This is a genomic window from Actinoallomurus spadix (genome assembly GCF_024055725.1).
Classification (GTDB): domain Bacteria; phylum Actinomycetota; class Actinomycetes; order Streptosporangiales; family Streptosporangiaceae; genus Actinoallomurus; species Actinoallomurus spadix.
The window spans coordinates 57,672-111,301 of the sequence record NZ_JAMXMX010000026.1; the positions used below are offsets into that span (position 1 = coordinate 57,672).

Here is a 53,630-nt window from a genome sequence, read left to right on the forward strand (position 1 = left end):
CGAAGAAGATGAAGGCGGCCGCGCTGCGCGGCGCGCTGTCGGACCGCGCCCGGTACGGCCGCGTGCACGTGGTGTCGAACCTGATCGAGGGCGACACGCCGAAGACCAAGTCGGCGCTGACCGCGCTGCGCGAGGTCACCCAGGCGGAGAAGGTCCTCCTGGTGCTCGACCGCGAGGACGAGCTCACCTGGAAGAGCCTGCGCAACGTGCCCGAGGTCCACGTGATCGTCGAGGACCAGCTCAACACCTACGACGTGCTCTGCAGCGACGACGTGGTGTTCACCGAGGCCGCGTACCAGGCGTTCGTGGGCCGTGTGAGCGGGAAGGAGAGCGCGCAGTGAAGATCGCCGACCCGCGCGACATCCTCATCGCGCCCGTGATCTCCGAGAAGAGCTACGGGCTGCTCGATGAGAACAAGTACACGTTCGAGGTCCGCACCGACGCCAACAAGACCCAGATCCGGCAGGCCGTCGAGGCCGTCTTCGGGGTCAAGGTGACGGGCGTGAACACCATCAACCGGCAGGGCAAGCGCAAGCGCACCCGGTTCGGTTACGGCAAGCGCAAGGACACCAAGCGGGCCATCGTGAGCCTGGCCGACGGTGAGCGGATCGACATCTTCGGCGGCCCGGTCAGCTGACCGGGAAAGTCGAAGCAGACAAGGGATGAACGAAAAAGATGGGCATCCGTAAGTACAAGCCGACGACTCCCGGGCGTCGCGGTTCGAGCGTGGCCGACTTCGTCGAGGTCACCCGGACCGAGCCCGAGAAGTCGCTCGTGCGTCCGCTCCCGAAGAAGGGCGGCCGTAACGCACACGGCCGCATCACCACCCGGCATCAGGGTGGCGGCCACAAGCGGGCGTACCGCGTCATCGACTTCCGGCGCGCCGACAAGGACGGCGTTCCGGCGAAGGTCGCGCACATCGAGTACGACCCGAACCGCACCGCGCGGATCGCGCTGCTGCACTACGCCGACGGGGAGAAGCGCTACATCCTCTGCCCGACCGGTGTGAAGCAGGGCGACGCGATCGAGAACGGCGCGGGCGCCGACATCAAGCCGGGCAACTGCCTGCCGCTGCGCAACATCCCGACCGGTACGGTCGTGCACGCGATCGAGCTGCGGCCGGGCGGCGGCGCGAAGCTGGCCCGGTCGGCCGGCTCCGGCGCCCAGCTCCTGGCCAAGGAGGGCAAGTACGCCACGCTGCGCATGCCCTCCGGCGAAATGCGCATGGTCGACGTTCGCTGCCGCGCCACCGTCGGTGAGGTCGGCAACTCCGAGCAGTCGAACATCAACTGGGGCAAGGCCGGCCGTATGCGCTGGAAGGGCAAGCGCCCGACCGTCCGCGGTGTGGCGATGAACCCGATCGACCACCCGCACGGTGGTGGTGAGGGCAAGACGTCCGGTGGTCGTCACCCGTCGAGCCCCTGGGGCAAGCCCGAGGGTCGCACCCGGAAGGCGAACAAGCCGTCCGACCGGCTCATCGTCCGTCGTCGTAGCAAGAAGAAGCGGTAGGAGCCCACGATGCCACGTAGCCTTAAGAAGGGCCCTTTCGTGGACGACCACCTCATGAAGAAGGTGGACGTACAGAACGAGAAGGGCACCAAGAACGTCATCAAGACGTGGTCGCGGCGTTCCATGATCGTGCCCGACATGCTCGGTCACACGATCGCCGTGCACGACGGTCGCAAGCACGTTCCGGTGTTCGTCACCGAGGCCATGATCGGTCACAAGCTCGGGGAGTTCGCCCCGACGCGGACGTTCAAGGGCCACATCAAGGAAGACCGTCGCAGCCGACGCGGCTGACCGGAAGTACTGAGAGCGAGGAAACAGCGATGGAAGCCAGGGCCCAGGCGCGGTACGCCCGCGTCACGCCCAGAAAGGCCCGCCGCGTGGTGGACCTCATCCGTGGCCTGCCGGCCACGGAGGCTCAGGCGGTGCTGCGGTTCGCCCCTCAGGCTGCGAGCGAGCCGGTGTACAAGGTGCTCTCGAGCGCCATCGCCAACGCCGAGCACAACAACCAGCTCGAGGTCGACACCCTCTGGGTGAGCCGCGCGTGGGTCGACGAGGGACCGACGCTGAAGCGTTTCCGCCCGCGGTCGATGGGGCGCGCGTACCGCATCAACAAGCGGACGAGCCACATCACGGTCGTGGTCGAGTCGCGTCCCGAGGGCGAGAAGTCCAACGGGCGTAAGAAGACGAGGAGGACCCGCTAGTGGGGCAGAAGATCAACCCGCACGGGTTCCGGTTGGGCATCACCACCGACTTCAAGAGCCGGTGGTACGCCGACAAGCTGTACAAGGACTACGTCAAGGAAGACGTGGCGATCCGCCGGATGCTGACCCGCGGCATGGACCGCGCCGGCATCTCCAAGGTCGAGATCGAGCGCACCCGTGACCGCGTCCGCGTCGACATCCACACCGCCCGTCCCGGCATCGTCATCGGCCGGCGGGGCGCGGAGGCCGACCGCATCCGCGGTGACCTCGAGAAGCTGACCGGCAAGCAGGTCCAGCTGAACATCCTCGAGGTGAAGAACCCTGAGGTCGACGCGCAGCTCGTCGCCCAGGGCGTCGCGGAGCAGCTGTCCAGCCGGGTCGCGTTCCGCCGTGCGATGCGCAAGGCCATCCAGAGCGCCATGAAGAGCGGCGCCAAGGGCATCAAGGTCCAGTGCGGCGGCCGCCTCGGCGGCGCCGAGATGTCGCGCTCGGAGTTCTACCGCGAGGGCCAGGTGCCCCTGCACACGCTCCGCGCCGACATCGACTACGGGTTCTACGAGGCCCGCACCACCTTCGGCCGGATCGGCGTGAAGGTCTGGATCTACAAGGGCGAGGCCCCGACGAGCCGCGCCGAGCGCGAGGCGCAGCAGGCCAAGGAGCGCGCCGCCGGTGGCGGTCGGCGCGAGCGGCCGCAGCGTCGCGGTGGCGGCGGTGGCCGTCGCGGCGAGCGCGGCGGCGACCGCGGCGGCGACCGCGGCGGCCGGCAGCAGCAGGCGCCCGCGTCGGCCGGAGCCGAGCAGCAGCAGTCCACCGAGGCGGCCGCGCCGTCGAGCACGGGTGAGGGGAGCTGAATAACCCATGCTGATCCCTCGCAGGGTCAAGCACCGCAAGCAGCACCACCCGAAGCGGCGTGGTATGGCCAAGGGCGGGACGAAGGTCACGTTCGGTGAGTACGGCATCCAGGCCATCGAGGGTGCGTACGTGACGAACCGGCAGATCGAGGCCGCTCGTATCGCCATGACCCGGCACATCAAGCGTGGCGGAAAGGTGTGGATCAACATCTACCCCGACCGTCCGCTGACCAAGAAGCCGGCCGAGACCCGGATGGGTTCCGGTAAGGGTTCGCCGGAGTGGTGGATCGCCAACGTCAAGCCCGGACGCGTGATGTTCGAGCTGGCGGGTGTCCCCGAGCCGCTGGCTCGCGAGGCGCTCCGCCGCGCGATGCACAAGCTCCCGATGAAGTGCAAGTTCGTAAAGCGTGAAGTGGGTGAGGCGTGATGGCCAAGGGCCTTACCGCTGACGATCTGCGGACCCAGCCCGAGGCTGAGCTCGTCACCAAGCTCAAGGAGGCGAAGGAGGAGCTGTTCAACCTCCGCTTCCAGGCGGCGACGGGCCAGCTCGAGACTCACGGACGGCTTCGGGAAGTGAAGCGGGAGATCGCCCGCATTTACACCGTGATGCGGGAGCGTGAGCTCGGCATCGTCGAGTACGCCGAGGAGCCCGCGGAGGAGTCCACCGATGAGTGAGCAGAACACCGAGACGCGGCCGTACCGCAAGATCCGTGAGGGTCTCGTGGTCAGCGACAAGATGGACAAGACCGTCGTCGTCGCCGTCGAGGACCGCGTCAAGCACCCGCTGTACGGCAAGATCATCCGCCGTACCACGAAGTACAAGGCGCACGACGAGGGCAACGCCTGTGGCGTAGGCGACCGGGTTCGTCTCATGGAGACCCGGCCGATGTCCGCCACCAAGCGGTGGCGCGTCGTGGAGATCCTTGAGAAGGCCAAGTAACTGGCAGTCGCCGCCAAGCGACTGAGGATCGAATCCGCCAGGCTCGTAACGAGAACCGGCGTGAAATACAGGAGTTGACGTGATCCAGCAGGAGTCGCGACTCAAGGTCGCCGACAACACGGGTGCCAAGGAGATTCTGTGCATCCGCGTTCTCGGCGGCTCGGGTCGGCGCTATGCGGGCATCGGTGACATCATCGTCGCCACCGTGAAGGACGCCCTTCCCGGTGCCGGCGTCAAGAAGGGTGATGTCGTTAAGGCCGTCGTCGTACGCACCCGCAAGGAGCGGGGCCGTCCCGACGGCTCCTACATCCGCTTCGACGAGAACGCGGCCGTTCTGATCAAGGACGGCGGCGACCCTCGCGGCACGCGTATCTTCGGCCCGGTCGGCCGGGAGCTGCGCGAGAAGCGGTTCATGCGCATCATCTCGCTGGCGCCGGAGGTGCTCTGATGAAGATCAAGAAGGGCGACGAGGTCGTCGTCATCGCCGGCAAGGACAAGGGCGCGACCGGCAAGGTCATCGTGGCCGACCCCAAGCGCGAGCGCGTGGTCGTCGAGGGCGTGAACATGGTGAAGCGCCACTCCAAGGAGACGAACCAGGGCCCGCGCGGCGCCAAGGAAGGCGGGGTCGTCACCAAGGAGGGGCCGATCCACGTCAGCAAGGTGATGCTGCTGGAGAACGGCAAGCGCACTCGCGTCGGCTACCGCATCAACGAAGACGGCACGAAGGTCCGCATCTCGCGCCGTACCGGTAAGGAAATCTGATGACCGCCGACACGACTACGCAGGTTCCGCAGCCGCGGCTCAAGCAGCGCTACCGCGAGGAGATCGCGAAGAAGCTGCAGGACGAGTTCGGCTACGCCAACGTCATGCAGATCCCCGGCGTGACCAAGGTCAAGGTCAACATGGGCGTCGGTGACGCCGCCCGCGACTCGAAGCTCATCGAGGGCGCGGTGCGCGACCTGACGACCATCACCGGCCAGAAGCCGGCCGTCGCCCGGGCGAAGAAGTCCATCGCGCAGTTCAAGCTGCGCGAGGGCATGCCGATCGGCGCGCACGTGACGCTGCGCGGCGACCGCATGTGGGAGTTCCTCGACCGGCTGCTGTCGCTGGCGCTGCCCCGGATCCGCGACTTCCGCGGCCTGTCGCCGAAGCACTTCGACGGCAACGGCAACTACACGTTCGGACTCACCGAGCAGGTGATGTTCCACGAGATCGACCCCGACAAGGTCGACCGCCAGCGTGGCATGGACATCACGATCGTGACCACCGCGACCACCGACGACGAGGGCCGGGCGCTCCTGCGGCACCTGGGCTTCCCGTTCAAGGAGAACTGAGATGGCGAAGAAGGCTCTGATCGCCAAGGCGAACCGGAAGCCCAAGCACGCCGTGCGCGCCTACACTCGGTGCTCGCGGTGCGGGCGTCCGCGTGCCGTCTTCCGCAAGTTCGGCCTGTGCCGGATCTGCTTCCGGGAGATGGCGCACCGCGGCGAGCTGCCCGGCATCACCAAGTCCAGCTGGTAACCCACCGGCTTTTCGATAAATGACCGACCGGGCGCCTGAAGACAAGGCGCCCACGACCACGTCGTAGGTCCGCGATGGGCGGAAACCGCGGCGAGGAGGGCCAGTAGGCCATGACGATGACCGACCCGATCGCAGACATGTTGACGCGTCTGCGGAACGCGAATTCGGCATACCACGACACCGTGGCCATGCCGTACTCGAAGATCAAGGCGCACATCGCCGAGATCCTCCAGCAGGAGGGTTACATCTCGGGTTGGAGCGTGGAGGACGCCGAGGTCGGCAAGAAGCTCGTGATCGACCTCAAGTTCGGCCCGAGCCGTGAGCGTTCGATCGCCGGACTCAAGCGGGTGTCCAAGCCGGGCCTGCGGGTCTACGCGAAGAAGGACAACCTGCCGAAGGTCCTCGGTGGTCTCGGCGTCGCGATCATCTCGACGTCCTCCGGCCTGATGACCGACAAGCAGGCCGGCAAGCACGGTGTGGGCGGGGAAGTCCTCGCCTACGTGTGGTAGGGGAGGGAGACAAGCATGTCGCGTATTGGACGTCTGCCCATTCCCGTCCCCAGCGGCGTCGACATCACGGTCGACGGCCAGGAGGTCACGGTCAAGGGCCCCAAGGGCGAGCTGAAGCACACGGTGGCCCGGCCGATCGAGGTCGTCCAGGAGGGCGGCGAGGTCAAGGTCGGTCGCCCCAGCGACGAGGGCCCGGTCCGTGCTCTGCACGGCCTCACCCGGTCGCTGATCAACAACATGGTCATCGGCGTGACGCAGGGCTACAGCAAGACGATGGAGATCGTCGGCGTCGGCTACCGCGTTCAGGCCAAGGGCAGCAACCTCGAGTTCTCGCTCGGCTACAGCCACCCGATCACGGTCGAGCCCCCCGCGGGCATCACCTTCCGTGTCGAGCGGCCGACCCAGTTCGTGATCGAGGGCATCGACAAGCAGAAGGTCGGCGAGGTCGCCGCGAACATCCGCAAGCTGCGTAAGCCCGACCCGTACAAGGGCAAGGGCGTGCGGTACCAGGGTGAGCAGATCCGCCGCAAGGTCGGAAAGGCTGGTAAGTAGACATGGCTGCGAGCAAGACTCAGGTCCGCAAGCGGACCGCGTCGCGCGCCGCGTCGCGGACCCGCCGGCACCTGCGCGTCCGCAAGAAGGTCCAGGGCACGCCGCAGCGGCCGCGCCTGGTCGTGACGCGTTCGACCAAGCACATGTTCGCGCAGATCATCGACGACCTGGCCGGTCACACGCTGGCGTCGGCGTCCACGCTGGACCCCACGCTCCGTACGGCCGAGGGCGACAAGACCGCCAAGGCGCGCAAGGTCGGCGAGCTCCTCGCCGAGCGGGCGCGCGAGGCGGGCATCAGCGCGGTGGTCTTCGACCGCGCCGGGCACCGGTACCACGGCCGCATCGCGGCCCTGGCGGACGGCGCCCGAGAGGGCGGGCTGGAGTTCTGATGGCCCGTCAATCGCATCTGATGACGCACGAGAAGAGGAACCACTAATGGCAGCACCACGTCGTGGCGGCGGCGAGCGGCGCGACCGGCGTGATGACCGCCGCGGTGGCGCCGACAAGGGACAGTCGTACATCGAGCGCGTCGTAGCGATCAACCGGGTCGCTAAGGTCGTCAAGGGCGGCCGGCGCTTCAGCTTCACGGCGCTGGTCGTCGTGGGCGACGGCAACGGCACCGTGGGGGTCGGTTACGGCAAGGCCAAGGAGGTGCCCGCGGCGATCGCCAAGGGCGTCGAGGAGGCCAAGAAGCACTTCTTCAAGGTGCCGCGGATCCAGGGCACCATCCCGCACACCACTCAGGGTGAGGAGGCCGCGGGCGTCGTCATGCTCAAGCCGGCCAGCCCCGGTACCGGTGTGATCGCGGGTGGCCCGGTGCGCGCGGTCCTGGAGTGCGCGGGCATCCACGACGTCCTGTCGAAGTCGCTCGGCTCGTCCAACGCGATCAACATCGTCCACGCGACGGTGGCGGCCCTCAAGCAGCTCAACCGGCCCGAGGAGATCGCGGCCAAGCGGGGTCTGCCGATCGAGGACGTCGCCCCGGCCGCGATGCTCCGCGCCCGCGCTGCGGGCAGCGAGCCTCGGCAGGAGGTGGCATCGTGACGAACCTGAAGATCACGCAGGTGAAGTCCAAGATCGGTGGCAAGCAGAACCAGCGTGACACCCTGCGCACGCTCGGGCTCCGGCGGATCGGCGACAGCGTCGTCCGCGAGGACCGGCCCGAGGTGCTCGGGATGATCAACGTCGTTCGCCACCTCGTGACCGTCGAGGAGGTCGACTGACATGGGCGCGGAAACCCCGCTGCGGCCGCACCACCTGCGGCCGGCTCCGGGCGCCCACAAGGCCAAGACCCGCAAGGGCCGTGGCGAGGCGTCCAAGGGCAAGACCGCCGGGCGTGGCACGAAGGGCACGAAGGCCCGTACCACCGTGCCGACCGGCTTCGAGGGCGGCCAGATGCCGCTGATCCGCCGGGTTCCGAAGCTGAAAGGTTTCAAGAACCCGTTCCGGGTCGAGTACCAGGTCGTGAACGTGGCCAAGATCGCCGAGCTCTTCCCGGAGGGCGGCGAGGTCACGCCGGAGAGCCTTGCGGCGAAGGGTGCCGTGCGCGCCGGACGCCTGGTCAAGGTGCTCGGTACCGGTGACATCTCCGTAACGGTTCAGGTCAAGGCGCACGCCTTCTCCGGTTCCGCCAAGGAGAAGATCACTGGTGCCGGAGGCACGGCCGAAGAGCTGTGAGTCAAAGCCCTTGTGGGATTCGCCCCCGCCTTGCGGTGGCGGGGGCGGCAATCCCCGCACGGGCTGTTAGAGTTCGACCGGCGAGACTGTCGCCGCAACTTGAGGATCGACCGAGGCCCGTGAGCGGCCACCGGCCGGAAACCGCGCAGGAGGAATGGTGCTGACCGCGTTCACTCGGGCGTTTCGAACACCCGACCTGCGCAAGAAGCTTCTCTTCACGCTGTTCATCATCGCGGTGTTCCGGCTGGGCTCTCAGCTGCCGGCACCGGGCGTGAACACCGGCGCCGTGCACCGATGTGTGGACGTCGTGAGCAAGGGGGCCAACGCCAACGTCTATGGGCTGGTCAACCTGTTCAGCGGCGGCGCGCTGCTGAAGCTTTCGATCTTCGCACTGGGCATCATGCCCTACATCACGGCGAGCATCATCCTTCAGCTGCTCACCGTGGTGATCCCACGCCTGGAGGCGCTCCGTAAGGAGGGCCAGGCGGGGACGACGAAGATCACGCAGTACACCCGTTACCTGACGATCGGCCTCGCGATCCTCCAGGGCACCGGCATCGTCGCCATGGCGAGCACCGGCAACCTGTTGCAGGGCTGCACCGAGGACCTGCTCTGGAACAAGAGCTGGTTCACGATCGTCACGATGGTCGTCACCATCACGGCGGGCACCTCGGTGATCATGTGGCTCGGCGAGCTGGTCACCGACCGCGGCGTCGGTAACGGCATGTCGATCCTGATCTTCACCCAGGTCGTGGCGGTCTTCCCGTCCGAGTTCTGGAACATCTACAAGACCAAGGGCGGCTTCGTCTTCGCGATCGTCCTCATCGTGGGCATCGCGATCGTCGCCGGCGTGGTCTTCGTCGAGCAGGCCCAGCGCCGCATCCCGGTGCAGTACGCCAAGCGGATGGTCGGCCGCCGGATGTACGGCGGCACCTCGACCTACATCCCGCTCAAGGTGAACCAGGCCGGCGTCATCCCGGTCATCTTCGCCTCGTCGCTGCTGTACCTCCCATCGCTGATCGTGCAGATGTGGCACAGCTCGAACCCGGTGGCGACGTTCATCAGCAAGTATCTGGTCAAGGGCGATCACCCGATTTACATGGCCCTGTACTTCCTGCTGATCATCTTCTTCACCTACTTCTACGTTGCGATCACGTTCAACCCGACCGAGGTCGCGGACAACATGAAGAAGTACGGTGGGTTCATTCCGGGTATTCGCCCGGGGCGGCCGACCGCCGAGTACCTCGACTACGTGCTCACGCGGATCACCGCTCCCGGCGCGCTGTACCTCGGACTCATCGCGCTGGTCCCGATGGTGGCGTTCGGCATCATCGGAGCGAGCCAGAACTTCCCGTTCGGCGGCACCAGCATCCTGATCATGGTCGGCGTCGGGCTGGACACGGTGAAGCAGATCGAGAGCCAACTTCAGCAGCGTAACTACGAGGGTTTCCTGCGGTAGTGCGAATCGTGCTCGTGGGCCCCCCGGGAGCGGGCAAGGGGACTCAGGCCCAGTTCATTTCATCGCACCTGTCGGTCCCGAAGATTTCGACAGGTGACATCTTCCGCGCCAACGTGAGTGGCAACACGCCCCTCGGCCGCAAGGCCAAGGAGTACATGGACCGCGGTGACCTCGTCCCCGACGAGGTCACCATCGCGATGGTGCGTGACCGGCTGGCCGAAGACGACGCGCAGGAGGGCTTCCTGCTCGACGGCTTCCCGCGCAACGTTCCGCAGGCGGAGACGCTCAAGAAGATCCTCGCCGAGATGGACCTGCGGCTGGACCTCGTCCTCGAGCTCGTGGTCGACGACGACGAGGTCGTACGCCGGCTGTCCGGGCGCCGGACCTGCCGTAAGTGCGGAAAGATCTGGCACGTGGCGTTCGACCCGCCGTCCAAGGAGGGCGTCTGCGACGTCTGCGGTGGCGAGCTGTTCCAGCGGGACGACGACCGCGAGGAGACCATCAGGCACCGCCTGGAGGTCTACCAGGAACAGACCGCCCCCCTCGTGTCGTTCTACGCCGATGAGGGCATTCTGGTCGGCATTGACGCGACAGGGCCCGTCGAAGAGGTCACCGAGCGGGCACTCGCCGCACTACGCCCCTTCACCGACTGACCGAGGCCGAGCATCGGCAGTGGGTGCCACGCGAAGCCGACGAGCGAGCACCCGGTTGGGGGTGGGTCCCCGATAGGGGCCGGCCGTCAACAGGTGGCCGGTGAAGTACGAGCCGGCCGCCGAGTGAGTGTGCGAACGAGCGCGGCAGCGAGTCCCGCGGTGGCGAGGCGTGCCGGAACCACTTCCGGCGCGTCCGGATCTATCTGCGGAGCATAAGAGTGTGGAAGAAGCGTAAGCCGGCCATTCAGATCAAGACGCGCGGCGAACTGGACGTGATGCGGGAGGCCGGTCTGGTCGTCGGCCGTACGCTCCAGCGGCTCACCGAGGCGGTCAAGCCCGGTATCACGACGGCGGACCTCGACGCGATCGCCGAGGAGTCGATCCGTTCCGAGGGCGCGACGCCGTCGTTCAAGGGCTATCAGGGGTTCCCGGCCTGCATCTGCACCTCGGTCAACGAGGAGATCGTGCACGGGATCCCGAGCCCGTCGAAGGTGCTCGCCGAGGGCGACGTCATCTCGATCGACTGCGGCGCGATCGTCGACGGCTGGCACGGTGACTCGGCGGTGACGGTACCGGTCGGTGAGATCACGCCGGACGAACGCAGGCTCCTGGAGGTCTGTGAGGAGTCGATGTGGCGGGGGCTGGCGGCCGGGAAGGCCGGCGCTCGGCTCAGCGACATCGGCCACGCGATCGAGTCCTACGTCCGCGGCCAGGGCGAGTACGGCATCGTCGAGGAGTACGTCGGCCACGGCATCGGCACGGAGATGCACATGGACCCGGCGGTGCCCAACTACGGGTTGCCGGGCCGCGGGCCGGTCCTGGTGCCCGGCATGTGCTTCGCGGTCGAGCCGATGGTGAACCTGGGTACGGCGGAGACCCTCCTGCTCGACGACGAGTGGACCGTCATCACCGGTGACGGCCGCCGTTCGGCGCACTTCGAGCACACCTTCGCCGTCACCGAGGACGGCCCGTGGGTGCTCACCGCCCTCGACGGCGGCGCCCGTCTCAAGGGCGCCTGAGCGTCCGCACGACCGGTCGCGACCACCTCGCCGCCGATGGGGCGACGGTCGCTTCAGTCGCCTCGCCGTCGTCGGAGGCGGTCGTCGTCGTGGTGGTCGCGCGTTCGGCCGAGTCGGCGGGTTTCGTACGGCGATGGCGACGCCGGAGACGTGCTGTGCTGCGACGGCGAGGTTCGCGGTGTGCCCCGCCGTACGGTGCGCGGTCGGCGGGATCCGCCGGGCCGGCGGTCGTGGAAAGCGGCGCCGGGCGGCGTAGCCTCTGGATTATGGAATCTGGGGGTTCCTGAGGGAGAGGATCGACGATGGTGTTCAATCCCGAGATCCGTGCCTCCGACGCTGATCGTGATCGGGTGGCGGCGGCCCTGCGGGAGCACTGTGCTCAGGGCCGCATCGCCGTCGACGAGCTGAACGAGCGCCTCGACCTCGCCTACCGCGCCCGGACGCTGGGCGATCTGCAGAAGGTCACGAGCGATCTCCCCGAAGAGGACATGTACGAGCTTCCGGTGCCGGCGTCGCGCCGCTCGATGCCGGCCCGCCGTCCGTCGGGCGAGGTGTACCGGAGGGGAATGCGCGCGGGCTGGATGTCCTACGGCTCGGTCAACCTGGTGTGCATCGTCATCTGGCTGCTGACCGCCGTGACCTCGGGCTCCTGGTACCCCTGGTGGATCTGGGTGGCCGGCCCGTGGGGCGCGCTGCTGCTGGCAGGTCGGCTCTTCGGTTCGCACGACGAACGCCGCTGAGCGAAGCCAGTGGAATGAATCTTGCTCCGCCCGGGTTGGGGGAGGAGGAGCGAGGTCTCCGACACGGGGTCCAGAGGTCGATTTCGAATTTCGTGCCGGTGTGACGTACACTCTTTTGTCGGTCCCGTGTTGGCTCATGTCCGCGTACCCTCTGGGGTGCGCTGGTGTCCCACGGTGGCCGTTCTCCTGACGAACCGATCAGCGAAGCGCGGAGGACATGCCCAAAAAAGAAGGGGCCATCGAAATCGAGGGCACCGTCGTCGAATCTCTCCCGAACGCCATGTTCCGGGTGGAGCTCGACAACGGGCACAAGGTGCTCGCCCACATCAGCGGCAAGATGCGGATGCACTACATCCGAATCCTGCCGGATGACCGCGTCGTCGTGGAGCTGAGCCCCTACGACCTCACGCGCGGTCGGATCGTCTACCGATACAAGTAACCACCCACTGGGGTTGCCTTCCCCGCGTATAGTCGGTTGGTGAGCGGCTTGTGCCTGCTCACCTGCGGCTCGGCAGCGCGGGGGTGACCCTGCACGAGGAGACCCAGTGAAGGTCAAGCCGAGCGTCAAGAAGATCTGCAGCAAGTGCCGCATCATCCGGCGGCACGGCCGGGTCATGGTCATCTGCGATGACCCGCGCCACAAGCAGCGTCAGGGCTGACAACTGAACAGACCGCGCCACGGGTGACCTGGCGCGGTCGCGCTCATTCCGACGTTCCGCGGCTCCGTTGAGGAGCGACCCCCGGTCGGAGGCCGGGGCCCCACCCGGGCAGGGGTGGGGGTGCGGGGCGCAGACCTCCGTGAAACAGAAGGGAACTGCCCGAGATGGCACGCCTCCTCGGCGTCGACCTCCCGCGCGACAAGCGCCTTGAGGTCGCTCTCACCTACATCTTCGGCATCGGCCGTACCCGCGCCCTCGAGACGCTGAAGGAAACCGGGATCTCCGGCGACCGTCGGGTCCACGAGCTCGGTGACGACGAGCTGATCCAGCTCCGTGACTGGATCGAGGCCAACTACCGGATCGAGGGCGACCTGCGCCGCGAGATCCAGGCCGACATCCGTCGCAAGATCGAGATCGGCTGCTACCAGGGCATCCGGCACCGCCGGGGCCTGCCGGTGCACGGTCAGCGGACGCAGACCAACGCGCGTACGCGCAAGGGCAAGAAGAAGACCGTCGCCGGCAAGAAGAAGGCCGGCAAGAAGTAGTAGTCCTCGGCCCCTCGCACGGGGCCGACGGATCGACGACCTCCAGGAGACTTGAGAGCAGATGCCGCCAAAGAGCCGCGCCGGCGCCAAGAAGGTGCGCCGGAAGGAAAAGAAGAACGTCGCTCACGGGCACGCCCACATCAAGAGCACGTTCAACAACACGATCGTCACGATCACGGACCCCGTGGGCGCCGTGATCTCCTGGGCCAGCGCCGGCCACGTGGGCTTCAAGGGCTCGCGTAAGTCGACGCCGTTCGCCGCTCAGATGGCCGCCGAGGCCGCCGCCCGCCGCGCCATGGAGCACGGCATGCGCAAGGTCGACGTCTTCGTGAAGGGCCCGGGTTCGGGCCGCGAGACCGCGATCCGGTCGCTGCAGGCGACCGGCCTCGAGGTCGGTTCCATCCAGGACGTCACCCCGGTGCCGCACAACGGCTGCCGTCCGCCGAAGCGCCGCCGCGTCTGAGTTAGGGAAGAAGAGAGATGGCTCGATACACCGGCGCCGACTGCAAGCTGTGCCGCCGCGAGAAGATGAAGCTGTTCCTCAAGGGCAGCAAGTGCGAGGGCCCGAAGTGCCCGATCGAGATCCGCCCGTACCCGCCGGGTGAGCACGGTCGCGGCCGTCCCAAGGAGAGCGAGCACATGCTCCAGCTCCGGGAGAAGCAGAAGGCCCGCCGCATCTACGGCGTCCTCGAGGCCCAGTTCGTCAACTACTACAAGGAGGCGAACCGCCGGACGGGCAAGACGGGTGACAACCTGCTGAGCCTGCTCGAGCGCCGCCTCGACAACGTGGTCTACCGCGCCGGCTTCGCCAAGAGCCGCGACATGGCCCGGCAGCTGGTCAAGCACGGCCACTTCCTGGTCAACGGCAAGAAGGTCGACATCCCGTCGTACCGCGTCAGCGAGCGCGACATCATCGAGGTGCGCCAGAAGTCCCTCGAGGACACCCCCTTCGTGGTCGCGCGTGCCGAGGCCGGCGACAGCCGGGTCCCGGCGTGGCTCGAGGTCGTCCCCGACCGGATGCGCATCCTCGTGCACTCCCTCCCGGTCCGGCAGCACATCGACGCGCCGGTCCAGGAGCAGCTCATCGTCGAGTGGTACGCCAAGCGCTGACGTCCACTCGTGCGGGCGCACGTCTCATGGCGTGCGCCCCGCAGTGCGAGATCGCGGCAGTCATATAGCGGGCGCCGCGGGAAGGAAGTAAGAAATGCTCATCGCCCAGCGACCGACTCTCACCGAGGAGCAGGTCGACGAGTTCCGGTCACGGTTCACGATCGAGCCGCTGGAGCCGGGCTTCGGCTACACCATCGGCAACTCGCTCCGCCGTACGCTCCTGTCCTCCATCCCGGGTGCCGCCGTCACGAGCATCCGGATCGAGGGCGTGCTGCACGAGTTCTCCACGATCCCGGGTGTCAAGGAGGATGTCACCGACATCATCCTGAACCTCAAGGAGCTCGTCGTCTCCTCCGAGCACGACGAGCCGGTCGTGATGTACCTCCGCAAGCAGGGCCCCGGTGAGGTCACCGCCGCCGACATCGCGCCACCGGCCGGTGTCGAGGTGCACAACCCCGAGCTTCACATCGCCACGCTGAACAACAAGGCGAAGCTGGAGATGGAGCTCACCGTCGAGCGCGGCCGGGGTTACGTCTCCGCCGCGCAGAACAAGCAGCCGGGTCAGGAGATCGGCCGGATTCCGATCGACTCGATCTACTCCCCGGTCATGAAGGTCACCTACAAGGTCGAGGCGACGCGTGTCGAGCAGCGCACCGACTTCGACCGGCTGATCGTGGACGTCGAGACCAAGCCCGCGATGCTGCCGCGCGACGCGGTGGCCAGCGCCGGCAAGACCCTGGTCGAGCTGTTCGGCCTGGCCCGGGAGCTCAACGTCGAGGCCGAGGGCATCGACATGGGCCCGTCCCCGACGGACGCCGCGCTCGCGGCGGACCTGGCGCTGCCGATCGAGGAGCTCAACCTCACGGTCCGGTCCTACAACTGCCTCAAGCGCGAGGGCATCCACACCGTGGGTGAGCTCGTGGCCCGCAGCGAGCAGGACCTGCTCGACATCCGCAACTTCGGCGCCAAGTCGATCGAAGAGGTCAAGCAGAAGCTCAACGACATGGGCCTCACGCTGAAGGACTCCCCGCCCGGGTTCGACCCGACGGCGGCGGCGGACGCCTACGGCGACGAGGACCAGAGCTACGCCGAGACCGAGCAGTACTAAAACCTGATGATCGGGGGTGGCCTGCGGGCCGCCCCCGGTCACCGACACTCGGCGGGGCAACGGCCTCGCCGGACCGACACCGGTACCTCGTACGGCCGGTGCGGGTTGAAACAAGGAGAGGGATCCATGCCCACGCCCACCAAGGGCCCTCGTCTCGGCGGCAGCCCGTCGCACCAGCGCATCATCCTGGCGAACCTCGCCACGGCGCTGTTCGAGCACGGCCGCATCACGACGACCGAGGCCAAGGCCCGGCGGCTGCGCCCGCTGGCGGAGAAGCTGATCACCAAGGCCAAGCGCGGTGACCTCGCCGCGCGGCGCCAGGTCCTCACCGTCGTGCGGGACAAGGGCGTCGTCCACACGCTCTTCACCGAGATCGGCCCGCGGTTCGAGAACCGCCCGGGTGGCTACACCCGGATCACCAAGCTCGGCCCGCGTAAGGGCGACAACGCCCCCATGGCGCTGATCGAGTTGGTCGAGGAGGCCGCGCCGTCCGCGGTGACGACTCAGGCGACGGCCGCTCCGGCCACGGAGGCCCCGGCGCCCGCCGCCGAGGAGGCCGAGGAGACCCCGGCGACCGAGGCTCCGGCCGAGGAGGCCGCGGCGGACGACACCGAGGCCGACGAGAAGAAGTAGGCAACGTTTACAACAAAGCCCGCCGCGCCCCCACGGGCGGCGGGCTCGTTGTTTGAAAGACTTGTATCGACGAGCTCGGCCGCCGGTTCCGGTATGGCTGCGGCGATGGCCGCCGGCAGGCGGGAGCCGTCGATCCGTTCGGCGACGTTTCACCCCTCGCGGAACGTCCGCTCTTCAGCGAAGGAGAAGCCGGTGGTTCGCCGTCTGCGGCCCCGTCCGACGACCGCGGGGCCCGGCGCGCCCGCAGGGCCCGCCGGGATGCGACTCCGCCGCGTCGTCACCGGCCCGCTCACGGTAACAGAAGGGGGGAGGCGGCGTTCCGCGTTCGGCATGACGGCCGAGAACGACGCGCCGCGAGCCCGATGACCGCTCTCGTACGACTCCGGCTCGACCTCGCCTACGACGGGTCGGGTTTCGCGGGCTGGGCGCGGCAGCCGGGGCGGCGTACCGTCCAGGGTGTCATCGAGGACGCGCTGGGTCGGGTGCTGCGACTGGACCCGCCGCCGGTCCTCACGGTCGCGGGCCGTACGGACGCCGGGGTGCACGCGCGCGGCCAGGTCGCGCACGTCGTGCTGCCCGTGGCGGCCTACTCCCAGGTGGGCGGCACGCTGCCGCGCCGGATGGCCGGGGTCCTCCCGCCCGACGTGCGGATCTGGCGGATCGAGCAGGCGCCCGATGGCTTCGACGCGCGGTTCTCCGCGCTGTCGCGGCGCTACGCGTACCGGGTCTGCGACAACCCGGTGGGCGTCGACCCGATGCGCCGCCACGAGGTGCTCTGGCACCCCCGGCCTCTCGACCTTGACCGGATGAACGCCGCCAGCGCACTGCTGCTCGGCGAGAACGACTTCGCCGCGTACTGCCGCAGGCGCGAGGGCGCGACGACGATCCGGCGGCTGCTGCGGTACGACTGGGAACGCGAGTCGGCCGACGTCGCCGTCGCGACGGTCGTGGCGGACGCCTTCTGCCATTCGATGGTGCGCGCCATCGTCGGTGCGCTGCTGTCGGTCGGGGACCGGCGGCGCCCGGTCGAGTGGCCCGCCGAGGTCCTGTCCGCGGGCGTTCGTGACTCGGCGGTCCAGGTTCTCCCGCCGCACGGCCTGACGCTGGAGGAGGTCACGTACCCGGAGGCCGGGTTGCTGGCCAGCCGCGCTCAGGAGACGCGCCGGGTCCGGGTCCTCGGCGCGACCGCACCGGAGGAACGCCAGGCCGGCTGACGTGGGACGCGCGTCCCGGCCCCTGGCGGAGCGGGACGCGCGTCGCCCGGTCACCGGTCCTTCGCGCGAACCTCGATCGGCTTCTCGGTGTCGTCACGGAAGCCGTTCGCAACGTCTTTGAGCGTCTTGTCGCCCGGCTTGAACTTGTGCGCGTCGGCGTACATCGCGTAGGCGTAGATGATGTACCGGCCGCGCTGCGTGATCACCGCCCAGCCGCCAGCCTGGTCGATCTTGGGAGCGCCGCCGGCCTTCATTCCGCGGAACCACTTGTCGTAGTGCGCGGTGTCCTGGGCCTTCATCGCGGCGGCCGCGGCGGCGTCCGTGGGCATCGCCGCGATGCCCGTCGTGACCGCCAGCTTCTTGTCGTCCGAGACGAACGTCGCCCGTACGACCTGGCGGCAGTGCTGGCGGGTCAGCTCCTCGCTGAAGGAGCCGTTGGCGGTCAGGTCGCAGTGGTCGTTCGGGACGGTCTTCATCCGGATGAACGAGTGCCCCGCGATCTTCAGCGTGGGGTCGGGGAACACCTCGGTGACGCTGAGGCGCTTGGGATCCTTCTTTTCGTCCCTGATGTCGATGGGCGTCGGCTTGGGCTTGGGCTTCGGCTTCGCCGACGAGGGGCTGGGCGTCGGTGAGGCCGGGGCGGGCGTCGCCGGTGGCTGGGGGGCGCGGGTCGGCGGCGGGGCGGCCGCCGCGTGCTCCTTGGGCGCGTCGTCGGACACCGTGGTGTAGGCGATGACGCCGCCGCCGCCGAGTACCAGCGCGGCCAGCGCGCCGGCGCCGATGAGGAGCGCCCCGCGGCTTCCGGCCGCGCCCGCCGCACCGCGCCAGGCCCGGCCGGACCCGCGCGGACCACGCGGACCACCGGGGCGACCGGGGTACGGGCCGGGCTCGCCGGACTCGATCCGGGGAGTGGGCCGCGTGCCGTCCATCTCCGGCTCCGGCTCCGGATCGGCCGGGCTCTCGGGAATCGTGCCCGGAGGGAGGATCGCGTCGGGGGTGAGCGGCGGAAGGGTGTTCTCCGCCGCCGACGGCCGCGGCTCCGACCGGAGCGGTACGGGCAGTGCCTGGCCCGTCTCCGGGTCCAGGACGTCCGTCACGGTCTTCTCGGCGGCGCTCCGGGGCAGGCCGGGGTCGGGCGTCGCCGGGCCGCCGCCTGGGCCGTGCGGCGTGCCGGCGGCGTCCGCCACCGGGCCGTGCGCCGGAGCGCCCGGGGCGCCTGGCGTGGGAGCGGTGGCCGGGGCCGGGGCCGGGCCGGACGCGGCGCCTGGGCCGGACGCGGAGGCCGGGCCGGACGCGGAGGCCGGACCGGGCAGGTCAGCCGGGCCCGGCAGGCCGACCGGGCCGGCCGGGTTCCCCGGACCGGGTCCGGGGGCCGGCGTGGACTCGGGGCCGGGAGCGGCGTAGGGGTGCTGAGAGGCGTCCGTGGGGCGTTGCGGAGACGTGCCCGCCGCGCTGGGGCCGGCCTGCTGGTCGGAGGGGAGGTCCGAGGGCGTCGCGGCCGTCGGGCGCTGCAGCGGGACCGTCGTCCGGGTGTCCGCGCCGGGCGCGGGCGATCCGGGACGCTGGGGTGGCGGGGTCATGCTCTCCTCGGCGTCGGGTGTCGGGGGCGGCCCGGGACGGGCCGGGCCGCCCGGTGACGCATCGGCGGCCTGGGGGGTCGCGAGGGGGTTCTCGGCCGGCACGCGGCGACCGGGTGGTGCCGGTTGCGGCGGAGGCTCCGACCCTTCCGTTACGGACGGTACGAATGTCTCGTCACGGCCAGACATGGGTCACTAGAGTATTGACGAGCGGTGTCTATTATGCGGGTTTGCCGACCATTGACCGGTAGTTCAGGGCTGGTCGCAGATTGCTGCCGATTGTCGCATTGTGCACGAATGCGGTCACACCGGCGTAGTCACTTCTCGCGATCTTCTTGCCGTTCGGGTACTGCACCCAGCTCATGATGAGGTAGTGGCCCTCGGGATCCGCGGTCGTCAGCGAGAGGCCCTTGCCGATCTTGCTGGTGGTCCCCGCGCCCGGCAGCGGCAGGACGTACGCGTCCTTCGGGCGGGACGCCCGCTGCGCGGCCCTGGCCGCACTGTCCGTCTTGAGGTTGACGATGCCGATGGTGCCGACGAACTTGCCGTTGCTGTACGTCGCCCGCAGCACCTGCGTGCACTTCGCCTTGACGAGGGCCTTGCGGAAGGTCGTGCCGTGTACGCCGTTCGCGCACTTGGTGTCCGAGCGGCGCGTGGTCAGCACATAGGTGCGCCCGCCGGCCTTGAACCTTCGGTTCTTGAACACCTCGGACACGGTGAGCGGCTTCGGGTCCGTGGTCCGCGAGGCGAGCTGCAGGCCCTTGCCGGTCTCGGTCGGCGTGGGCGTCGGGTTGGCGGTCGGGGTCTGCGGCGGCGCGGCGGCGGGCTTGGAGGCCGCCGCGCTCGGCTTCGGCTTCGGATCGTCACCGCCCGAGGAGAGCGCGAACGCCGCTCCGCCGCCGATGACGACGACACTCGCGGCGACGGCGGCGCCGATGACCAGAGGCTTCTTCCTGCCGCCGCCCGAGGGCTCGTCGCCGCCGGGAGAGAACGCGAGTGCGTCCTGGCCGCCCGAACCCGGCACGTCGCCGTACCGGCCCGGCCCGCCGGGTCCACCGGGTCCGCCGTCGTAACCGCCCGAGGCGTTGTAGCCGCCGGGCCCGTCGTAACCACTCGGGGCGTCGTAGCCGCCCGAAGGGGGGTAACCGCCCGGGGCGTCGTACCGGCCCGCGTCGCCGAACGGGATCCCCGCGGGACCGCCGGATCCGGTGCCGTAGCCGCCTGCGGCGTCCCGGCCGAGGGAGCGCGTCTCCGGCCCGTAGCCGCCCGGCTCCTCGGCGGCGTACGCGTCGAAGGAGCTCGTGCCGCCGTACGGATCGGCGGGGTCCGCGTCATTGGACGGGCCGGGGCCCTGCGCGCGTTCGAACAGTGAACCGCCGTGGGAGGCCTGGTCCTCGGCCGGGCCGTACGGCGACTGCGGCGGCTGCGGAGGTCCCCAGCCGCCGGGTTGCTGTTTATCACCCGGAAAAGCCATGAAGGCGACCCTACCTGCTCATATGCGTGTTCAGGTGGTTACTTAAAGCCGAAGTCCTGGGTCCACCAGGGTCCACCGGAGCCATAGGCGACGCCGATTCCGACGGCCTTCAAGCTGCAGTTCAGGATGTTCGCGCGGTGCCCGGGGCTGTTCATCCAGCCTTGTACGACGGCCTCCGGGGTCGCGTAGCCCTTCGCGATGTTCTCCGCGCCAGGGGTCGTGTAACCGGCCGCCTTGATGCGGTCCCACGGCGTCCGCCCGTCCCGCGAATTGTGGTCGAAGTAATTCCGGTCACGCATGTCCGCCGAATGCAGGCGCGCCGCCGTCCGCAGCCGGGTGTCGACGCGCAGGGCGGTGCAGCCGTGCGCGGCCCGCTGGACGTTGGTGAGACGCACGACGGCGCTCTCCGCCGCGGCCGCCTTGCTCGTGCCCTTCGACGGCGTGGCGGACGCCGTGGAGCGGGTGGCGCGAGGAGTGGCGCTGTGCTTGGGCTTCTTCCGCTTCGGCGCCGGGCTCTTGGACCGGTGGGCCGGCTTGGACGGGCGGGCCGACGGGCTTGTGCCGGCGGAGGGACGGACGGCCGATCCCTCGGGGCTGGGGAAGACGGCGACGTCGCGCGCGGGCGTGCTGGCGGGCGAGGGCGAGTGCTGCTGCGCGGCACTCCAGAGCGATCGGGCGGCGATGCCGCCGGAGACGAAGACCGCGATGGCCAGCAGCACGAATGCCTGGACGCGGCGTTTGACGCGCTTCGCGGACAGGGGATCCTCCCGGGGGGCTGCGGAGGACCAGCACTATAGGCCCACGAAGCCGGTCAAGTCCGGCGTTCACCGATAGTTCCCGGTATAGGGTGTCCAAGAGGACAGCCGTACGAGCGTCGCGTCGTGACGATGGAGGACGGTCCCGGACGCTCGCTTTGCCCGTTGGCGTGTGGACCGGTATTCTGCTAGTTCGTTGTGTGCGTCAGCGTGCCCGTCAGCGGGTCGCTCGACCCACCGGGCCTGCGGCGGCAAGGCCGTCCGGCGGACCCATCTCTGTTGTCAGACACGAAACGAAGGCTTACGACCGTGCGCACCTACACCCCTAAGCCTGCTGACGTCCAGCGTCAGTGGCACGTCATCGACGCGACCGATGTCGTGCTGGGTAGGCTGGCCAGCCAGGTCGCGACGCTGCTTCGGGGTAAGCACAAGCCGATCTACGCCCCACACCTCGACACGGGTGACTTCGTCATCATCATCAACGCCGACAAGGTGGCGCTCTCGGGCAAGAAGCTCGAGCAGAAGAAGGCCTACCGCCACTCCGGCTACCCGGGTGGTCTGCGGTCCGTCGCCTACTCCGACCTGATGAAGAAGAACCCCGAGCGCGCCGTGGAAAAGGCGATCAAGGGCATGCTTCCGAAGAACACGCTGGGCCGCAAGATGTTCAGCAAGGTGAAGGTCTACGCCGGCCCTGACCACCCGCACCAGGCGCAGCAGCCGGTGCCCTACGACATCAAGCAGATCGCGCAGTAACGCGCGGAATCGAAAGAGATCCTGAGGAGTACCGTGGCCGAGCCCACCGGTGTCGAGACGTCCGTTGAGGGCGCCGAGTTCGAAGAGTACGTGGGGGACTACACCACCGAGTCCCCGGAGGCCGTCGTCGACGAATCTCCGCGCCCGGTGCTGACCGGTCCGGCCGCCGGCACCGGCCGCCGCAAGGAGGCCATCGCGCGCGTCCGCATCGTCCCGGGTTCCGGGAAGTGGACGATCAACGGTCGCTCCCTGGACACGTACTTCCCCAACAAGGTCCACCAGCAGGTCGTGAACGAGCCGTTCGTGACGCTGGGCCTGGAGGACCAGTTCGACGTCATCGCCCGCGTGGGCGGCGGCGGCGTGACCGGCCAGGCCGGTGCGCTGCGCCTCGGTATCGCGCGCGCCCTGCAGCTGGTCGACCCCGACAACCGCCCGCCGCTGAAGAAGGCCGGCTTCCTCACCCGTGACGCGCGGGCCAAGGAGCGGAAGAAGTACGGCCTCAAGAAGGCCCGTAAGGCTCCGCAGTACAGCAAGCGTTGATCGCGCCTGTCCACCGGCCCGGCTCCGCCCACGTGGCGGCCCCGGCCCGTGGACAGGATCTCGGCGGTCCCGCCTTCCGGCGGGACCGCTGATCGCTTTTTTCCGGGGTCGCGGCGGGCGTGTCCGGACGCGACCGGTTCGTGCGTTCGATCGTGGGGTGTTGTGGTGGCGCGTCTGTTCGGGACCGACGGCGTACGCGGAGTCGCGAATCGCGACCTGACGGCGTCCCTGGCGCTCGACCTGTCGGTCGCGGCCGCGCGCGTCCTCGGGGAGGCCGGCGCGTTCGAGGGACACCGTCCCGTCGCGGTCGTCGGCCGCGATCCGCGCGCGTCCGGGGAGTTCCTGGAGGCGGCCGTCGTCGCCGGGCTCGCCTCGGCCGGGGTCGACGTGCTGCGGCTCGGCGTGCTGCCGACCCCCGCCGTGGCGTACCTCACCCAGTCGCTCGGCGCGGACCTGGGCGTGATGCTGTCCGCGTCGCACAACCCCGCCCCCGACAACGGCATCAAGTTCTTCGGCCGGGGCGGGCACAAGCTCGCCGACGAGATCGAGGACCAGATCGAGGCCCACCTCGGTGAGGACTGGGCCGGCCCGACCGGTCCCGGCGTCGGCCGGGTCCGCGACGCGCACGGCGAGGTCGAGAGCTACATCGCGCACCTGCTGTCGACGCTGCCCGGCTCGCTGGACGGCCTGAAGGTCGTCGTCGACTGCGCGCACGGCGCCGCCTCGGGCGTCTCTCCGGAGGCGTTGCGCCGCGCCGGCGCGACCGTGATCGCGATCGGCGCCTCGCCCGACGGCCTGAACATCAACGACGGGTACGGCTCGACCCACCTGGAACGCCTGCAGCGCGCCGTGGTGGAGAACTCCGCGGACGCCGGTATCGCCCACGACGGTGACGCCGACCGCTGCTTCGCGGTCACCGCCTCCGGCGAGGCCATCGACGGTGACCAGATCATGGCGATCCTGGCTCTGGAGCTGCGCGACGCCGGCCGGCTCCCCAGCGACACGGTCGTCGCCACGGTCATGTCGAACCTCGGCTTCAAGCTCGCCATGCGCGACCAGGGCCTGGACGTCGTCGAGACGGCGGTCGGTGACCGCTATGTCCTGGAGGCGATGAAGGCCGGCGGGTACGCCCTCGGCGGCGAGCAGTCTGGCCACGTCATCATGCTCGACCACGCCACCACCGGGGACGGCGTGCTCACCGGGCTGCAGCTGCTGTCGACCATCGCCCACCGCCGGCGCCCGCTCGACGAACTGGCGAAGGTCATGAACCGGCTCCCGCAGGTGCTGATCAACGTCAAGGGCGTCGACAAGGCCAAGGCCAAGACCTCTCCGGAGCTGGCCGCCGCCGTCCAGGCCGCCGAGGCCGAGCTGGGGGACGGCGGCCGGGTGCTCATCCGCCCGAGCGGCACCGAGCCGATGGTGCGCGTCATGGTGGAGGCGCAGACCGAGGACCAGGCCCGCGTCGTCGCCGAGCGTCTCGCCGAGGCCGTCCGCACCGCCCTCTGACCCCCGCCGGCCCGGCCCCTCGACCTTCGTCATCACTTTACGCGGTCGATCGATACTCTCCGTGGTGGTGCGGGTACGTCGATCATGACGGCTGCGCCGCCGAGCGGCGATCCCCACGAGAGACGAAGGTCGAGCACCCATGGCATCAGTGGCGCGTGTCACCGAGATCAGCGCGATCTCGGAGTCGAGTTTCGAGGACGCCGTGAAGGTCGGCATCAGCCGGGCCGCGGAGACCCTCCGCAAGCTCCAGTCCGCCTGGATCAAGGAGATGGAGGTCCAGATCTCCGAGAACGGCGACATCAGCGGCTACAAGGTCAACATGCTGGTCACGTTCGTTCTCGAGTAGGGCCCGTACGGCTCAGGACGCGGGATGGCGGCGCTTCTTGGCCTTGTCGATCCGGTCCAGCAGGACGACCGCCGCGACGACGACGAACGCGGACACGATCCACCAGAGGGGACCGGGCAGGCGCAGGGCCAGGGCCAGCCGTGGGCGCCACCCGAAGATCTTGGCGCCGAACGGATACAGCCCCTGGTGGAAGCCGAGCCAGAGCACCACGAACGACAGCAGGTCGTACGCCTTGGGATCCTTCATGGTCATCCAGCGTGGCGGTGAGGGGCGTCCCGGAGGAAGCGACCATGGTCTATTCCGCACGGCCGGCGGTTCACCCGCCACTCGCCGCCCGGATACGCCGAAGCCGGCCGAACGCCCGGTCCGCTGACAGGCGATCGGCCGGCCGGCGTCCGTCTCGAAGTCCCCGGCCGAAGGACAGCGGCGCTTTGAGACAGGCCCTGACGGCGGATCAGTCGGTGCCGGTGACGGAGAGGGTGCGGAGCTTCCAGCCGGCGTACGCGACACCGGCGACGGTGACGACGATCAGCAGCGGAACCGCCGTGGACGAGGCGACGTCCGCCTTGACGGCGGTCGCGTTGGTCACCATGTCGGCGACGCTGATGCCCCACTGGCGGATCGAGAGGGTCTTGGCGCCGGGGGCGTACCGGGCGATGAGGTTCTCCCAGACCAGGGCGTAGATCAGGCCGATGGTCACCGCGAACCGGCTGAGCACCGCGATCGCCAGGAACAGCGCGCAGTAGGCGACGCCCGCGACCAGCGCGCCCAGCGCGAACCCGGTCGCCAGGCCCGCGGTCATCCCGGTCATGATGACGCCCGCGACGAACATCGGCACGACGCCGAAGGCGACCACGAGGACGACCGAGACGACGTACTTCGTCGTGGAGATCACGGGCCGCGCGATCGGCTTGGTCATGATGTACATGATCTGGCCGTCGTCGATCTCCGGCCCGATCACGCCGGTGCCCGCCAGCAGCGCGAGCAGCGGCAGCAACGCCCCGAGCCCGAACTGCGTGAGCAGCATGGTGGCGTTGTCCAGGTCGGCGTGCCCGCTGGCCCGCAGGCCGATGCTGAGCATCAGCAGCAGCGCGGGCAGAAGGAACAGCAGGAGTATGCGCCGCTTGCTCAGCATGGCGCGGAACGTGATGGAAGCGATGACAGGGTTCACGACGCCACCAGGTAGGAGAAGACGCTTTCGAGGGACTCGTCGGCGGGGGCGACCTCCCACAGCCGGATGTCCGCCTGACGCGCCACCTGCGGGAGCACGAGGGAGAACCGCCGGAAGTCGACGGCCTCGACCTCGAGCCCGCCGGAGGTCAGCTCGACCCCGCGCGTCGACGGATCGGCGATGAGCGCCGCCGCCAGGCGCCGGTCGTCGCTGGAGCGGACGACGAACATGTGCGGCCGGTCGGTCATCAGCCGGCGGATGGCGCGGAAGTCACCGGACGCGGCGTGCCGCCCGGCGATCACGACCTCGATGTGGTGCGCGAGCCGCTCGACCTCTTCGAGGATGTGCGAGCTGAACAGCACCGTCCGGCCCTCGGCGGCCATCTTCCGGATCAGGTCCATCAGGTGCAGCCGCTGGCGCGGGTCCATCCCGTTGAACGGCTCGTCGAGCAGCAGCACCGGCGGGTCGTGGACCAGCGCGGAGGCCATCTTGACCCGCTGCTTCATGCCCTTGGAGTAGTTGCCGATGATCCGGTCGGCCGGGGCGACCATCTCCACCATCGCGAGGGCGCGCTCGGCGGCCGCCTCGGGGTTCGGCAGGCGGTGCAGTTTGGCCATCGCGCGGACGAACTGGCGGCCGGTGAGGAAGTCGTACGCGGTCTCCCGCTCGGGCACGAGCCCGATCTGGCGGTACACCGACGGGTTCTTCCAGATGCGCTGCCCGTCGACGGTCACCTGCCCGCTGGAGGGGGCGAGGAAGCCGCCCATCATGTGGATCAGGGTGGACTTGCCGGCGCCGTTCGGCCCGAGCAGGCCGGTGACGCCCGGCCCGATCGTCATCGAGACGCCGTTGACGGCGACGACGTTGCCGTACCACCGGGAGACGTCCCGGAGAACGAGCTCGCTCACGCTTCCTCCTCGCCCGCGTCGTGGGGGAACGATCCTTGCGGTCGGCTCACTTGGCGCCCGCCTTCCGGAAGCGGAGGTACAGGATCGCGACGCAGCCGACGATGAGGGCGGCGCAGAGCAGGGTGAACACCGGCCCGCCGATCCCGGAGGGCGGTGGTTCGGGCGCGGACTGCTTGGCACGCAGCGCCCAGACCTGCACGCCGTCGACCAGGTTGAACGGGGCGAACATGCCCGCCCACTGGGCCACCGTGAACTGCGTCTGGTTCTCGGCGATGCCCTGGACGGCGGCGACCGCCGTGGTGCTGAGCAGGTAGACCGCCATCACGGCGGTGACGCCGAACCCGCGGCGCGGCGTGAACGCGGCCACGACCAGGCCGAGGCCGGCGAGCACCAGCGCGAAGAGCAGGCACCCCGCGACGGCGGCGAGCCAGTGCACGGTGTGGGTGCCGATGTGCTTCTGCTTCGTGACGAGCGCGCCGATGTACAGGATCGTCACCGGTGTCGCCAGCAGTATGAACAGTGCGGTCGTGAACGCGCCGTACTTGGCCAGCACGTAGTCGAGACGGCTCAGCGGCCGGGAGAAGTACAGCGGTGTGACGTGGAAGCGCAGGTCGCGGGAGGCGATCACCGGCGCCTGTGCCGCCAGAAAGATCGCGATCAGCGGCTGCAGGTAGACGGCGTAGGCGGAGTAGCGGATGAGCTGGACGTCCCGCCCGGCCCCGACCTGCGCGGCGATCGCGGTGACCGCCACACTGATCGCCGCGGGCATCAGCATGATGGCGCAGAGGAGGAACGGCATGATCTTCGCCTTGACCGGCCGGCCCAGGCCGTACGCCGCGCGCAGGTTGTGCGTGAAGAGGGACCGGACGGCGTACGCGCGTCCGAGGCGCTTCCCGTCGTAGTGGCGGTACCCGATGTCGTGGATGACGCTCGTCACGAGAAGACCTCTTCGATGCGGTGGCGGCGGTTCTCCATGCGGACGAGGGCCAGGCCGAGGTCGGCGACCGAGTCGCGTACGACGTCGTAGGTGCTCTCGTCGGCGATGTCGATGAGCAGGAGGCGGCCGTCCGGGCGGACCTGCAGCCCGGTGCGTGCCAGGTGCTCGCCGAGACGGTCCATCTCCTCCTCGACCTCGACCGCCAGCACGCCGCTGACCTGGGTGAAGGCCGAGACCGCCTGCGACCGCAGCAGCCGCCCGCCGTCGATGATCACCAGGTGGTCGGCGACGCGCTCGAGCTCGCCGAGCAGATGGGAGGTGACCAGGACGCTGATGCCGAACTGGCCGCCGATCCGGCGGACGAGGGCGAGCATCTCGTCCCGTCCGGCCGGGTCGAGGCCGTTGGTGGGCTCGTCGAGGAAGACCAGCTTCGGGTCGTGGACGAGAGCCTGGGCGAGCTTGACGCGCTGCCGCATACCGGTCGAGTAGCCGCCGATCGGGCGGTACCGCTCTTCGTACAGCCCGACGTGGCGCAGCGTGTCGGCGGCGCGCTCGCGGGCGGCGGTGGGCGGCAGACCGGAGATCCGGGCGACGTGCACGATGAACTCGGTCGCCGACACGTCAGGAGGGAGGCAGTCGTGCTCGGGCATGTAGCCGACCAGCTCACGGATCCTCATGGTGTCGCGTGCCGTGTCGAAGCCGAGCACCTGTGCCTGCCCGCTCGTGGGTTCGAGGAGGCCGAGAAGGATCTTGATGAGCGTCGACTTGCCCGCGCCGTTGGCTCCGACGAGCCCGACGACACCGGGCTCGATGTCGATCGTCAGCTGATCCAACGCGAGCACGCCGGGGAACCGCATGGACAGCCCCCGGGTGGCGATGATGGACATGGTCCGAACCTAGTGGAGCGCCTCTGTAACCGTCGTCACTCTTCGGCAGTATTCGCCGCCCCACTTCGGGATGATTGCGGGCGTCTTCCGGACGATGCGCGACCGCCCGGCGGCGGACGGCGGTGATCACCCCTGTCCGCCGCCGGGCACCGGCCGCCGGTGGGAGGACCCGGTGATGGAGCGGTCTTCAGCCCGCGGCGGCGGGCGGCGTTCGGCCCGCGGCGGCGGGGTGGTGTTCAGCCCGCGGCGGCGATGCCGGGAGGGGCGGCGGCGAGTGCCGCCTTGATCGCCTCGATGAGCGCGAGCGCCGATTCCTCGGTGAGCTCCACCGCGACCCGGGCCGCCGGGCCGAGCTCCGGCGCGGCGAAGTCGATGTTGACGGTGTGCTCGAAGGGCGCGTGGAAGGGGTGGTCGACGTACACGGACGCCTGGGTCAGCGGGAACCAGCCGTCGGGCCCCTTCCCGCTGCCCGCCATCTTCCTCGTCTCGGTGACGTAGGTGCACATATCAGTCAGGCTCCCAGGTAGCGGTTGAACCAGGCGAAGACGCGCTGCCAGCCGTCGTTCGCGGCCTGCGGCCGGTAGTTCGGCCGGTCGACGGCGAAGAACGCGTGCCCGGCGTCCGGATACGAGTGGAACTCGTACGTCTTGCCGTGCTGCTTGAGCGCGTCCTCTAGCTCCCTGACCTGCTCGGGGGAGGGGTACTGGTCCTCGGCGCCGAACAGGCCGAGCAGCGGGCACGACAGGTTCGGGGTCAGGTCGACGATCGGCCGCACCGCCATCGGGGAGTTCTCCGGCACCTCGCCGACGACGAACGCGCCGTAGCAGTCCACCGCCGCGTCGAGGTCGAGCGAGCAGGCGGCCAGGAACGACTGGCGCCCTCCGGAGCAGTATCCGATCGTCCCGACCTTGCCGTTGGAGGAGGTCAGGCTCCTGAGGTGGCGGACGGCGGCGTCGACGTCGCCGACGAGGCGCTCGTCCGGCACGCCGCCCGCCGCGCGGGACGCGGCCGCCGCGTCGTCCGGAGCGGCGCCGGGCGCGTCGCGGTAGTGCAGGTTCGGCATGATCGCCGTGTAACCGTGTGCGGCGAACTTCCGCACGATCTCCTTGCTCGGCTCGTCGTAGCCGGGCATGTGGTGGATGACCACCACGCCGCCGTACGGACCCGGTCCGAGGGGCCGGGCGAGGTACGCCTCGATCGGGTCGCCGCTGTGGCCGGTCAGCGGGATCGTTTCGGCCATCATCGCGTCGTACATGGTTAGCAAGGCTATCGACCGGCGTCGATCTGCGGTTCGGCGGTTCGTGTCCCCGACCTGCGGAGGTCCGCACCACCCGGCGTAATCGACAAATCCCGTGATCGAACCATATGGCAGCATTCATCCGTCAAAGTTGGGCAAACAGCCAGCAAAAACGAGGTGAGCTGTATGGTGTCGTGGCGGGTTCGGGCGGTGGCGGTCGCGATTCCGGTGCTTCTCGTCGCCGGATGCAAGACCAGTGGGGTCCAGACCACCGGAGATGGTGCGGAACCGCACGCGACCAAGGGCAACGAGGCGACCGCGCGGAAAGAACTGGGTCAGCTCAAGGTCGCGGTGCCCGACCCGATGACCGGATACAGCCGCGAGAAGTACGGCCCTGCCTGGAAGGACGTGGACGACAACGGCTGCGACACGAGGAACGACATCCTCGCGCGCGACCTGTCCAAAGTGAAGAAGCGCGACAAATGCATCGTCATCTCCGGTGAGCTGCACGACCCGTACGCCGGCAAGGACATCCACTTCACCAAGGCGCACGCCTCCGAGGTGCAGATCGACCACGTCGTCCCGCTCGCCCTGGCCTGGCGGATGGGCGCCCACGAGTGGACGCCGGACAAGCGCGCGCACCTGGCCAACGACCCCGCCAACCTGCTCGCCGTGTGGGGCCGCCCGAACATGCAGAAGAGCGACAAGGGGCCGTCGGAGTGGCAGCCCCAGAAGTCGTTCCAGTGCACCTACGCCGAGAGGTTCATCGGCGTCACGTACGCCTACCGGCTGTCCGTGACCCGCGCCGACCGCACGGCACTGCAGGGAATGCTCGACACCTGCTGACGCCCGGGGGCCGGCGCCGCCCGTGACATTCGTACCGGTCGATCATGGATCGATGAATCTGCCGTAGGCACCCCCGTTCCCGCGAGGCTTGACGCGACGACGAAGCCGAGCGAAGGAACGACGATGACGCAGATCGCCCCGACCGACCGGCCCGTCCCGCGGGTCACGGACACCGCCACACCGGCGGCGGATACCGCCCCGCGGTCCGAGGACACCGCGTCGCGGGTCACGGCCGCCGCCCGGGCGGACCGGCCCGCGCGCCGGGCACTGGCCCGGACGCTCGGACCGCTGGTGGTGGACGTCGCCATCCCCACGGGCGGGTACTACCTCCTGCACAAGGGCCTGGGCGTGGACGTGGTCACCTCACTGGCGCTCAGCAGCGTGGTCCCGGCGGCGCACACGGTCCTCGACGCCGTCCGCCACCGCGTGTTCAACGGGCTGGCGGGCCTGATGCTGGCCGTCAACGTCGCCGGGATCGTGCTCAGCTTCGTGACCGGCGACCCCCGGCTCATGCTGGCCAAGGACTCCGGCGTGAGCAGCGTGATCGGCCTCGGCATCCTGATCTCCGCATTCCGCGGCCGTCCGCTGATGTCCGCCGGTTTCAAGCCGTTCATGACCAAGGGCGATCCCGCGAGGATCGCCGCGTGGGACCGCCTGTCCGCCGGATCGGCGGCGTTCCGGCGCCTCGAACGGCGGTTCTCCGTCATCTGGGGCCTGGTTCTGCTCGGCGAGTGCGCCGCCCGCCTGGCCGGCGCGTTCACTCTGCCGATCGACACGATGGCCTGGCTGTCCACCGTCATCCTGCTCGGCGCGATCGCCGTCGGGATCGTCGTCGGCGGGACCGCGAGCGAGCCGATGAAGAAGCTGATCGACGCCGAGACCTCGGCCTGACTCCCGGAAGGAGGAGAACCATGCGCGCCAAGGGCATCAACTACGACACCGCCTTCCTCCCGGGCGGACCGAACAGCCGGGAGGTCTTCGACTCCGACGTCGTACGGCGGGAGATGGCGCGCGACGCCGCTCCACGGCGCCGAGACTCCTGGTCGTTGGAACAACGAAGACCCTCGGCGCAGAGCTATGAGCCGGGCTCCGTGACGAAGTCACGGAGCAGACCGAACGCCTCACCTGGTGCCTCGCGGAACACTCCATGGCCCGTTCCCGGAAGGACGTGCAGGCGGACGGGGGCGGCGGTGATCGCCTCGGCGAGGCGGCGGGCGGCCGGTTCGGTGGCCACCGGGTCGTCCGCGCAGGCGAGGATCAGCGTCGGACAGGCCAGCCGGTCGAGCCGAGCCCACGGGTCGAATCGGCCGGCCATCTCGGGCGCCTCGGGTGCCTCGACGCCGCCGAGCCGTTCGAACGCGGCTGGCCGCTCCTGCGCGGAGCCGGGCATGACGCTGTCCAGCACCAGCTTGGAGACGCGGTCCGGGTGGCGCAGGGCCGCGGTCAGCGCGACCCAGCCGCCGCTGGACGTGCCCACCAGGATCGGGTCGACGATGCCGAGGGTGTCGCAAAAGTCGACGACGTCGTCCGCCCACCGCTCCCACGTCCAGGACCCGGGACCGGCCCGGTCTGACCGCCCGCTCCCGCGCTGATCCAGGTAGAGGACCTGGGCGAACTCCGCGGCCGCCCTGAAAGCCGGCTTGAACACCGAGTGGTCCGCGCCCGGCCCGCCGTGGAGCAGGACGATCGTCGGCCGCTCCACCATGGTCGCCCCGTCCGGCACGAGCTGACACCCGTCGACGTCGAAGTACAGCACGACGTCGTTGACGCGGACCCGCATCGCCCCATTGTGAGGGGCTACGGCACCGTACGAATTGGCCGGAAGCGGTCCTTGCCGCCGCCGTTGCCGGAGAAGCGACGAACCGGACATTCCTCCGGTCATCCCGGCGGCAACGAGTCGACAGCGGCTGCGAAGTGGCTCCGGCCGGGTGCCGTGCGCCTGGACGGAGCGGTTGCGGCCGGCCCTGAGTGGAACAAGACACGATCGGTGCGGTAGACCGGCCTCTATGACAGGACATGTGGGGGGTCAGGTCGTGGGATGCCTGCGCTGGCGATTCTGATCGGGTTGCAGGCCTCGGGGAAGACGACGTTCTTCCGGCAGGTGCTGGCGCCCGAGTATGTGCATGTCAGCAAGGACGACTTCCGGAGGGCCCGGCGGCGGCAGGCGCGGCAGATGCGGCTCGTCGAGGAGGCCCTGACGGCGGGGCTGAACGTCGCCGTCGACAACACCAACCCGTCCCCGGAGGAGTGGCGGCCGCTGGCCGAGGCCGCGCAGAGACACGGGGCGAAGGTCGTCGGTTACTGGTTCCCGCCGGACGTCCCCGGCTCACTACGCCGTAACGCTTCTCGTACCGGAGAAAATCGGGTGCCCGAGGTCGGCCTCTTTGCCACTCTGAAACGCCTGCGCCGCCCGCGGCCGTCCGACGGCTTCGACGAGCTGTACGAGGTCCGGTTCGACGGCGTGGGCGGATTCGACGTGCGGCCGGTGGCGAAGGAGGCGACGGAGTGAGGAACAACGAACTCGAGGCGCGAATGCGCTCCCTCGAGTGGTTCCACTCGCTGACCGTGCTCCCGGGCGCCTGGGCGGTCATCCGGGTCGACGGGCGGTCCTTCTCCCGTTACACGGAGAGCCGCTTCGACAAGCCCTTCGATCCGCGCTTCTCCGACCTGATGGTCGAGGCGGCGCGTGCGCTGCTGACCGAACTCGGCGGCCGCTACGCCTACACCGAGAGCGATGAGATCTCCGTCCTGCTCGACCGATCCTCCGACCTGTTCGGAAGGGAGGTGGAGAAGCTGGTGTCCATCTCCGCGAGCGTCGCCACCGCCGCCTTCGCGCTCGCCGCCGGCGAACCGGTGCACTTCGATAGCCGCGTATGGGTGGGCACCGGCCTCGACGATGTCGTCGACTATTTCTCCTGGCGGCAGGCGGACGCCGCGCGCTGCGCCCTGAACGGCTGGTGCTACTGGACGCTGCGGGGTGAGGGCCGGACGGCCCGCCAGGCGACGCGGACCCTCCACGAAACGAGCGTCGCGGACAAGAACGAGCTGTTGTTCGCCCGCGGGGTCAACTTCAATGACGTGCCCGCCTGGCAGCGTCGCGGGATCGGGCTGTGGTGGGAGAGCTTCGAGCGGCCGGGCCGCGATCCGATCCGCGAGATCGAGGTGACCTCCGTACGGCGACGGCTTCACATCGAGGAGGACCTCCCGATGAAGGACGACTACCGGGAGCTCGTCCGGCGCCTCGCGGAGCCCGGCGACTGACATGGACCGCCTATCCGGAGTCCGGGAGGTGTCGAGGTCGTCGGTGTCGAACAGAAGCCGGTAATACAGGCCCGAGTAGAGCATCTCGACCATGATGCCGGTGGCGATGTCGGCGCGGAGCCGGCCGGCGGAGATCGCGGAGGGAAGCCGCTTCTCGCAGAGGCGGGGCGACGCACCTGTTCAACGCGATGCGCGACCTCCACCACCGCGATCCCGCAACGGGGCCGTCGTCCATGGGAGCCTGCCCTAACGCCGCACCGGCGCGGGCTCCGGGCGGTCCGGGGTCTCGGCGGACAGGTCGGCGAGGAGACGCAGGGCCTCACCACTGGGAGCGGGTGCGTTCGGCGTCCCGGACGAGACAGGTCTTCGCGGCTTCCCGGAAGTGGGCGACGAGCGGATTGCGGTCGTCGGCGCGGGTGACGACGGCCACCTGGCAGGGTTCGATTCCGTTGACGGGGATGGTGGTGAGGTCGTCGCGGAGCCTGCCACGCCGGTCGTCGGCGGGCACGATGGCGATGGCGCGCCCGTCGGCGACGGCTTCGAGCTTGTCCTCGTATGTGTCGGCGAGCAGGGGACCGAGTGGGGCCGGTCTCCCGTCCGGGCGGGGATCGAGCCGCCAGAACCCCGTCCACGCCGCGGCCATGCCGGCGCAGGCGACGAGTGGTTCGTCGGCGAAGTCGTCCGGGCTGACCGATTGCTTCCCTGCGAGGTGATGAGAGGCGGACACGAGGAGTACCCGGGGCTCGTCGTAGAGGACGGTCACGCGCAGATCATCACTGCGGATCGGAAGCGGCGTGCGGGTGACGAGCACGTCGACCTGGCGGTCGGGTAGGGCTTGGGCTTCGTCCGCGTCCAGGTGCCGCGTGCGAACGTGAGCGTCGGGATGGCGACGGCGCAGGTCGCGCACTGCCGCGGTGATGACGAGGTCCTCGACGTACCCGATGGTGATCGCGCGTGGCGGCGCGGCGGCGCGGGCCGCGAGCGCCGCCTGGGAGGCGGTGTGCAGGAGTTCCTGTGCTCGCGGAAGGAATGCCGCGCCGGCCGCGCTGAGGCGGCTGCCCTGGGTCGTGCGCTCCAGCAGGCGCACGCCCAGTGCGTCCTCCAGCCGCTGGATCTGGCGGCTCAGGGAGGGCTGAGCGACGTGCAACGCCGCTGCCGCCCGGGCGAAGTTCAGGTGCTCGGCGACGACCGTGAAGTACCGGACCAACCGCAGGTCGAGGTCCGGACCGGCATCGACCGTCGGGAAGCGCGGGGCGTCTTCAGGCACACGACGACTGTATTCGTTATGCGGCTACTGCATGAGGGAGTGCGAACCAGGACTTAGACGCCCGGCTCAGACGGCTGTTGACTGCTGTCGTCCGGCCGAGGGCACCCTCGCCGGGACGAGAACCAACACGTCGAATCCAAGAAGGACGTTCCTGCATGACCATCGTCTTCGTTCATGGTGTTCCGGTGACCTCTGCGGTCTGGACGCCACTGATCAATGAGTTGTCCAAGCTCGGCCATGATGATGTGGTCCGGCTCTCGCCTCCCGGTTTCGGTGCCCAGCTGCCTGCGGATTTCGGTGCCACGATGGATGATTACCGGAGCTGGCTCGTTGACGAGCTCACGCGGTTCGACGCACCGGTGGATCTCGTCGGCCACGACTGGGGCGGAGGGCACGTCATCGAAGTCGCGATGACCCGCCCCGACCTGCTGCGCAGTTGGGTGAGCGACACTATCGGCGGTTACGAGCCGGACTTCGTCTGGCACCCCCTGGCACGAACCTGGCAGACACCAGGCGAGGGAGAGCGTTCCATCAAGGAGATCTTCGCTGGAGACGCCGATGAGCGGGCGGCGCGCATGGTCGAGTGGGGCATTCCCGAGCCGGCTGCCGGCGAGGTGGCGCTCGGGCAGGGCGCGGAGATGGGAAAGGCGATCCTCGCGTTGTACCGGTCAGCGATGCCGGCGAAGCTGATCGAGCGTGGCCGTGATCTCCCCGCCGCCGCTGCTCGGCCGGGTTTGGTTCCCATCGCCACCGAGGACCTCACCGTCGGTCGCGTGGACACCCGGCGCCGTGCCGCCGAGCGGGCCGGCGCTCGTACTGCGGTACTCGAAGGAGCCGGTCACTGGTGGATGCTTCAGGGTCCCCCTCAGGCGGCTCGCATGCTGTCTGAGTTCTGGGCCGGCCTGTAACGCCCACCCCGTCTGGGTCTCGAAGGCGACGATCGAGGACACCGAGGCGACCGAGACGATCGCGCCGCCGCCACCGGCCTCCATGACGCGGAAGGCCTCGATCCGGCGCGCGCCCGCGACGACGTGGTGGCCTTCGCGGACCAGCCGGGCGGCCATGGCCTCGCCGATGCCGCTGCTGGCCCGGGTGACGAGGACGACCTTCGGCTCGGATGCGGTGTGCGGTTGCGGGTGGCTCGTTGGCATGACTGCCGACTCTGGGCGGGCCGGACGGAGGGGAGAAGGGCGCGATCCTCCCTGGGAGCAGCGCACCCAGGAAGCGCGCCGATCGCCGACCTACGATGGCGGCATGACCTCAACCGAGCTCGGTGCCTACCTCAAGGCCCGGCGGGCCCAGGTCACCCCTGAGCGGGCCGGCCTTTCCAGCACGGGACACCGCAGGGTCCCCGGCCTGCGGCGCGAGGAGGTGGCGTCGCTGGCGGGAGTCAGCGTCGACTACTACGTCCGTCTCGAGCAGGGCCGGGAACGCTCGCCGTCCGCGCAGGTCGTCGAGGCCCTGGCCGTCGCCCTGCGCCTGCCGGAGGACGGCCGCCTGCACCTGTTCCGCCTGGCCGGGCTGAGCCCACGCGCCCGGAGCGCCGCCGTGAACGATCATGTCGACCCGGGTCTCCTGCAGCTCATGAGCGCCTGGCCGGACAACCCGGCCATCGTCTACAACCGTGCCTACGACGTCCTCGCGTCGAACGCGATCGCCGACGCGCTCTTCCACGACTGGGCGCACTCGCGCAACCTCATGCACGTCGTCTTCACCGAGCCCGCCGCGCGGAGCTTCTACGCGGACTGGCACGAGGTCGCGCGCAACTCCGTGGCCGGTTTCCGGCTCGGCTACGGTGAGGCGCCCGACGATCCGCGCATCCGGCGGGTGCTCACCGAACTGCTCGCGGAGAGCGCGGAGTTCGCCCGGCTCTGGGCCCGGCACGACGCCCGCGGCAAGGCGCTCGAGACCAAGCGGTTCCACCACCGCGACGTGGGAACGCTGACGCTGTCCATGCAGACCTTCGACGTCCGCTCCAGTCCCGGCCAGGAGCTCGTCGTCTACCACGCGGAGCCGGGCTCGCCGAGCAGCGAGGCCCTCGGCCTCCTCGGGTCCCTCGCCGCCGGCGTACACCAGAGGTAAAGGTCGAGCACTGTTTCGCCCCGATCGCCCTTCTCGGGGGTGAATCCGGCTGGTTTGAAGGCGTCTACCGTGTCACGGGTTACTCGACGGTGACGGACTTGGCGAGGTTGCGGGGCTGGTCGACGTCGTGGCCCCGCGCGGTGGCCAGCTCACAGGCGAAGACCTGCAGCGGGACCGTCGCGACGAGCGGCTGCAGGAGCGTCGGCACGGCCGGGACCCGGATGAGCGTGTCGGCGTACGGGACGACGGTCTCGTCGCCCTCCTCGGCGATGACGATCGTACGGGCGCCGCGGGCGCGGATCTCCTGGATGTTCGACACGATCTTGTCGTGCAGGACCGGCCGGGCGCGCGGCGGCACGATGACCACCACGGGAAGGTCCTGCTCGATCAGCGCGATCGGCCCGTGCTTCAGCTCACCGGCGGCGAAGCCCTCCGCGTGCATGTACGCGAGCTCCTTGAGCTTCAGCGCGCCCTCCAGGGCCACGGGGAAGCCGACGTGCCGCCCGAGGAAGAGCACGCAGCGCTCGCCCGCGAGGGACCGGGCCAGCTCGCGGACCGGCTCGACCGTGCCCAGGACCGCCTCGACCTTCTCCGGCATGGTGGCGAGCAGCTGGATCATCGCGAAGACCTCGTCGCCCCACTTGGTCCCCCGGACCTGAGCGAGGTAGAGCGCGATGAGGTACACGGCGACCAGCTGGGTGAGGAACGCCTTGGTCGAGGCCACGGCGATCTCCGGACCGGCGTGGGTGTACAGCACGCCGTCGCACTCGCGGGGGATCGTGGAGCCGTTGACGTTGCAGATGCCGAGCACGTTGGCGCGCTGCTCGCGGGCGTGCCGCACCGCCATCAGGGTGTCCATGGTCTCGCCGGACTGCGAGATCGCGATGACCAGGGTCGAGCGGGTGAGGATCGGGTCCCGGTAGCGGAACTCGCTGGCCAGCTCCACTTCGCACGGGATCTGCGCCCAGTGCTCGATCGCGTACTTGGCGATCAGCCCGGCGTGGTAGGCCGTACCGCACGCCACGATGATGATCTTCTCGACGTCGCGCAGCTGCTGGTCGGACAGGCGCATCTCGTCGAGGGTGAGACGGCCGTCGGCGCCGACGCGGCCCAGCAGGGTGTCGGCGACCGCCCGCGGCTGCTCGGCGATCTCCTTGAGCATGAAGTAGTCGTGGCCGCCCTTCTCGGCGGCGGAGACGTCCCAGTCGACGTGGTACTCCTTCACCGGGGCCGCGGCGCCGGCGAAGTCGGTGACGGTGACGCCCTCGGGGCGCAGCTCGACGACCTGGTCCTGGCCCAGCTCGATCGCGTCCCGCGTGTGCGCGATGAACGCGGCGACGTCGCTGGCCAGGAAGTTCTCCCCCTCGCCGACGCCGACGACGAGCGGTGAGTTGCGGCGCGCGCCGACGACGAGGTCCGGCTCGCCCGCGTGCACCGCGACCAGCGTGAACGCCCCCTCGAGCCGCCGGCAGACCCGCCGCATCGCCTCGGTCAGGCCGGCGCCGCCGGCCACCTCCTCCTCTAGGAGGTGCGCGACCGCCTCGGTGTCGGTGTCGGAGGACAGCTCGTGGCCGCGCTCCTCCAGCTCGACGCGGAGGGCCGCGAAGTTCTCGATGATGCCGTTGTGCACGACCGCCACCGCGCCGGTGCAGTCGACGTGCGGGTGGGCGTTGCGGTCGTTGGGCGGCCCGTGGGTGGCCCAGCGGGTGTGCCCGATGCCCGCGCGGCTCCGCGGTGGCGGGTTCTCGGCCAGCGCGTCGCGCAGGTTGACGAGTTTGCCCGCCCGCTTGGTGACCGTCAGCTTCCCGTCGGCCAGCACCGCCGCGCCCGCCGAGTCGTAGCCTCGGTATTCCAGCCTGGCGAGCCCGTCGACGACGACGTCGAGAGCGGGTTGCGACCCGACGTACCCCACGATTCCGCACATGGGACGTCACCTTAATGGCTCCAGGTGAGCGGCTAGACCAGTGCCTCCGGAAGCGTCCGTTTCCGGCAAAGGTCACCAGAAGTTAACTTCAGTAAAGGCTATGGTTTCCTCCATGATCCCTGACGGGGAGGGCATGGCCGGCCCCTATGTCGAGTTCGGCCGCGAGGAGTGGCGGGCACTGCGGGCGGCGACGCCGCTGACGCTCTCGCCGGAGGACCTGGAGGGCCTGCGCGGACTGAACGACCCGATCGACCTCGCCGAGGTCGAGGAGGTCTACCTGCCGCTGGCGCGGCTCATCGGCCTGTTCGCCGCGGCCGAAGGCCGCCTGCGGGACGCGGTCGGCGCGTTCCTCGGCGGCCCGGTCGTCCCGACGCCGTTCGTCATCGGCATCGCCGGGAGCGTCGCCGTCGGCAAGTCGACCGTGGCGCGTCTCGTCCGGACGCTGCTCGCCCGCGGTGACGGGAGGCCCACGGTCGAACTGGTCACCACGGACGGCTTTCTCTACCCGAACGCCACGCTCGCCGAGCGCGGGCTGATGGACCGCAAGGGCTTCCCCGAGTCGTACGACCGCGGGGCGCTGCTGGGGTTCGTCTCCGCGCTCAAGGCGGGCGCCGCGGAGCTGTCCGTGCCGGTGTACGACCCGCTGGCCTACGACATCGACCCCGGCGCCCGGCGGGTCGTCCGGCGGCCCGACATCCTCATCCTGGAGGGCCTCAACGTGCTGCAGACCGCCCGGCCGGGCGGTCTGGCGGTGTCGGACCTGTTCGACTTCTCGATCTACGTGGACGCGCGGGTGAACGACGTCCGCCAGTGGTACATCGACCGATTCTTCGCGCTGCGGCGCACGGTCTTCACCGACGAGCGCTCGTTCTTCCACCCGTACGCGCAGGTGGACCCGGACGAGGCGGCGGCGTACGCCGAGCGGACGTGGCGGGAGACCAACGAGGTCAACCTCGTCGCCAACATCCTGCCGACCCGGGACCGCGCCACCCTCGTCCTGTGCAAGGACCGCGACCACCGGATCACCCGCGTACGCCTGCGCCGCATCTGACCGCTCAGCCGGCACGCCCGGAGCGCACGGCCAGAACCGAGCAGCAGCCGCCCAGCACGGCGGCCGCGGCGAGCGCGACGCTCGTCACCGCCAGGGCGTGGCCGGTCGGCGGCGCGACGCTCAGGAACACCGTGCCGAACGTCGCCACGCCCACGACCTGCGCGAACTGGTTCATCGTGACGAGCAGGCCGCTGGCGTCGGCCGCGTCCGCGACAGGCACGCGCGCGAGCGCGAGCGCGAGCATCGGGCTGAAGGCACCGCCCAGGCCGAGACCGGTCAGGGCCATCGCCGCCTCCAGCCCCACGCCACCGGACTGGAACACCGCCAGCCCCAGGTACCCGAGGGCCGCGACGGCGAACGCCGCCGGGACCAGCACGCGGTGCCACCGCGCGGGCACCCGCCGCCAGTTCAGGCTCGCGAGGGCGAACCCGCCCGCGCCGGGGATGAAGGACAGCCCGGCGCGCAGCGGGCTGTCGCCCAGGCCGCCCTGCAGGTGCAGGGCCAGGCTGAACAGGAACCCGCCGAACGTCGCCATCGCGAAGAAGATCGTGACGCCGCCGGCCAGGAGCCCGGGCGTGCGCAGCAGCCGGCCGGGGATCAGCGGCGCGGCTGCGCGGCGCTGCAGGACCACGAAGATCCCGAAGAGGACGACGCCGCCGGCCAGCATGACCCAGCCCCAGCCGGGCCAGCCCTCCTCGTGCCCGAGCACGAGCGGCACGATGAAGCAGACGACGGCGGCGGACAGGCCGAGCACGCCGGGGACGTCCAGCCGGCGGCCCCGCTCACCACGGTCGCCCGGCAGGACGCGTGGCCCGGCGACCAGCAGCGCCACGCCGATCGGTACGTTCACCAGGAACACCGGCCGCCAGCCGGTGCCGAGGACGTCGGCGCTGACGAGGGCGCCGCCGATCACCTGCCCCGCGACGGCGCCGCCGGACAGCACAGCCGAGTAGGCGCTCAGCGCCCGGGCCCGCGCGGCGCCGGTGAAGTTCCGCTGGATCAGGCTCATCACCTGCGGCACCATCACCGCGGCGCCCGCGCCCTGGACGAGCCGGAAACCGATGAGCAGGCCGGTGCTCGCCGCGAGGCCGCACGCCAGGGACGCCGCGGTGAAGACCGCCAGCCCGCCGAGGAAGGCGCGCCGGTGCCCGAGAATGTCACCGAGGCGCGCCCCGGTGATGAGCAGCACGGCGTACGCGATCGTGTAACCGGCGATGACGAGCTGCAGGCCCGCGCCGGACGCCTGCAGGTCGGTACGGATGGTGGGGGCGGCGACGTTGACCACGGTCACGTCGAGGACCGCCATGAACTGCCCGAGCATGATGAGCGTCAGCAGCCCGCCGCGGCGGACCGGCGCCGGTGCCGGGGGAGCGTCGAGAGTGATCTGGGCCATGCGCCGAGCCTGCTGCCGGAGCGGTACAGGTGGTGAGAGCCCGCTGATACTGGTGTTGACAGCACCTGGCACGGCGGCCCGGCGTACCGCACCATGGACGGGTGACCATGACGACCACCCGCCGGCGGACCGAGCTGGCCGCCTTCCTCCGCAGCCGGCGGGAGCGCATCACCCCCGCCGACGTCGGGATCCCGGCGGGGCTGCGGCGGCGCACGCCCGGGCTGCGCCGCGAGGAGGTCGCCCAGCTCGCCGGGGTCGGCGTCACCTGGTACACCTGGCTCGAACAGGGCAGGCCGATCAACGTCAGCGTCCAGGTCCTCGACGCGATCGCCCGTACGCTCCGTCTCGACCGGCCCGAGCGCGAGCATCTCTACCACCTGGCGGACGTGCCGGCGATGCCCGGTCCACCGGTGCACGACCGGCTCGAACCGGAGGTGCAGGCCGTCCTCGACGGCCTGGCTCCGCTGCCCGCCAGCGTGCTGTCGAGCCGCTACGACGTGCTCGCCTGGAACACCGCCTACTCCGCCGTGTGGCCGGCCGTCCTGCGCGCCGACGACACCCATCCCCGCAACCTGCTGTGGCGGATGTTCGTCACCCCGCACTGCTGCAACCAGATGCTCAACCGCGACACCGAGCTACCGCAGATGGTGGCGATGTTCCGGGCGGCGTTCGCCCGGCACCTCGGCGAGCCGTCCTGGACCGGGCTGGTGGAGCGACTGTCGGCGGCGAGCCCCGAGTTCGCGGAGATGTGGGCGGCCCAGGACGTCGCCGTCCCCTCGACGCGCGTGAAGCACTTCAAGCACGCCGCCGTCGGCGAAATCCGGATGTCGGTGGTCAACTTCGCCGTCACCGCCACGCCAGAGACCCGGCTGGCGGTCTACACGCCGGTCGACGAGGACACGCGCGAGCGCATCCAGTGGCTGATCGACAACCCCGGCGCGCCCGCCGTCGACCACGTCCATCGGGCCCCTGTGGTCCCGGAGTGATAAACCTGGTCGAGTGATCGTCGGAGTGGGGATCGACGTCGTCGACGTCGCCCGGTTCGCCAGGTCGCTGGAGCGCACGCCGGGCCTGGCCGTCCGGCTCTTCACCGACCGGGAGCGCGGGCTGCCCCCGCGGTCCCTCGCCGCGCGGTTCGCGGCCAAGGAGGCCCTGGCCAAGGCGCTGGGGGCGCCGCGCGGGCTGCGGTGGACCGACGCGGAGGTGCGCCGCGCCGAGGACGGCCGCCCGAGCCTGCACGTGATGGGCACCGTCCAGGAGGCGGCCGGGCGGCTGGGCGTCACCACCTGGCACCTGTCGCTCAGCCACGACGGGGGCGTCGCGATCGCGATGGTCGTGGCGGAGAACACCCGATGAGAGGTCCGTCGCGGTGGGGGCCCGGAGACGAGCCCGTCGCCGTGGTGGCGGAGAACACCCGGTGACGAGCCGCGCGGTGCCGGCGGGAAGAGATCTCATGAGGAGGCGAGCGTGATGCGGTACGCACACGAGGTCGACAAGGTCCGGACCGCCGAACGGGCGCTGATGGCCCGCCTGCCCGACGGGACGCTCATGTCGCGCGCCGCGGCCGGTCTGGCGTCGGTGTGCGCCCGGATCCTGCGCGGCGGCCGGCCGCACGCCGAACCGGGCCTCGGCGTGTACGGCGCGCGCGTCGTCCTGCTGGTGGGCGGCGGCGACAACGGCGGTGACGCCCTGTACGCGGGCGCGGGCCTGGCGCGGCGTGGCGCGGGGGTCACCGCGGTCCTCGCGGGAACGAAGAGCCACGAGGGCGGGCTGGCCGACCTGCGCGCCGCCGGCGGCCGGGTGCTGCCCGTCGCGGAGGAGGAACGGGTGGCCACGGCGATCGACCGGGCCGACCTGATCATCGACGGAATGCTCGGCATCGGCGGCCGGGGCGGGCTGCGCGAGCCGTACGCCGGCCTGGCCCGCCGCGCGGCCGACAGCCCGGCGATCGTGGTGGCCTGTGACCTGCCCAGCGGCGTCGACGCGAGCAGCGGGCAGGTCGCCGGGGCGGCGGTCCGCGCGGACGTGACCGTCACCTTCGGGACGTACAAGCCGGGTCTGCTCGTCGACCCGGGCGCCGAGCACGCGGGTGTGGTCGAACTCGTCGACATCGGGCTCGGCCCGTACCTGCCCGACCCGGACGTGTGCGCGCCGCTCGCCGAGGACGTCGCCGTCCGGCTGCCCCGCCCGACCAGCGAGTCGAACAAGTACCGGCGGGGCGTCGTCGGCGTCCTCGCGGGGAGCGAGACGTTCACCGGGGCCGCCGTCCTCGCCGTCGGCGGGGCGGTGCGCGGCGGGGCGGGGATGGTGCGGTTCGCGTCCTCCGAGCACCCGGTGGAGCTCGTCCGGCAGCGCTGGCCGGAGTCGGTGACCACGGTCATCGGGGACTCCCTGGACGGGATCGGGCGGGTGCAGGCGTGGGTGGCCGGGCCCGGCCTGGGCACGGACGAGCGGGCCGAGGCGCTGCTCGCGCAGGTCCTCGCCACGGACCTGCCGGTCCTCGTCGACGCCGACGGGCTCACCGTGCTGGCGCGGCGGCGCGACCTGCTGTGGCGGGACGCGCCGACCGTGCTGACCCCGCACGCCGGAGAGCTGGCCCGGCTGCTGGGCACCGACGCCGGTGAGATCGAGGCGCGGCGGCTGGAGCACGTGCGCCGCGCCGCGGAGGAGCTGACCGCCACCGTGCTGCTCAAGGGCTCCACGACGCTGATCGCCGAGGCGGACCGGCCGGTGCGGGTGAACCCCACGGGCACGCCCTGGCTGGCGACGGCGGGCAGCGGCGACGTGCTGTCCGGGCTCACGGGCGCGCTGCTCGCCGGCGGCGTGCCGGCGATCGACGCGGCCGCGACCGGGGCGTACCTCCACGGCCTGGCCGCCCGGCTGTCGGCCGACCCGTACGGCGACGGCGCCGCGCCGATCAGCGCGTACGACGTCCTCGACGCGCTGCCCGAGGCGTTCCGCACTCTGGCCGGATGACGCCACGACGGCGGCGTGAATGGCCGGAGCTCACCCCGGCGGCTGCCACACTGGAGTTCATGGTGAACGTCCCCGCAACAGCGCATGTCGACCTCGCGGCGATCAGCCACAACGTCGGCGTCCTCCGCGAGAAGGCCGCGGGCGCCGAGGTGATGGCGATCGTCAAGGCCGACGGGTACGGGCACGGCATCATCCAGGCCGCTCGCGCCGCGCTGGCGGGCGGGGCCTCCCGGCTCGGCGTCGCGACCCTGGCCGAGGCGCTGACCGTACGGCGGGCCGGCGTCGACGCGCCGGTGCTGTGCTGGCTGCACGGCACGGGCGAGCCGTTCGACGAGGCCGTCGCCGCCGACGTCGACCTGGCCGCGAGCTCGACGCACGTCGTCGAGGAGATCGCGGCCGCCGCCGCGCGCGCGGGCCGTACGGCGCGACTGCACCTGAAGATCGACACGGGGCTGTCCCGCGCGGGCGCGACGCCCGAGGACTGGCCGTCGGTGGTGGACGCCGCGCTCCGCGCCCAGGCGGAGGGGTGCGTGCAGGCGGTCGGGATCTGGTCGCACCTGGCGTGCGCGGACGAGCCGGGCCACCCGTCGATCGCCGCGCAGCTGCGGACCTTCGACGAGGCCGTCGAGTTCGCCGAGAAGGCCGGCGTCCGCCCGGAGGTCCGGCACATCGCGAACTCCGCGGCGACGCTGACGATCCCCGAGGCGAGGTACGACCTCGTACGGCCCGGCATCGCGGTGTACGGCCTGAGCCCCATCCCGTCGCACCCGGCCTCCGACGGGCGCGAGGACCACAACTTCGGCCTCCGGCCCGCCATGACGCTCACCGGGCGGATCCTCGTCACCAAGCGCGTCGGCCCCGGCACGGGCGTGTCGTACGGGCACCGGTACACCACCGACCGGGAGACCACGCTCGGCGTCGTGCCCCTCGGGTACGCCGACGGCATCCCTCGCAGCGGCACCAACCTCCTGGAGGTCCTGGCGGCCGGCCGTCGGCGGCGCATCGCCGGCACGGTCTGCATGGACCAGTTCGTCATCGACGTGGGCGACGACGAGCTCCACGCCGGCGACGAGGTGATCCTCTTCGGCCCGGGCGACCGGGGCGAGCCCACCGCGCAGGACTGGGCCGACCTGCTCGGCACGATCTCCTACGAGGTCGTCACCCGCATCGGCGCACGTGTCGCCCGCGTGTACGAAGGAATCCCCCAGTGAACAAGAAACGCATCGGGCTGATCGGCGCGGCGGTCGGCACCGCCGGCGCGGTCGGCGTGGGCGCGGTCGTCGCCGCGCGGAGGTACGCCGTCGGGCGGGCCCGGCTCACCCCGGACCCCGACGCGGGCGAGCCGTTCGGCGAGCTGCGCGGCCGGCCGCTGACCGTCGAGGCGAGCGACGGCGTGCCCCTGCACGTCGAGATCGACGGGCCGGACGACGCGCCCCTCACGGTCGTCTTCTGCCACGGCTACTGCCTGAACGAGGACTGCTGGCACTTCCAGCGGCGCGACCTGGGCCGCGACGGCGACCTGCGGCTGGTCCTCTGGGACCAGCGCAGCCACGGCCGGTCCGGGCGCAGCGACCTGACCCACGCGACCATCGACCAGTGCGGCGCGGACCTGTTCGCCGTCCTGGAGGCCACCGTGGACCCCGGAACGCCGGTGGTCCTGGTCGGTCACTCCATGGGCGGCATGACGATCATGGCGCTGGCCGAGAGCCATCCGGAGCTGTTCGAGGACGGCCGGATCGCCGCGGTCGCCCTGATCAACACGTCCTCGGGTGAGCTGGCGGAGCTCAGCCTGGGCCTGCCGATGGCGTTCGGCAAGGTGTTCAAGACGGCGCTGCCCCGGGTGACGCGCAGTCTGGGCAAACGGGCGGAGCTGGTCGAGCGCGGGCGGCGGGCGGGCGCCGACGTGGCGTTCATGGTCACCCGCCGGATCGCGTTCGGCGACAAGCGCGTCAGCCCGTCGGTGGTGGACTTCGTCGAGCAGATGATCCGCTCGACGCCGATCGACGTGATCGCGGAGTTCTATCCGACGCTCGCCGCGCACGACAAGCTCGCCGCGCTGGAGGTCATCAGGGGCCTGCCCGCGCTGGTCGTCGTCGGCGACGAGGATCGGCTGACGCCCCCCGCGCACGGCCGGCTGATCGCGGAGATCCTGGGCGACGCCGAGCTCGTGGAGCTGTCCGAGGCGGGCCACGTCACGATGATGGAGCACCCTGAGGTCGTCACCCGGGCGCTCATCCGGCTGATCGACCGGGTGCGCCCCGTCGCGGAGGAGGAGGAACGATCGGCGTGAAACCCATCCCGGTTCCCACCGATGAGGCGATGCGCGAGCTGGGCCGAAGGCTGGCCGCCGCGCTGCGCGCCGGAGATCTGGTCGTGCTGTCCGGGCCCTTGGGCGCGGGCAAGACGACGCTGACCCAGGGCCTGGGCGAGGGTCTCAAGGTCCGCGGGCCGATCACATCGCCGACCTTCGTCATCGCGCGGGTGCATCCGTCGCTGGCCGGCGGGCCCGCGCTGGTGCACGTCGACGCGTACCGCCTCGGCGGGCTGGACGAGGTCGATGACCTGGACCTGGACCTGCAGGACGCCGTGACCGTCGTCGAGTGGGGCGAGGGCATGGTCGAGGAGCTGTCCGAGGACCGGCTCGAGGTGACGATCGAGCGCGGGGACACCGAGGAGCGCACGGTCCGGATCACGGGCGTCGGCGGCCGCTGGGCGGACTCGCCGGTCGACCCCGTGCTGTGATCCGCGCTGTGATCTGCGATTTGGACCGGTCCGTTTCCGTCCGGGCGCAGACTTAATCGCGATCTTGCAATACCCTCACCAGTGAATCTCACCTTCCTGGCGAAACAGGACAAACGGGGTGGAGGGGGAGAGATCTGGTGAGTGGCCGCCGTCGCGCCCCCCGCCCGGCCGGACGCCGCAGACGCGTCTGGGCGGTCGCGGGCGTCCTCACGCTGGTCGTCGCGGTATGCGCCGTCGCGGCCCTGACGCTCCTACGGCCCGGCAAGGCCCGTACCACGGCGGACAGGGCCGCGACCGGACCGCAGAGCTCGCCGATGAGCGCGCCCGACGGCTCCGAACGCGACATCGTCCCCGACGCCTGCACCGTGCTGAGCCAGGAGGTCACCGGCCGGCTCACCCCGGGCGCCGAGCGCACCGGGATGGACCAGGGCACCCAGTCCGACCGGCACAGCGAATGCGCCTGGAGCATCTACGGGAACGACCGCCGGCAGCTGACCGTCGAACTGCGCGCCCTCAACGGCGACGGGACGGGGAGCGCGACCCAGGTGGCGACCCGGACGTTCGGTGAGGAGTGGGGGTTCGACCGCGAGGGCAAGGACCTCGCCGACACGGTCAAGGTCCGCGACAGTCGCGGCGTCAGCGGCGTCGGAGAGCAGGCGTACGTCGTCTACACCGTCGACGGCGACCAGATCGGGAACGCCGTCGCCAACGCCCGCCTCGCGAACGTCCTCGTCACCGTCCACTTCTCCGGCAGCGACGACAAGGACGGCGACATCACGCCGATCTCCTCCTCGGACGCCACGAACGGCGCCCTCTCCGCCGCCCGCGACGTGATCTCCAAGCTCCAGTCCCAGGCCTGAACGGCGCCGGCCGGTCAGAGTGACCCCGTGGGCGCGCTACGCTCATAGGTCGTGCTGGTCTTGGCTTTTGACACTGCGACCGCCGCGGTCACCGTCGCCCTGAGCGAGGGCACCCCCGGCGGTGTCCGGCTGCGCGCCGAGTCCAACGCGGTCGACCGGCGGCGGCACGCCGAGGTGCTCGCCCCCGCGATCGCGACCGTCCTCGAGGAGGCCGGGGTGACGCGGGCCGATCTGACGGCCATCGCGGTCGGCGTCGGCCCCGGCCCCTACACCGGCCTGCGCGTCGGCCTCACCACCGCCCGCGCGCTCGGCGCCGTGCTCGGCATCCCGGTCCACGGCGTCTGCACCCTCGATGTCCTCGCCTGGCAGTCCGGCCGCACGGCGCCGTTCGTCGCGGCGACCGACGCCCGGCGCAAGGAGGTCTACTGGGCGTCGTACGCCTCGGCCCGTGAGCGCGCCGCCGGCCCCGCCGTCGGCAAGCCCGCCGAGGCCGCCGAGCCGGGCCTGCCCGCCATCGGCGAGGGCGCGCTGCTGTACGCCGACACCCTCGCCGGGCAGGAGCCCGCGCTGCCCTCCGCCGCCGCGCTCGCCGACCTGGTGATCACCCGGCTGTCCGGCGGCGAGGGCCCCGACCTCCTGGAGCCCGTCCCGCTGTACCTCCGCAAGCCCGACGCCAAGGAGCCCGGGCCGCGCAAACGGGTGACGCAGCCGTGAGCCTGCGCGCGATGACCGACGCCGACCTGCCCGACGTCCTCGCGCTCGAGCCCGTGCTGTTCCCCGAGGAGCCCTGGTCCGAGCAGGCGTACCGCGAGGAGCTGGCCGACGCGACCGGCACGCGGCACTACGTCGTGATCGAGGACGACGACGGGCGCTTCGCCGGCTGGGCGGGCCTCGCGGCCGCCGGCGGCCAGGCCGACGTCCTCACCATCGGCGTCCGCCCCGAGCTGCAGGGGCGGGGGCTCGGCGCCCGGCTGCTGACCGCGCTGCTCGACGAGGCCACCGCCCGGGGCTGCCCCGAGGTGTTCCTCGACGTCCGCGCCGACAACGACCGGGCCCGGCGGCTGTACGAACGGTTCGGCTTCACCCCGGTCGGCGTCCGCAAGGGCTACTACCAGCCCTCGGGCGTGGACGCGATCGTGATGGCCCGAGACTCGCGGCGGAGCGGAACGCCCGCCGGACAGGGAGTGGGAAGATGAAGGACGAACCCCTGGTCCTGGGGATCGAGACGTCCTGCGACGAGACGGGCGTCGGCATCGTCCGCGGCCACACGCTGCTCGCCGACGCGATCGCCTCCAGCGTCGACGAGCACGCGCGCTTCGGCGGTGTCGTCCCCGAGGTCGCCTCCCGGGCGCACCTGGAGGCCATGACGCCGACCGTGGACCGTGCCCTCGCCGACGCCGGCGTCACCCTGAACGACATCGACGCGATCGCCGTCACCGCCGGCCCGGGCCTCGCCGGTGCCCTCCTCGTCGGCGTCGCCGCCGCCAAGGCGTACTCCCTGGGTCTCGGCAAGCCGTTGTACGGCGTGAACCACCTCGCCGCCCACGTCGCCGTCGACCAGCTCGAACACGGCGCGCTGCCGAAGCCCTGCGTCGCGCTGCTCGTCTCCGGCGGCCACTCCTCGCTGCTCCTCGTCCCCGACGTCGCCTCGGACGTGCGCCCCCTCGGCGCCACCGTCGACGACGCGGCGGGGGAGGCGTTCGACAAGGTCGCGCGCGTCCTCGACCTCGGCTTCCCCGGCGGCCCGTACATCGACCGCGCGGCCCGCGAGGGCGACCCGGGCTCGGTGTTCTTCCCGCGCGGCAAGTACGACGACGGCACCTACGACTTCTCCTTCTCCGGCCTGAAGACCGCGGTCGCCCGCTGGGTCGAGGCCCGCGAGCGCGCCGGCGAGCCGGTCCCGGTCGCCGACGTCGCCGCCGCCTTCCAGGAAGCGGTCGTCGACGTGCTGACCAAGAAGGCCATCGCCGCCTGCAAGGACAACGGCGTCTCGCACCTGCTCGTCGGCGGGGGCGTCGCGGCCAACTCCCGGCTCCGCGCCCTGGCCCAGGAGCGCTGCGACAAGGCGGGCATCGAGCTGCGTGTGCCCCGGCCGAAGCTGTGCACCGACAACGGCGCCATGGTCGCGGCCCTCGGCTCCGAGCTCGTCGCCGCCGGCCTTGCCCCCTCCGACCTCGGCCTGCCCGCCGACTCCTCCCTCCCCATCACCCAGGTCCTGGTCTAGGCCCCCGGTCTCAGCGCAAAACTCGTACGCGTCACCGTTCACTCCGTCCCACCCGGCGACGCCGTACGCGCCACCTTCGACGTCATCGGCTGCTGCCCCCTGCCTAGGCGAACATGGCGAGGTCAAATCTGTGATCACGCGATCGGCGTCGTGGGGCATGGCATCGCCGGCGGACCACCGCCCGTGGCTCCTTCCCACGGCGCACCCTCGGTACGTCAGGCCGGAGAGACGAGGGTTATCCACAGTCTTGTTCGCGTAGTGCGATCAAGTGAGTGCGGATCGTACGGTCGGAACGTGCATTCGGGTGAGGCGGGGTCGGCCGGTGAGGCATTGGAGATGATCCAGGCCGGGATCGCCGCGCTTGCCACAAGTGACATGAGCCCCGACGTCAGCGGGCTCGGTGACGAGTGCGCGCTGATCATGCGGGCGGTCGGAGAACTGCAGCGCGAGGCGGCGCGCCGCCTCGCGCGGTTCGAGGCGCTCGGCGGCCCCGCGGCTGATCACACGCCGTCACTGGCGGGATGGTTGGGCCATCGGTGCCGCCTGCGGCCATGGGAGGCCAGGCAGCTGACCGCGATGGCTCACCGGATGCACCTTTTGGGCGACACACTGGCCGCATTCGAGTCCGGCGAGGTGGAGTACGGCGACGTGGCCACCATCGCCGAGGGTATTGATCGGGCGGCCGAGACGATGACGGATGGCTGGAGTCCGGAGCGCATCGCCGCGACAGCCCAGCCCATCCTGCTGCAGGCAATCGCTGGGCTAACACCGGCGCAGTTGCGCAAGGCCGCGTGCCGCGTCGCGCTCACTTTGGACGGTGAGACCGCTGATCGTCGCCGCCGCCAGATCGAGCGGCAGGCAGTTCTGAACCTCGGGCAGACCATCGACGGTATCGGCGTGATCAGCGGGGAGATGGGGGCCGACGACCTGGCCATCGTCGAAAAGGCGGTCGACGCGTTCGCGCCTCCGCATGACCGAGAGCAGCCTCGGTGGGCCAACGTCGCCGGCCACCGCCGTTTGAAGGGGCTCGTCACCGCCTGCCGTATCGCGCTCAACGCCGCAGGGCGGCACGGCTACCGTGATCGCGGCGGCGCGCCGGTTCATGTCCACGTCATCGCCAGTGGGGCCACCCTCGATCGGGACGTTCCGGCCACCCAGGCACCGCCCGGCCGAACCGAGTACGGCACGATTCTGACCGCCGCGCAGGTACGGGAGATGATCCGCGATCACGACGCCCGGGTCACCGAGATCTCCATCGGCCCGGACGGCTTCATCACAGGGCGATTCACAGCGGATGGTCAACCGTTGAACTGGGGACGCACCCGCCGTTTCTTCACCGCCGCTCAGCGCGAGGTCTACCTGGCGCTGTACGCCGGATGCGTCGCTGAAGGCTGCGACCGGCCGTTGGCGTGGGCCGACATCGACCACAAGCAGGCGTGGGCCGACGGAGGCCGTACCGATCTGGACAACGGCCAACCACTGTGCCGATGGCACAACCGGCACAAAGAGCACCTTCGCGACCGCGACGGGCGACTCGGCACGACTCCGCCCGGCGAAGCGCCGTTCGAGGACGGATCAAACGATCAAGAAAGAGGCCGGGAACCACCCGAACCAGGGGGCTGATACCTCCCGTCGCGGTTTCGCCGCCGGCTGCGTCACCGCCCACCCGGCCCAACCCGGCGAGGCAGTACGCGCCACGTTCGGCGTCATCGACACGCGAGCCTTCTGCCTGCCCCCGACCCCGCTCAGTGCTGCGCCGCGGCCGGCCGTGAGCCGCTCGAACTTCGTGATGGCGGCACGAGTCTGAACGACCATGGGACGCCTGGAGTGGGATGGGGCCGTCAACGCGCGGGATCTCGGCGGGCTACGGACGGGCGATGGTCGCGTGACCCGGTCCGGCGCGCTCGTGCGGTCGGGAATGCTCGACCGGCTCACCGCACGGGGCTGGTCCGAGTTGATGGCGTACGGCATCCGTACGGTCATCGATCTGCGCGATGACGGGGAGCGTACCGTCCTTCCGCCGTTTCCGCTGACAGGGGTCCACGTCCCCTTGGACGACACCGCTGACACGGCGATGTGGGAGCTGATCAAGAGCGGTGACCTCGACGGCACTCCGCTCTACTACCCGATCTTCCTGGAGCGGAAGGCTGAACGCTGCGTCGAGGCGGTCCGGGCGGTGGCGCACGCCGCGCCCGGCGGCGTCCTGGTGCACTGCGCGGGAGGCCGCGACCGCACGGGCCTGGTCAGCATGCTGCTGCTCCTGCTCGCCGGTGTGCTGCCCGAGGAAATCGTCGCCGACTATGAGCTCAGCAACCGGTATATGGCGCTGAACGCTCCGCGCTACTGCACGCTCAACGTCCTCGCGCGGCACGGCACCACCGAGCGGGAGGCCGTGCTCGCCGTCCTCGACGCGCTCGACGCCGCCGCCTACCTGCGCGACGCGGGCCTTCGTGATGGCGAGATTCAGGCCGTACGCTCGCGGCTGCGCTGATGGTTTACGGGAGTCGGCGATTCCCGGGGCGGCCGGCCGCGCCGTCCCCGTGTTCAGCCGAGCACGAAGGGGAGCCTCGCGGCCAGTTCACCGAGTGCGGTCTGCTGGGCGTCCGTCGGAGCGCGCCGCCCGGTTCCGATCAGGAGCGCGTCCGTGTCGGAGAACGACGCGGGGAACGGTGTCCCGGCGATCTTCTCCAGGGACGCGCGGGCGGCTGCGAGGGTCTCGGCGGGCGGCCCTGCGGCCGCAGGCAGGTGGGCGATCAGGTCGAGGTGGTGCAGCGTCCATTCCACGACGTACGCCGACAGGTAGTCCCCGGCGGTCAGCACGTCGTCGCGAGTGCCGACGAGGGCGCCCGGATCGGCGAGTTCGGCGGCTCGCCCGGCGGCGGACCCGATGTCGTCGAAGTGGAACTTCAGCCACCTCGGCTCGCCGTACGCGGCGGCCAGCCGGGGGATCAGCGCGTCGAGCGGGTCCTCACCCGTCGGAGGCTCGACGAGCCTCCAGTAGGTGACCGCGTCGACGGTCGGCTTCGTGCCGGCGGGCGTGACCAGCGTGATCAGAACGTCCTGAGCGTCGACGATCAGGTGGCACACCAGGTCCCGCACGAGCCAGCCGGTGCAGCCGGACGGCCGTTCCCAGTCCTGGCCGGAGAGTTCGTCGACCGCCGCGCGTAATGCCGTCCACGAGAGTGAGAAGAGATCCACTCCGGCACGGTAGGGCCGAACCGGAACGGCGGGCAAGCGCGATCAGCCGGCCGATGCTCGTGCTCGGCCGGCCGACGCGTGCTTCGAAGGGGTGAGCCCGCGGACTCAGCACTCGATGAACATGCTCCTCCAGCCGAAGGGCGTCGCCTGCTCGGCGTTCCGGTCGGAGCGGAGAACGAAGTGCACCACGCCCTCGGCGTTGGGCTGGTTGTACATCCGGGCGCTCTGTCCGGTGGCGTACCACTTGTAGGACCCGTGATACCGCGCGGGGATGTTGCTCATCCCGCACTTGCTGAGCGTGATGGAGTGACCCGA

70 protein-coding genes and 1 pseudogene (2 of these 71 cut by a window edge) are annotated in these 53,630 nt (G+C 70.5%); 54 read left to right on the top strand and 17 right to left on the bottom strand.

What is annotated here, in order from left to right; translation table 11 throughout:
• From rplD to truA, 31 genes are all read left to right on the top strand, one after another.
• Positions 1-341: the 3' portion of a 50S ribosomal protein L4 gene (gene rplD / locus NE235_RS30065; protein ID WP_252808838.1), read on the top strand. The gene continues 271 nt to the left of window position 1, outside the view; the window shows 341 of its 612 coding nt (coding positions 272-612); its start codon lies beyond the left edge, outside the window; it ends in the stop codon at positions 339-341.
• On the top strand, positions 338-637 hold the full coding sequence (rplW, locus tag NE235_RS30070; RefSeq protein ID WP_252780425.1) for a 50S ribosomal protein L23: 300 nt from the start codon (positions 338-340) through the stop codon (positions 635-637). The genes rplD and rplW overlap by 4 nt, the downstream gene beginning before the upstream one ends.
• A gap of 38 nt (positions 638-675) precedes the next feature.
• Complete coding sequence (gene rplB, locus NE235_RS30075; RefSeq protein ID WP_252808840.1) at positions 676-1,509, top strand: 50S ribosomal protein L2; 834 nt, start codon at positions 676-678, stop codon at positions 1,507-1,509.
• Positions 1,510-1,518: 9 nt separating this feature from the next.
• Positions 1,519-1,800 (top strand): 30S ribosomal protein S19, encoded by a 282-nt coding sequence (gene rpsS / locus NE235_RS30080; RefSeq protein ID WP_252780430.1) that lies wholly within the window; start codon positions 1,519-1,521, stop codon positions 1,798-1,800.
• 29 nt (positions 1,801-1,829) lie between these two features.
• On the top strand, positions 1,830-2,210 hold the full coding sequence (rplV, locus tag NE235_RS30085; protein WP_252780443.1) for a 50S ribosomal protein L22: 381 nt from the start codon (positions 1,830-1,832) through the stop codon (positions 2,208-2,210).
• Positions 2,210-3,061: a 30S ribosomal protein S3 gene (rpsC, locus tag NE235_RS30090; protein ID WP_252808843.1), complete on the top strand. Its 852-nt coding sequence runs from the start codon at positions 2,210-2,212 to the stop codon at positions 3,059-3,061. Before rplV ends, rpsC begins: the two co-directional genes overlap by 1 nt.
• Before the next feature lie 7 nt (positions 3,062-3,068).
• Positions 3,069-3,488 (top strand): 50S ribosomal protein L16, encoded by a 420-nt coding sequence (gene rplP / locus NE235_RS30095; RefSeq protein ID WP_252808845.1) that lies wholly within the window; start codon positions 3,069-3,071, stop codon positions 3,486-3,488.
• Positions 3,488-3,736 (top strand): 50S ribosomal protein L29, encoded by a 249-nt coding sequence (gene rpmC / locus NE235_RS30100; protein ID WP_252808847.1) that lies wholly within the window; start codon positions 3,488-3,490, stop codon positions 3,734-3,736. Before rplP ends, rpmC begins: the two co-directional genes overlap by 1 nt.
• Positions 3,729-4,001, top strand: a complete 273-nt coding sequence (gene rpsQ, locus NE235_RS30105) for a 30S ribosomal protein S17 (protein ID WP_252808856.1) — start codon at positions 3,729-3,731, stop codon at positions 3,999-4,001. The genes rpmC and rpsQ overlap by 8 nt, the downstream gene beginning before the upstream one ends.
• Positions 4,002-4,080: 79 nt before the next feature.
• Positions 4,081-4,449: a 50S ribosomal protein L14 gene (rplN, locus tag NE235_RS30110; protein ID WP_252780494.1), complete on the top strand. Its 369-nt coding sequence runs from the start codon at positions 4,081-4,083 to the stop codon at positions 4,447-4,449.
• Complete coding sequence (gene rplX, locus NE235_RS30115; protein WP_252808859.1) at positions 4,449-4,763, top strand: 50S ribosomal protein L24; 315 nt, start codon at positions 4,449-4,451, stop codon at positions 4,761-4,763. The genes rplN and rplX overlap by 1 nt, the downstream gene beginning before the upstream one ends.
• Entirely contained in the window at positions 4,763-5,335 is a 573-nt protein-coding gene (rplE, locus tag NE235_RS30120) for a 50S ribosomal protein L5 (protein WP_252780508.1), read from the top strand. The genes rplX and rplE overlap by 1 nt, the downstream gene beginning before the upstream one ends.
• 1 nt (position 5,336) lies before the next feature.
• Positions 5,337-5,522 carry a type Z 30S ribosomal protein S14 gene (locus tag NE235_RS30125; RefSeq protein ID WP_252780511.1) on the top strand — a complete coding sequence of 62 codons (186 nt, stop codon included), beginning with the start codon at positions 5,337-5,339 and terminating at the stop codon, positions 5,520-5,522.
• Between the two features lie 110 nt (positions 5,523-5,632).
• A complete protein-coding gene (rpsH, locus tag NE235_RS30130; RefSeq protein ID WP_252808861.1) occupies positions 5,633-6,031 on the top strand; it encodes a 30S ribosomal protein S8 in 399 nt (132 codons plus the stop codon).
• A 15-nt stretch (positions 6,032-6,046) separates the two neighbouring features.
• Positions 6,047-6,583, top strand: a complete 537-nt coding sequence (gene rplF, locus NE235_RS30135) for a 50S ribosomal protein L6 (protein WP_252808863.1) — start codon at positions 6,047-6,049, stop codon at positions 6,581-6,583.
• Positions 6,584-6,585: 2 nt separating this feature from the next.
• Positions 6,586-6,972, top strand: coding sequence for a 50S ribosomal protein L18 (gene rplR / locus NE235_RS30140; protein WP_252808865.1), 387 nt, complete (start codon positions 6,586-6,588; stop codon positions 6,970-6,972).
• Positions 6,973-7,018: 46 nt separating this feature from the next.
• On the top strand, positions 7,019-7,627 hold the full coding sequence (gene rpsE, locus NE235_RS30145) for a 30S ribosomal protein S5 (RefSeq protein WP_252780543.1): 609 nt from the start codon (positions 7,019-7,021) through the stop codon (positions 7,625-7,627).
• On the top strand, positions 7,624-7,806 hold the full coding sequence (gene rpmD / locus NE235_RS30150) for a 50S ribosomal protein L30 (protein ID WP_252808868.1): 183 nt from the start codon (positions 7,624-7,626) through the stop codon (positions 7,804-7,806). Before rpsE ends, rpmD begins: the two co-directional genes overlap by 4 nt.
• Position 7,807: 1 nt before the next feature.
• Complete coding sequence (gene rplO, locus NE235_RS30155) at positions 7,808-8,260, top strand: 50S ribosomal protein L15 (RefSeq protein WP_252780548.1); 453 nt, start codon at positions 7,808-7,810, stop codon at positions 8,258-8,260.
• A 157-nt stretch (positions 8,261-8,417) separates the two neighbouring features.
• Positions 8,418-9,719 (top strand): preprotein translocase subunit SecY, encoded by a 1,302-nt coding sequence (gene secY / locus NE235_RS30160; protein WP_252808975.1) that lies wholly within the window; start codon positions 8,418-8,420, stop codon positions 9,717-9,719.
• Positions 9,719-10,372 (top strand): adenylate kinase, encoded by a 654-nt coding sequence (locus NE235_RS30165; protein ID WP_252808870.1) that lies wholly within the window; start codon positions 9,719-9,721, stop codon positions 10,370-10,372. Before secY ends, NE235_RS30165 begins: the two co-directional genes overlap by 1 nt.
• A gap of 218 nt (positions 10,373-10,590) precedes the next feature.
• A complete protein-coding gene (gene map, locus NE235_RS30170) occupies positions 10,591-11,391 on the top strand; it encodes a type I methionyl aminopeptidase (protein ID WP_252808872.1) in 801 nt (266 codons plus the stop codon).
• A 302-nt stretch (positions 11,392-11,693) separates the two neighbouring features.
• Positions 11,694-12,131 (top strand): DUF1707 domain-containing protein, encoded by a 438-nt coding sequence (locus NE235_RS30175; RefSeq protein WP_252808874.1) that lies wholly within the window; start codon positions 11,694-11,696, stop codon positions 12,129-12,131.
• 217 nt (positions 12,132-12,348) lie between these two features.
• Positions 12,349-12,570, top strand: coding sequence for a translation initiation factor IF-1 (gene infA, locus NE235_RS30180; RefSeq protein WP_067912209.1), 222 nt, complete (start codon positions 12,349-12,351; stop codon positions 12,568-12,570).
• 106 nt (positions 12,571-12,676) lie between these two features.
• A complete protein-coding gene (gene rpmJ / locus NE235_RS30185) occupies positions 12,677-12,790 on the top strand; it encodes a 50S ribosomal protein L36 (RefSeq protein ID WP_252780562.1) in 114 nt (37 codons plus the stop codon).
• Positions 12,791-12,954: 164 nt separating this feature from the next.
• Positions 12,955-13,335 carry a 30S ribosomal protein S13 gene (rpsM, locus tag NE235_RS30190; protein WP_252780566.1) on the top strand — a complete coding sequence of 127 codons (381 nt, stop codon included), beginning with the start codon at positions 12,955-12,957 and terminating at the stop codon, positions 13,333-13,335.
• 61 nt (positions 13,336-13,396) lie between these two features.
• On the top strand, positions 13,397-13,798 hold the full coding sequence (gene rpsK / locus NE235_RS30195) for a 30S ribosomal protein S11 (protein ID WP_252780568.1): 402 nt from the start codon (positions 13,397-13,399) through the stop codon (positions 13,796-13,798).
• Between the two features lie 17 nt (positions 13,799-13,815).
• Positions 13,816-14,445: a 30S ribosomal protein S4 gene (rpsD, locus tag NE235_RS30200; protein ID WP_252780715.1), complete on the top strand. Its 630-nt coding sequence runs from the start codon at positions 13,816-13,818 to the stop codon at positions 14,443-14,445.
• Positions 14,446-14,539: 94 nt separating this feature from the next.
• Entirely contained in the window at positions 14,540-15,553 is a 1,014-nt protein-coding gene (locus tag NE235_RS30205; RefSeq protein WP_252808876.1) for a DNA-directed RNA polymerase subunit alpha, read from the top strand.
• Between the two features lie 126 nt (positions 15,554-15,679).
• Positions 15,680-16,186 (top strand): 50S ribosomal protein L17, encoded by a 507-nt coding sequence (rplQ, locus tag NE235_RS30210; RefSeq protein ID WP_252808878.1) that lies wholly within the window; start codon positions 15,680-15,682, stop codon positions 16,184-16,186.
• Between the two features lie 362 nt (positions 16,187-16,548).
• On the top strand, positions 16,549-17,400 hold the full coding sequence (gene truA / locus NE235_RS30215; RefSeq protein ID WP_252808881.1) for a tRNA pseudouridine(38-40) synthase TruA: 852 nt from the start codon (positions 16,549-16,551) through the stop codon (positions 17,398-17,400).
• Positions 17,401-17,450: 50 nt separating this feature from the next.
• Here the strand turns inward: truA and NE235_RS30220 are convergent, their stop codons facing one another.
• The 3 genes from NE235_RS30220 to NE235_RS30230 form a co-directional block, all read right to left on the bottom strand.
• Positions 17,451-18,980, bottom strand: a complete 1,530-nt coding sequence (locus NE235_RS30220) for a hypothetical protein (RefSeq protein ID WP_252808883.1) — start codon at positions 18,978-18,980, stop codon at positions 17,451-17,453.
• 217 nt (positions 18,981-19,197) lie between these two features.
• The gene (locus tag NE235_RS30225; RefSeq protein ID WP_252808885.1) at positions 19,198-20,451 is read right to left on the bottom strand and encodes a hypothetical protein; all 1,254 of its coding nucleotides are present in this window, start codon (positions 20,449-20,451) and stop codon (positions 19,198-19,200) included.
• Positions 20,452-20,489: 38 nt separating this feature from the next.
• Positions 20,490-21,170, bottom strand: a complete 681-nt coding sequence (locus NE235_RS30230; RefSeq protein ID WP_252808887.1) for a CAP domain-containing protein — start codon at positions 21,168-21,170, stop codon at positions 20,490-20,492.
• A 345-nt stretch (positions 21,171-21,515) separates the two neighbouring features.
• Between NE235_RS30230 and rplM the strand changes: the two genes are divergently transcribed.
• The 4 genes from rplM to NE235_RS30250 all read left to right on the top strand — a co-directional run bounded on the left by rplM (position 21,516) and on the right by NE235_RS30250 (position 24,351).
• A complete protein-coding gene (rplM, locus tag NE235_RS30235; RefSeq protein WP_252808899.1) occupies positions 21,516-21,959 on the top strand; it encodes a 50S ribosomal protein L13 in 444 nt (147 codons plus the stop codon).
• 33 nt (positions 21,960-21,992) lie between these two features.
• The gene (gene rpsI, locus NE235_RS30240; RefSeq protein WP_252808900.1) at positions 21,993-22,499 is read left to right on the top strand and encodes a 30S ribosomal protein S9; all 507 of its coding nucleotides are present in this window, start codon (positions 21,993-21,995) and stop codon (positions 22,497-22,499) included.
• Between the two features lie 165 nt (positions 22,500-22,664).
• A complete protein-coding gene (gene glmM / locus NE235_RS30245) occupies positions 22,665-24,005 on the top strand; it encodes a phosphoglucosamine mutase (protein ID WP_252808901.1) in 1,341 nt (446 codons plus the stop codon).
• Between the two features lie 139 nt (positions 24,006-24,144).
• The gene (locus tag NE235_RS30250) at positions 24,145-24,351 is read left to right on the top strand and encodes a dodecin family protein (protein ID WP_252808902.1); all 207 of its coding nucleotides are present in this window, start codon (positions 24,145-24,147) and stop codon (positions 24,349-24,351) included.
• Positions 24,352-24,363: 12 nt separating this feature from the next.
• On the opposite strand, the gene NE235_RS30255 is transcribed toward NE235_RS30250, so the two are convergent.
• The 7 genes from NE235_RS30255 to NE235_RS30285 form a co-directional block, all read right to left on the bottom strand.
• Entirely contained in the window at positions 24,364-24,597 is a 234-nt protein-coding gene (locus NE235_RS30255) for a hypothetical protein (protein WP_252808903.1), read from the bottom strand.
• Between the two features lie 208 nt (positions 24,598-24,805).
• The gene (locus tag NE235_RS30260) at positions 24,806-25,522 is read right to left on the bottom strand and encodes an ABC transporter permease (protein WP_252808904.1); all 717 of its coding nucleotides are present in this window, start codon (positions 25,520-25,522) and stop codon (positions 24,806-24,808) included.
• Positions 25,519-26,430: an ABC transporter ATP-binding protein gene (locus NE235_RS30265; RefSeq protein ID WP_252808906.1), complete on the bottom strand. Its 912-nt coding sequence runs from the start codon at positions 26,428-26,430 to the stop codon at positions 25,519-25,521. Before NE235_RS30265 ends, NE235_RS30260 begins: the two co-directional genes overlap by 4 nt.
• 46 nt (positions 26,431-26,476) lie before the next feature.
• Positions 26,477-27,367, bottom strand: a complete 891-nt coding sequence (locus tag NE235_RS30270; RefSeq protein ID WP_252808909.1) for an ABC transporter permease — start codon at positions 27,365-27,367, stop codon at positions 26,477-26,479.
• Positions 27,364-28,254: an ABC transporter ATP-binding protein gene (locus NE235_RS30275; protein WP_252808911.1), complete on the bottom strand. Its 891-nt coding sequence runs from the start codon at positions 28,252-28,254 to the stop codon at positions 27,364-27,366. Before NE235_RS30275 ends, NE235_RS30270 begins: the two co-directional genes overlap by 4 nt.
• Positions 28,255-28,490: 236 nt before the next feature.
• Positions 28,491-28,760: a DUF6295 family protein gene (locus tag NE235_RS30280; protein ID WP_252808912.1), complete on the bottom strand. Its 270-nt coding sequence runs from the start codon at positions 28,758-28,760 to the stop codon at positions 28,491-28,493.
• Between the two features lie 5 nt (positions 28,761-28,765).
• Positions 28,766-29,509: a dienelactone hydrolase family protein gene (locus tag NE235_RS30285; RefSeq protein ID WP_252808914.1), complete on the bottom strand. Its 744-nt coding sequence runs from the start codon at positions 29,507-29,509 to the stop codon at positions 28,766-28,768.
• Between the two features lie 168 nt (positions 29,510-29,677).
• Between NE235_RS30285 and NE235_RS30290 the strand changes: the two genes are divergently transcribed.
• Together NE235_RS30290 and NE235_RS30295 are read left to right on the top strand one after the other, a co-directional pair.
• Positions 29,678-30,337 carry an HNH endonuclease family protein gene (locus NE235_RS30290; protein WP_252808916.1) on the top strand — a complete coding sequence of 220 codons (660 nt, stop codon included), beginning with the start codon at positions 29,678-29,680 and terminating at the stop codon, positions 30,335-30,337.
• A 123-nt stretch (positions 30,338-30,460) separates the two neighbouring features.
• The gene (locus NE235_RS30295) at positions 30,461-31,228 is read left to right on the top strand and encodes a VC0807 family protein (RefSeq protein ID WP_252808918.1); all 768 of its coding nucleotides are present in this window, start codon (positions 30,461-30,463) and stop codon (positions 31,226-31,228) included.
• Positions 31,229-31,412: 184 nt separating this feature from the next.
• On the opposite strand, the gene NE235_RS30300 is transcribed toward NE235_RS30295, so the two are convergent.
• Positions 31,413-32,117 carry an alpha/beta fold hydrolase gene (locus NE235_RS30300; RefSeq protein ID WP_252808920.1) on the bottom strand — a complete coding sequence of 235 codons (705 nt, stop codon included), beginning with the start codon at positions 32,115-32,117 and terminating at the stop codon, positions 31,413-31,415.
• Between the two features lie 258 nt (positions 32,118-32,375).
• On the opposite strand from NE235_RS30300, the gene NE235_RS30305 reads away from it, so the two are divergent.
• Both NE235_RS30305 and NE235_RS30310 read left to right on the top strand, forming a co-directional pair.
• Complete coding sequence (locus NE235_RS30305) at positions 32,376-32,846, top strand: ATP-binding protein (RefSeq protein ID WP_252808922.1); 471 nt, start codon at positions 32,376-32,378, stop codon at positions 32,844-32,846.
• The gene (locus tag NE235_RS30310; protein ID WP_252808924.1) at positions 32,843-33,598 is read left to right on the top strand and encodes a tRNA(His) guanylyltransferase Thg1 family protein; all 756 of its coding nucleotides are present in this window, start codon (positions 32,843-32,845) and stop codon (positions 33,596-33,598) included. Before NE235_RS30305 ends, NE235_RS30310 begins: the two co-directional genes overlap by 4 nt.
• Positions 33,599-33,917: 319 nt before the next feature.
• On the opposite strand, the gene NE235_RS30315 is transcribed toward NE235_RS30310, so the two are convergent.
• The gene (locus NE235_RS30315; RefSeq protein ID WP_252808926.1) at positions 33,918-34,865 is read right to left on the bottom strand and encodes a LysR family transcriptional regulator; all 948 of its coding nucleotides are present in this window, start codon (positions 34,863-34,865) and stop codon (positions 33,918-33,920) included.
• A gap of 155 nt (positions 34,866-35,020) precedes the next feature.
• Here NE235_RS30315 and NE235_RS30320 point away from each other — a divergent pair, with 155 nt between their 5' ends.
• A complete protein-coding gene (locus NE235_RS30320; RefSeq protein ID WP_252808928.1) occupies positions 35,021-35,773 on the top strand; it encodes an alpha/beta fold hydrolase in 753 nt (250 codons plus the stop codon).
• A 111-nt stretch (positions 35,774-35,884) separates the two neighbouring features.
• Here NE235_RS30320 and NE235_RS37830 read toward each other — a convergent pair.
• A pseudogene (locus NE235_RS37830) lies at positions 35,885-36,016 on the bottom strand (oxidoreductase); the annotation flags it as partial.
• Positions 36,017-36,119: 103 nt separating this feature from the next.
• Here NE235_RS37830 and NE235_RS30330 point away from each other — a divergent pair.
• The gene (locus NE235_RS30330; protein WP_252808930.1) at positions 36,120-36,947 is read left to right on the top strand and encodes a helix-turn-helix transcriptional regulator; all 828 of its coding nucleotides are present in this window, start codon (positions 36,120-36,122) and stop codon (positions 36,945-36,947) included.
• Positions 36,948-37,026: 79 nt separating this feature from the next.
• Here NE235_RS30330 and glmS read toward each other — a convergent pair whose 3' ends face one another.
• The gene (gene glmS, locus NE235_RS30335) at positions 37,027-38,871 is read right to left on the bottom strand and encodes a glutamine--fructose-6-phosphate transaminase (isomerizing) (RefSeq protein WP_252808939.1); all 1,845 of its coding nucleotides are present in this window, start codon (positions 38,869-38,871) and stop codon (positions 37,027-37,029) included.
• Positions 38,872-38,983: 112 nt separating this feature from the next.
• On the opposite strand from glmS, the gene coaA reads away from it, so the two are divergent.
• On the top strand, positions 38,984-39,922 hold the full coding sequence (coaA, locus tag NE235_RS30340) for a type I pantothenate kinase (RefSeq protein WP_252808941.1): 939 nt from the start codon (positions 38,984-38,986) through the stop codon (positions 39,920-39,922).
• Positions 39,923-39,926: 4 nt separating this feature from the next.
• On the opposite strand, the gene NE235_RS30345 is transcribed toward coaA, so the two are convergent.
• Positions 39,927-41,315: an MFS transporter gene (locus NE235_RS30345; protein ID WP_252808943.1), complete on the bottom strand. Its 1,389-nt coding sequence runs from the start codon at positions 41,313-41,315 to the stop codon at positions 39,927-39,929.
• A gap of 107 nt (positions 41,316-41,422) precedes the next feature.
• On the opposite strand from NE235_RS30345, the gene NE235_RS30350 reads away from it, so the two are divergent.
• The 12 genes from NE235_RS30350 (at position 41,423) to NE235_RS30405 (ending at position 52,608) form a co-directional block, all read left to right on the top strand.
• Positions 41,423-42,301: a helix-turn-helix transcriptional regulator gene (locus NE235_RS30350; protein ID WP_252808977.1), complete on the top strand. Its 879-nt coding sequence runs from the start codon at positions 41,423-41,425 to the stop codon at positions 42,299-42,301.
• Between the two features lie 13 nt (positions 42,302-42,314).
• Positions 42,315-42,671 carry a holo-ACP synthase gene (locus tag NE235_RS30355; protein ID WP_252808945.1) on the top strand — a complete coding sequence of 119 codons (357 nt, stop codon included), beginning with the start codon at positions 42,315-42,317 and terminating at the stop codon, positions 42,669-42,671.
• A gap of 114 nt (positions 42,672-42,785) precedes the next feature.
• The gene (locus NE235_RS30360; protein ID WP_252808979.1) at positions 42,786-44,291 is read left to right on the top strand and encodes an NAD(P)H-hydrate dehydratase; all 1,506 of its coding nucleotides are present in this window, start codon (positions 42,786-42,788) and stop codon (positions 44,289-44,291) included.
• 59 nt (positions 44,292-44,350) lie between these two features.
• Positions 44,351-45,502: an alanine racemase gene (gene alr, locus NE235_RS30365; RefSeq protein WP_289849430.1), complete on the top strand. Its 1,152-nt coding sequence runs from the start codon at positions 44,351-44,353 to the stop codon at positions 45,500-45,502.
• On the top strand, positions 45,499-46,581 hold the full coding sequence (locus NE235_RS30370) for an alpha/beta fold hydrolase (RefSeq protein ID WP_252808947.1): 1,083 nt from the start codon (positions 45,499-45,501) through the stop codon (positions 46,579-46,581). Before alr ends, NE235_RS30370 begins: the two co-directional genes overlap by 4 nt.
• Before the next feature lie 29 nt (positions 46,582-46,610).
• Positions 46,611-47,033 carry a tRNA (adenosine(37)-N6)-threonylcarbamoyltransferase complex ATPase subunit type 1 TsaE gene (gene tsaE, locus NE235_RS30375; protein ID WP_252808989.1) on the top strand — a complete coding sequence of 141 codons (423 nt, stop codon included), beginning with the start codon at positions 46,611-46,613 and terminating at the stop codon, positions 47,031-47,033.
• A gap of 137 nt (positions 47,034-47,170) precedes the next feature.
• Positions 47,171-47,893: a hypothetical protein gene (locus NE235_RS30380; RefSeq protein WP_252808949.1), complete on the top strand. Its 723-nt coding sequence runs from the start codon at positions 47,171-47,173 to the stop codon at positions 47,891-47,893.
• A 51-nt stretch (positions 47,894-47,944) separates the two neighbouring features.
• Complete coding sequence (gene tsaB, locus NE235_RS30385) at positions 47,945-48,607, top strand: tRNA (adenosine(37)-N6)-threonylcarbamoyltransferase complex dimerization subunit type 1 TsaB (RefSeq protein WP_252808951.1); 663 nt, start codon at positions 47,945-47,947, stop codon at positions 48,605-48,607.
• An 11-nt stretch (positions 48,608-48,618) separates the two neighbouring features.
• On the top strand, positions 48,619-49,089 hold the full coding sequence (gene rimI / locus NE235_RS30390; protein ID WP_252808954.1) for a ribosomal protein S18-alanine N-acetyltransferase: 471 nt from the start codon (positions 48,619-48,621) through the stop codon (positions 49,087-49,089).
• On the top strand, positions 49,086-50,117 hold the full coding sequence (gene tsaD, locus NE235_RS30395; RefSeq protein WP_252808956.1) for a tRNA (adenosine(37)-N6)-threonylcarbamoyltransferase complex transferase subunit TsaD: 1,032 nt from the start codon (positions 49,086-49,088) through the stop codon (positions 50,115-50,117). The genes rimI and tsaD overlap by 4 nt, the downstream gene beginning before the upstream one ends.
• Positions 50,118-50,411: 294 nt before the next feature.
• Positions 50,412-51,740: an HNH endonuclease signature motif containing protein gene (locus NE235_RS38420; RefSeq protein WP_252808958.1), complete on the top strand. Its 1,329-nt coding sequence runs from the start codon at positions 50,412-50,414 to the stop codon at positions 51,738-51,740.
• A 190-nt stretch (positions 51,741-51,930) separates the two neighbouring features.
• Complete coding sequence (locus NE235_RS30405; protein ID WP_252808961.1) at positions 51,931-52,608, top strand: tyrosine-protein phosphatase; 678 nt, start codon at positions 51,931-51,933, stop codon at positions 52,606-52,608.
• A gap of 53 nt (positions 52,609-52,661) precedes the next feature.
• Here the strand turns inward: NE235_RS30405 and NE235_RS30410 are convergent, their stop codons facing one another.
• Positions 52,662-53,315, bottom strand: coding sequence for a maleylpyruvate isomerase N-terminal domain-containing protein (locus NE235_RS30410; RefSeq protein WP_252808962.1), 654 nt, complete (start codon positions 53,313-53,315; stop codon positions 52,662-52,664).
• 105 nt (positions 53,316-53,420) lie between these two features.
• A protein-coding gene (locus tag NE235_RS30415) for a MiAMP1 family antimicrobial peptide (protein ID WP_252808964.1) crosses the window boundary here: on the bottom strand, positions 53,421-53,630 show its 3' portion. 111 nt of this gene lie beyond the right edge of the window; only the last 210 of its 321 coding nucleotides appear in the window; its start codon lies beyond the right edge, outside the window; the stop codon is at positions 53,421-53,423.

Excerpts from the sequence above, each read along its gene's own strand:
- rplB (WP_252808840.1), top strand. The coding sequence starts at position 676 with ATGGGCATCCGTAAGTACAAGCCGACGACTCCCGGGCGTCGCGGTTCG.
- rpsS (WP_252780430.1), top strand. The coding sequence starts at position 1,519 with ATGCCACGTAGCCTTAAGAAGGGCCCTTTCGTGGACGACCACCTCATG.
- rplV (WP_252780443.1), top strand. The coding sequence starts at position 1,830 with ATGGAAGCCAGGGCCCAGGCGCGGTACGCCCGCGTCACGCCCAGAAAG.
- rplP (WP_252808845.1), top strand. The coding sequence starts at position 3,069 with ATGCTGATCCCTCGCAGGGTCAAGCACCGCAAGCAGCACCACCCGAAG.
- rpmC (WP_252808847.1), top strand. The coding sequence starts at position 3,488 with ATGGCCAAGGGCCTTACCGCTGACGATCTGCGGACCCAGCCCGAGGCT.
- rpsQ (WP_252808856.1), top strand. The coding sequence starts at position 3,729 with ATGAGTGAGCAGAACACCGAGACGCGGCCGTACCGCAAGATCCGTGAG.
- rplX (WP_252808859.1), top strand. The coding sequence starts at position 4,449 with ATGAAGATCAAGAAGGGCGACGAGGTCGTCGTCATCGCCGGCAAGGAC.
- rplE (WP_252780508.1), top strand. The coding sequence starts at position 4,763 with ATGACCGCCGACACGACTACGCAGGTTCCGCAGCCGCGGCTCAAGCAG.
- NE235_RS30125 (WP_252780511.1), top strand. The coding sequence starts at position 5,337 with ATGGCGAAGAAGGCTCTGATCGCCAAGGCGAACCGGAAGCCCAAGCAC.
- rpsH (WP_252808861.1), top strand. The coding sequence starts at position 5,633 with ATGACGATGACCGACCCGATCGCAGACATGTTGACGCGTCTGCGGAAC.
- rplF (WP_252808863.1), top strand. The coding sequence starts at position 6,047 with ATGTCGCGTATTGGACGTCTGCCCATTCCCGTCCCCAGCGGCGTCGAC.
- rplR (WP_252808865.1), top strand. The coding sequence starts at position 6,586 with ATGGCTGCGAGCAAGACTCAGGTCCGCAAGCGGACCGCGTCGCGCGCC.
- rpsE (WP_252780543.1), top strand. The coding sequence starts at position 7,019 with ATGGCAGCACCACGTCGTGGCGGCGGCGAGCGGCGCGACCGGCGTGAT.
- rplO (WP_252780548.1), top strand. The coding sequence starts at position 7,808 with ATGGGCGCGGAAACCCCGCTGCGGCCGCACCACCTGCGGCCGGCTCCG.
- NE235_RS30175 (WP_252808874.1), top strand. The coding sequence starts at position 11,694 with ATGGTGTTCAATCCCGAGATCCGTGCCTCCGACGCTGATCGTGATCGG.
- infA (WP_067912209.1), top strand. The coding sequence starts at position 12,349 with ATGCCCAAAAAAGAAGGGGCCATCGAAATCGAGGGCACCGTCGTCGAA.
- rpsM (WP_252780566.1), top strand. The coding sequence starts at position 12,955 with ATGGCACGCCTCCTCGGCGTCGACCTCCCGCGCGACAAGCGCCTTGAG.
- rpsK (WP_252780568.1), top strand. The coding sequence starts at position 13,397 with ATGCCGCCAAAGAGCCGCGCCGGCGCCAAGAAGGTGCGCCGGAAGGAA.
- rpsD (WP_252780715.1), top strand. The coding sequence starts at position 13,816 with ATGGCTCGATACACCGGCGCCGACTGCAAGCTGTGCCGCCGCGAGAAG.
- NE235_RS30205 (WP_252808876.1), top strand. The coding sequence starts at position 14,540 with ATGCTCATCGCCCAGCGACCGACTCTCACCGAGGAGCAGGTCGACGAG.
- rplQ (WP_252808878.1), top strand. The coding sequence starts at position 15,680 with ATGCCCACGCCCACCAAGGGCCCTCGTCTCGGCGGCAGCCCGTCGCAC.
- truA (WP_252808881.1), top strand. The coding sequence starts at position 16,549 with ATGACCGCTCTCGTACGACTCCGGCTCGACCTCGCCTACGACGGGTCG.
- NE235_RS30220 (WP_252808883.1), bottom strand. The coding sequence starts at position 18,980 with ATGACCCCGCCACCCCAGCGTCCCGGATCGCCCGCGCCCGGCGCGGAC.
- NE235_RS30225 (WP_252808885.1), bottom strand. The coding sequence starts at position 20,451 with ATGGCTTTTCCGGGTGATAAACAGCAACCCGGCGGCTGGGGACCTCCG.
- NE235_RS30250 (WP_252808902.1), top strand. The coding sequence starts at position 24,145 with ATGGCATCAGTGGCGCGTGTCACCGAGATCAGCGCGATCTCGGAGTCG.
- NE235_RS30255 (WP_252808903.1), bottom strand. The coding sequence starts at position 24,597 with ATGAAGGATCCCAAGGCGTACGACCTGCTGTCGTTCGTGGTGCTCTGG.
- NE235_RS30275 (WP_252808911.1), bottom strand. The coding sequence starts at position 28,254 with ATGTCCATCATCGCCACCCGGGGGCTGTCCATGCGGTTCCCCGGCGTG.
- NE235_RS30280 (WP_252808912.1), bottom strand. The coding sequence starts at position 28,760 with ATGTGCACCTACGTCACCGAGACGAGGAAGATGGCGGGCAGCGGGAAG.
- NE235_RS30285 (WP_252808914.1), bottom strand. The coding sequence starts at position 29,509 with ATGTACGACGCGATGATGGCCGAAACGATCCCGCTGACCGGCCACAGC.
- NE235_RS30290 (WP_252808916.1), top strand. The coding sequence starts at position 29,678 with ATGGTGTCGTGGCGGGTTCGGGCGGTGGCGGTCGCGATTCCGGTGCTT.
- NE235_RS30295 (WP_252808918.1), top strand. The coding sequence starts at position 30,461 with ATGACGCAGATCGCCCCGACCGACCGGCCCGTCCCGCGGGTCACGGAC.
- NE235_RS30300 (WP_252808920.1), bottom strand. The coding sequence starts at position 32,117 with ATGCGGGTCCGCGTCAACGACGTCGTGCTGTACTTCGACGTCGACGGG.
- NE235_RS30305 (WP_252808922.1), top strand. The coding sequence starts at position 32,376 with ATGCCTGCGCTGGCGATTCTGATCGGGTTGCAGGCCTCGGGGAAGACG.
- NE235_RS30320 (WP_252808928.1), top strand. The coding sequence starts at position 35,021 with ATGACCATCGTCTTCGTTCATGGTGTTCCGGTGACCTCTGCGGTCTGG.
- NE235_RS30330 (WP_252808930.1), top strand. The coding sequence starts at position 36,120 with ATGACCTCAACCGAGCTCGGTGCCTACCTCAAGGCCCGGCGGGCCCAG.
- glmS (WP_252808939.1), bottom strand. The coding sequence starts at position 38,871 with ATGTGCGGAATCGTGGGGTACGTCGGGTCGCAACCCGCTCTCGACGTC.
- coaA (WP_252808941.1), top strand. The coding sequence starts at position 38,984 with ATGATCCCTGACGGGGAGGGCATGGCCGGCCCCTATGTCGAGTTCGGC.
- NE235_RS30345 (WP_252808943.1), bottom strand. The coding sequence starts at position 41,315 with ATGGCCCAGATCACTCTCGACGCTCCCCCGGCACCGGCGCCGGTCCGC.
- NE235_RS30350 (WP_252808977.1), top strand. The coding sequence starts at position 41,423 with ATGACGACCACCCGCCGGCGGACCGAGCTGGCCGCCTTCCTCCGCAGC.
- NE235_RS30360 (WP_252808979.1), top strand. The coding sequence starts at position 42,786 with ATGCGGTACGCACACGAGGTCGACAAGGTCCGGACCGCCGAACGGGCG.
- alr (WP_289849430.1), top strand. The coding sequence starts at position 44,351 with ATGGTGAACGTCCCCGCAACAGCGCATGTCGACCTCGCGGCGATCAGC.
- tsaE (WP_252808989.1), top strand. The coding sequence starts at position 46,611 with ATGCGCGAGCTGGGCCGAAGGCTGGCCGCCGCGCTGCGCGCCGGAGAT.
- rimI (WP_252808954.1), top strand. The coding sequence starts at position 48,619 with ATGACCGACGCCGACCTGCCCGACGTCCTCGCGCTCGAGCCCGTGCTG.
- tsaD (WP_252808956.1), top strand. The coding sequence starts at position 49,086 with ATGAAGGACGAACCCCTGGTCCTGGGGATCGAGACGTCCTGCGACGAG.
- NE235_RS30405 (WP_252808961.1), top strand. The coding sequence starts at position 51,931 with ATGGGACGCCTGGAGTGGGATGGGGCCGTCAACGCGCGGGATCTCGGC.